General features: G+C 64.1%; 44 protein-coding genes (2 of these 44 cut by a window edge). 25 read left to right on the top strand and 19 right to left on the bottom strand.

Going from position 1 to position 57671, the window contains the following annotated elements:
• From BM190_RS01880 to BM190_RS01910, 7 genes are all read right to left on the bottom strand, one after another.
• Nucleotides 1-888 carry the 5' portion of a tripartite tricarboxylate transporter permease gene (locus BM190_RS01880; RefSeq protein WP_092251593.1) on the bottom strand. The gene continues 621 nt to the left of window position 1, outside the view, so 888 of the gene's 1509 nt are visible here — the first part of the coding sequence; its start codon is at nt 886-888; its stop codon lies off the left edge, out of view.
• Between the two features lie 4 nt (nt 889-892).
• Complete coding sequence (locus tag BM190_RS01885; protein WP_092251594.1) at nt 893-1378, bottom strand: tripartite tricarboxylate transporter TctB family protein; 486 nt, start codon at nt 1376-1378, stop codon at nt 893-895.
• 147 nt (nt 1379-1525) lie between these two features.
• Nucleotides 1526-2503 (bottom strand): tripartite tricarboxylate transporter substrate binding protein, encoded by a 978-nt coding sequence (locus BM190_RS01890; protein ID WP_018316760.1) that lies wholly within the window; start codon nt 2501-2503, stop codon nt 1526-1528.
• Between the two features lie 208 nt (nt 2504-2711).
• Nucleotides 2712-5579, bottom strand: coding sequence for a PAS-domain containing protein (locus tag BM190_RS01895; protein WP_092251595.1), 2868 nt, complete (start codon nt 5577-5579; stop codon nt 2712-2714).
• Nucleotides 5580-5931: 352 nt separating this feature from the next.
• Nucleotides 5932-6807 carry a GNAT family N-acetyltransferase gene (locus BM190_RS01900; protein ID WP_018316762.1) on the bottom strand — a complete coding sequence of 292 codons (876 nt, stop codon included), beginning with the start codon at nt 6805-6807 and terminating at the stop codon, nt 5932-5934.
• Nucleotides 6808-6924: 117 nt separating this feature from the next.
• On the bottom strand, nt 6925-7905 hold the full coding sequence (locus BM190_RS01905; protein WP_092251596.1) for an amino acid--[acyl-carrier-protein] ligase: 981 nt from the start codon (nt 7903-7905) through the stop codon (nt 6925-6927).
• 39 nt (nt 7906-7944) lie between these two features.
• Entirely contained in the window at nt 7945-9162 is a 1218-nt protein-coding gene (locus BM190_RS01910) for an acyl-CoA dehydrogenase family protein (protein WP_092251597.1), read from the bottom strand.
• A gap of 357 nt (nt 9163-9519) precedes the next feature.
• Between BM190_RS01910 and BM190_RS01915 the strand changes: the two genes are divergently transcribed.
• The 3 genes from BM190_RS01915 to mtnA all read left to right on the top strand — a co-directional run bounded on the left by BM190_RS01915 (nt 9520) and on the right by mtnA (nt 12073).
• Complete coding sequence (locus BM190_RS01915) at nt 9520-9792, top strand: phosphopantetheine-binding protein (protein WP_092251598.1); 273 nt, start codon at nt 9520-9522, stop codon at nt 9790-9792.
• A 283-nt stretch (nt 9793-10075) separates the two neighbouring features.
• Nucleotides 10076-10951, top strand: a complete 876-nt coding sequence (locus tag BM190_RS01920; protein WP_092251599.1) for an S-methyl-5'-thioadenosine phosphorylase — start codon at nt 10076-10078, stop codon at nt 10949-10951.
• 15 nt (nt 10952-10966) lie between these two features.
• Nucleotides 10967-12073, top strand: coding sequence for an S-methyl-5-thioribose-1-phosphate isomerase (gene mtnA, locus BM190_RS01925; RefSeq protein ID WP_092251600.1), 1107 nt, complete (start codon nt 10967-10969; stop codon nt 12071-12073).
• Nucleotides 12074-12186: 113 nt separating this feature from the next.
• On the opposite strand, the gene BM190_RS01930 is transcribed toward mtnA, so the two are convergent.
• Nucleotides 12187-12822 carry an HAD-IA family hydrolase gene (locus tag BM190_RS01930; RefSeq protein WP_177236853.1) on the bottom strand — a complete coding sequence of 212 codons (636 nt, stop codon included), beginning with the start codon at nt 12820-12822 and terminating at the stop codon, nt 12187-12189.
• A gap of 101 nt (nt 12823-12923) precedes the next feature.
• Between BM190_RS01930 and BM190_RS01935 the strand changes: the two genes are divergently transcribed.
• Complete coding sequence (locus BM190_RS01935; protein ID WP_177236854.1) at nt 12924-13670, top strand: S1 family peptidase; 747 nt, start codon at nt 12924-12926, stop codon at nt 13668-13670.
• Nucleotides 13671-13794: 124 nt separating this feature from the next.
• Nucleotides 13795-15297: a flavin-containing monooxygenase gene (locus tag BM190_RS01940; protein WP_092251602.1), complete on the top strand. Its 1503-nt coding sequence runs from the start codon at nt 13795-13797 to the stop codon at nt 15295-15297.
• A 213-nt stretch (nt 15298-15510) separates the two neighbouring features.
• On the opposite strand, the gene BM190_RS01945 is transcribed toward BM190_RS01940, so the two are convergent.
• Both BM190_RS01945 and BM190_RS01950 read right to left on the bottom strand, forming a co-directional pair.
• Nucleotides 15511-16437 carry a response regulator gene (locus tag BM190_RS01945; RefSeq protein WP_177236855.1) on the bottom strand — a complete coding sequence of 309 codons (927 nt, stop codon included), beginning with the start codon at nt 16435-16437 and terminating at the stop codon, nt 15511-15513.
• On the bottom strand, nt 16421-19792 hold the full coding sequence (locus BM190_RS01950; RefSeq protein ID WP_092251603.1) for a hybrid sensor histidine kinase/response regulator: 3372 nt from the start codon (nt 19790-19792) through the stop codon (nt 16421-16423). Before BM190_RS01950 ends, BM190_RS01945 begins: the two co-directional genes overlap by 17 nt.
• Before the next feature lie 170 nt (nt 19793-19962).
• On the opposite strand from BM190_RS01950, the gene urtA reads away from it, so the two are divergent.
• The 9 genes from urtA to BM190_RS01995 all read left to right on the top strand — a co-directional run bounded on the left by urtA (nt 19963) and on the right by BM190_RS01995 (nt 31267).
• A complete protein-coding gene (gene urtA / locus BM190_RS01955; RefSeq protein ID WP_026201734.1) occupies nt 19963-21222 on the top strand; it encodes an urea ABC transporter substrate-binding protein in 1260 nt (419 codons plus the stop codon).
• A 133-nt stretch (nt 21223-21355) separates the two neighbouring features.
• Nucleotides 21356-22282 carry an urea ABC transporter permease subunit UrtB gene (gene urtB, locus BM190_RS01960; RefSeq protein ID WP_018316774.1) on the top strand — a complete coding sequence of 309 codons (927 nt, stop codon included), beginning with the start codon at nt 21356-21358 and terminating at the stop codon, nt 22280-22282.
• Between the two features lie 17 nt (nt 22283-22299).
• A complete protein-coding gene (gene urtC / locus BM190_RS01965) occupies nt 22300-23442 on the top strand; it encodes an urea ABC transporter permease subunit UrtC (RefSeq protein ID WP_038949523.1) in 1143 nt (380 codons plus the stop codon).
• 10 nt (nt 23443-23452) lie between these two features.
• The gene (gene urtD / locus BM190_RS01970) at nt 23453-24208 is read left to right on the top strand and encodes an urea ABC transporter ATP-binding protein UrtD (protein ID WP_091964397.1); all 756 of its coding nucleotides are present in this window, start codon (nt 23453-23455) and stop codon (nt 24206-24208) included.
• A 228-nt stretch (nt 24209-24436) separates the two neighbouring features.
• Nucleotides 24437-25126 carry an urea ABC transporter ATP-binding subunit UrtE gene (gene urtE / locus BM190_RS01975; protein ID WP_092251604.1) on the top strand — a complete coding sequence of 230 codons (690 nt, stop codon included), beginning with the start codon at nt 24437-24439 and terminating at the stop codon, nt 25124-25126.
• A gap of 27 nt (nt 25127-25153) precedes the next feature.
• On the top strand, nt 25154-26383 hold the full coding sequence (fmdA, locus tag BM190_RS01980) for a formamidase (RefSeq protein WP_092251605.1): 1230 nt from the start codon (nt 25154-25156) through the stop codon (nt 26381-26383).
• Nucleotides 26384-26497: 114 nt separating this feature from the next.
• Nucleotides 26498-26875, top strand: a complete 378-nt coding sequence (locus BM190_RS01985) for an FmdB family zinc ribbon protein (RefSeq protein ID WP_092251606.1) — start codon at nt 26498-26500, stop codon at nt 26873-26875.
• Nucleotides 26876-26911: 36 nt separating this feature from the next.
• Complete coding sequence (locus tag BM190_RS01990; protein WP_092251607.1) at nt 26912-27952, top strand: aliphatic amidase; 1041 nt, start codon at nt 26912-26914, stop codon at nt 27950-27952.
• 354 nt (nt 27953-28306) lie between these two features.
• Entirely contained in the window at nt 28307-31267 is a 2961-nt protein-coding gene (locus BM190_RS01995; RefSeq protein ID WP_092251608.1) for an autotransporter outer membrane beta-barrel domain-containing protein, read from the top strand.
• 40 nt (nt 31268-31307) lie between these two features.
• On the opposite strand, the gene BM190_RS02000 is transcribed toward BM190_RS01995, so the two are convergent.
• Nucleotides 31308-32138 carry an MlaD family protein gene (locus BM190_RS02000; protein WP_092251609.1) on the bottom strand — a complete coding sequence of 277 codons (831 nt, stop codon included), beginning with the start codon at nt 32136-32138 and terminating at the stop codon, nt 31308-31310.
• A 144-nt stretch (nt 32139-32282) separates the two neighbouring features.
• Nucleotides 32283-34502 carry an acetate--CoA ligase family protein gene (locus BM190_RS02005; RefSeq protein WP_092251610.1) on the bottom strand — a complete coding sequence of 740 codons (2220 nt, stop codon included), beginning with the start codon at nt 34500-34502 and terminating at the stop codon, nt 32283-32285.
• A 200-nt stretch (nt 34503-34702) separates the two neighbouring features.
• Here BM190_RS02005 and BM190_RS02010 point away from each other — a divergent pair, with 200 nt between their 5' ends.
• Nucleotides 34703-36349 (top strand): glycosyltransferase family 2 protein, encoded by a 1647-nt coding sequence (locus BM190_RS02010; RefSeq protein WP_244550565.1) that lies wholly within the window; start codon nt 34703-34705, stop codon nt 36347-36349.
• Nucleotides 36350-36360: 11 nt separating this feature from the next.
• Here BM190_RS02010 and BM190_RS02015 read toward each other — a convergent pair whose 3' ends face one another.
• The 3 genes from BM190_RS02015 to BM190_RS02025 form a co-directional block, all read right to left on the bottom strand.
• Nucleotides 36361-37353 carry a glycosyltransferase gene (locus tag BM190_RS02015; RefSeq protein WP_092251612.1) on the bottom strand — a complete coding sequence of 331 codons (993 nt, stop codon included), beginning with the start codon at nt 37351-37353 and terminating at the stop codon, nt 36361-36363.
• A 163-nt stretch (nt 37354-37516) separates the two neighbouring features.
• Nucleotides 37517-38086, bottom strand: coding sequence for a class GN sortase (locus BM190_RS02020; RefSeq protein WP_092251613.1), 570 nt, complete (start codon nt 38084-38086; stop codon nt 37517-37519).
• Nucleotides 38087-38202: 116 nt separating this feature from the next.
• Nucleotides 38203-40464: a marine proteobacterial sortase target protein gene (locus BM190_RS02025; protein ID WP_092251614.1), complete on the bottom strand. Its 2262-nt coding sequence runs from the start codon at nt 40462-40464 to the stop codon at nt 38203-38205.
• Between the two features lie 186 nt (nt 40465-40650).
• Between BM190_RS02025 and BM190_RS02030 the strand changes: the two genes are divergently transcribed.
• Both BM190_RS02030 and BM190_RS02035 read left to right on the top strand, forming a co-directional pair.
• Nucleotides 40651-41421, top strand: a complete 771-nt coding sequence (locus BM190_RS02030) for a helix-turn-helix transcriptional regulator (RefSeq protein WP_092251615.1) — start codon at nt 40651-40653, stop codon at nt 41419-41421.
• Between the two features lie 48 nt (nt 41422-41469).
• Nucleotides 41470-42960: a glycosyltransferase family 2 protein gene (locus BM190_RS02035; protein WP_092251616.1), complete on the top strand. Its 1491-nt coding sequence runs from the start codon at nt 41470-41472 to the stop codon at nt 42958-42960.
• Here the strand turns inward: BM190_RS02035 and BM190_RS02040 are convergent.
• Complete coding sequence (locus tag BM190_RS02040; RefSeq protein WP_092251617.1) at nt 42957-44180, bottom strand: ABC transporter substrate-binding protein; 1224 nt, start codon at nt 44178-44180, stop codon at nt 42957-42959. The genes BM190_RS02035 and BM190_RS02040 overlap by 4 nt on opposite strands.
• Nucleotides 44181-44257: 77 nt before the next feature.
• A complete protein-coding gene (locus BM190_RS02045; RefSeq protein WP_092251618.1) occupies nt 44258-45808 on the bottom strand; it encodes an acyl-CoA synthetase in 1551 nt (516 codons plus the stop codon).
• 264 nt (nt 45809-46072) lie between these two features.
• Here BM190_RS02045 and BM190_RS02050 point away from each other — a divergent pair, with 264 nt between their 5' ends.
• The 8 genes from BM190_RS02050 to BM190_RS02085 all read left to right on the top strand — a co-directional run bounded on the left by BM190_RS02050 (nt 46073) and on the right by BM190_RS02085 (nt 56000).
• On the top strand, nt 46073-47209 hold the full coding sequence (locus BM190_RS02050) for an acyl-CoA dehydrogenase family protein (RefSeq protein ID WP_092251619.1): 1137 nt from the start codon (nt 46073-46075) through the stop codon (nt 47207-47209).
• A gap of 122 nt (nt 47210-47331) precedes the next feature.
• Nucleotides 47332-48495: an acyl-CoA dehydrogenase family protein gene (locus tag BM190_RS02055; protein WP_092251620.1), complete on the top strand. Its 1164-nt coding sequence runs from the start codon at nt 47332-47334 to the stop codon at nt 48493-48495.
• The gene (locus BM190_RS02060) at nt 48495-49151 is read left to right on the top strand and encodes a glutathione S-transferase family protein (RefSeq protein WP_092251621.1); all 657 of its coding nucleotides are present in this window, start codon (nt 48495-48497) and stop codon (nt 49149-49151) included. The genes BM190_RS02055 and BM190_RS02060 overlap by 1 nt, the downstream gene beginning before the upstream one ends.
• A 235-nt stretch (nt 49152-49386) precedes the next feature.
• On the top strand, nt 49387-50187 hold the full coding sequence (locus BM190_RS02065; RefSeq protein WP_092251622.1) for a helix-turn-helix domain-containing protein: 801 nt from the start codon (nt 49387-49389) through the stop codon (nt 50185-50187).
• Between the two features lie 200 nt (nt 50188-50387).
• Nucleotides 50388-51254, top strand: coding sequence for a beta-keto acid cleavage family enzyme (locus tag BM190_RS02070; protein ID WP_092251623.1), 867 nt, complete (start codon nt 50388-50390; stop codon nt 51252-51254).
• 113 nt (nt 51255-51367) lie between these two features.
• Entirely contained in the window at nt 51368-52984 is a 1617-nt protein-coding gene (locus BM190_RS02075) for an acyl-CoA carboxylase subunit beta (protein WP_092251624.1), read from the top strand.
• Complete coding sequence (locus BM190_RS02080; RefSeq protein ID WP_092251625.1) at nt 52981-54957, top strand: acetyl-CoA carboxylase biotin carboxylase subunit; 1977 nt, start codon at nt 52981-52983, stop codon at nt 54955-54957. The genes BM190_RS02075 and BM190_RS02080 overlap by 4 nt, the downstream gene beginning before the upstream one ends.
• Before the next feature lie 257 nt (nt 54958-55214).
• Nucleotides 55215-56000 carry a hypothetical protein gene (locus BM190_RS02085; protein WP_244550566.1) on the top strand — a complete coding sequence of 262 codons (786 nt, stop codon included), beginning with the start codon at nt 55215-55217 and terminating at the stop codon, nt 55998-56000.
• Here BM190_RS02085 and BM190_RS02090 read toward each other — a convergent pair.
• Complete coding sequence (locus tag BM190_RS02090; RefSeq protein WP_092251626.1) at nt 55957-56958, bottom strand: ABC transporter ATP-binding protein; 1002 nt, start codon at nt 56956-56958, stop codon at nt 55957-55959. The two genes, BM190_RS02085 and BM190_RS02090, sit on opposite strands and share 44 nt — an antisense overlap.
• Nucleotides 56955-57671 carry the 3' portion of an ABC transporter ATP-binding protein gene (locus tag BM190_RS02095; RefSeq protein ID WP_092251627.1) on the bottom strand. 291 nt of this gene lie beyond the right edge of the window, so only the last 717 of its 1008 coding nucleotides appear in the window; the start codon falls outside the window, past its right edge — the gene reads right to left on this strand; its stop codon occupies nt 56955-56957. The genes BM190_RS02090 and BM190_RS02095 overlap by 4 nt, the downstream gene beginning before the upstream one ends.

Raw genomic sequence — 57671 nt, forward strand, 5'->3', positions numbered from 1 at the left:
CGCGCCATGGCCGAAGCGCTCCGGCGTCTTCGACAGCCGCTTCTCCAGCGCGTAGGAGGCAAAGGACGCCACCACCGCGCCGCCGCCCGGCAGGATGCCGAGGAAGAAGCCGAGGATGGTGCCGCGGCCGACCGGACCTGCGCTCGCCTTCCAGTCCTCCCTGGTGGGCAGCAGATGGGTGATCTTGGTGTTGATGATGTCGCGCTTGATCGCCTGCTCGGTGTTGAGCAGCACCTCCGCAACGCCGAACAGGCCCATCACGACGGGCACCAGCCCGATGCCGTCGATCAGCTCCATGCGGCCGAAGGTCAGACGCGGCTGCGCCGTGATGCTGTCGAGCCCGATCAGTCCGAGCACGACGCCGATGCACGCCATCAGCAATGCCTTCGGCATCGAGCCCTGGGTCAGGAAGGTGAGCACCACGAGGCCAAGCACCATCAGGCTGAAATATTCGGCCGGGCCGAACGCGATGGCAACGCTGGCCAGCTTCGGCGCGACCAGCATCAAGGCGATCAGCGCGAATGTGCCGGCAATGAAGGAGCCGAAGGCGGAAATACCGAGTGCAGGGCCAGCGCGTCCCTGCTTCGCCATCTGGTGGCCGTCGATGCAGGTGACGACGGAGGCCGCCTCGCCGGGGATGTTGACCAGGATCGAGGTGGTCGAGCCGCCATACATCGAGCCGTAATAGATCCCGGCCATCATGATGATGCCGGATTCCGGCGTGCCCGACAGCGTCACGGGCAGCAGGAGCGACATCGCCGAGATCGGCCCGATGCCCGGCAGCACGCCGACCAGCGTGCCGATGAAGACGCCGATGAAGCAGTAGAGCAGGTTGACTGGCAGCAGCGCGACGCCGAACCCATGCGCGACATTGACAAGCGTATCCATAGGGTCAGCCGATCCCGAACAGGCCCGAGGGCAGCTGGATCAGCAGCAGCCGCTTGAGCACCCACCACATGCCTGATGGCACCAGGACGGCGATCGGGATCGCCAGCGTCCAGCGGACGGGATCGATCAGCCGCAACAGCAGCAGCACCAGGGGGATCGACGACAGCAGGAAGCCGAGTGGTTCCAGCGCAATGGAGAATGCCACGAGACAGGCAATCAGCAGGAGCGGCTTGCTCCAGCGCACATTCTCCCAGCGCGAGGCCAGCGTCGGCGCGCCCTCGGTGACCGCCGAGACGATGATGGCGCCTGCGAACACGCACATCAGGATGCCCGTGTAGAACAGCACGTAGCCGGAGCCGGGATCGTTGATGGTGCCGAGCTTGAGCTTCATGCCGGACCAGATCACGAATCCGCCGAGCGCGAGCCCGATCAGCCCGCCCCAGAGCTCGGAATTGCTGAGGCGGAGTTTGACGTTGGTGTCGTTGTTCATGTGAAGCGCCTTGAGATCACCGTCGTCCTAAGGTGGCGGAGCGCAGCGTAGCCCTCGAAGGGCGACGGTGCCCCGATCCATCCTTCGAGGCGAGCCGCAAGCGCGGCTCGCACCTCAGGATGACGTCAGCATGTGTGGTGGGACAAGCTACTTCTTCGCGAGCCCGAGCGTATCGATCACCTTGCGCTCGGACTCCGTGACCTCGACGACGAACTTCTTGTAGTCCTCGGTGTTCTTGTAGTTCGGCACCATGTCGTATTTGGCGAGCGTCGCGACCACCGCTGGATCCTCGACCGCCTTCTTGAAGGCATCGTGCAGCTTGGCGACGATCTTTGGATCCATGCCTTTCGGGCCGGCGATGCCGAAGGGGGAATCATAAACCATGGGATAGCCGAGCTCCTTCAGCGTCGGCGCGTCGGGATAGTTCGGCGAGCGTGCGCCGGTCCACACCATCAGCAGCCGCAGCTTGCCGGCGTCGACCAGCGGCCGCCATCCCGTGGAGTCCGCCTGAAGCATCGTGTGCTGCCCCAGCACCGCGGCGTTGGTCTCCGCGCCGCCCTTGAAAGGAACTTGCGTCAGCTTGATACCGGACATTCCGGCGATCTGCTCCATGCCGATATGCAGCGAGGTGCCGGCGCCGGGCGTGGCATAGGTCACCTTGCCCGGATTCGCCTTGGCGAACTCCACGACGTCCTTCCAGCTCTTGAACTGCGACTCCGCGCTGGTGGTCACACCGAAGGTGTAGCCGGTGAGATGGATGATGTAGGTGAAGTCCTTGGCCGGATCCCACGACACTTCCTGCATCAAGGGCAGGCGGAACACTGTGATCGGAATCTGCGAGATGGTGTAGCCGTCCGGCTTCGCGGCCGCTGCCATGGTCGCGGGGCCCACCGTGCCGCCGCCGCCGGCCTTGTTGTCGATCACGATCGGCTGCCCCAGCACCTTCGAGGCGCTGTCGGCGATGGCGCGCATCGAGATATCGGTCGATCCGCCGGCCGGCCATGGCACGATCAGCGTGATCGGCTTGCTGGGATAGTCCTGCGCGCTTGCGGCAGTCGAGAGCAATGCGCCCATGACAGCATGCATCGCGGCAAATGCGATCGTCTTCAGCCCGTATCGCGGCATCGAAACTCCTCCCCTCGCGGCGGCCTCTTTGCGGGTCGCCGTTTCTCGTTCTTGCGCGGCGATTGTTCCTGAAATCGAGGGAGAAGAAAAGCGCATTGCGCGGACCGCGGGCGCCGGGCGGTGCGGCAATCCCGGTCGAGGCGGCACATGCGACAATTCGTCGTTTGGTCGTGTGCCGAGAGACGGAATTTGAGGGAGCAGAAAGCCGCTACGCCACGCGCCGGACCGTGTTCAGCGTCTCGATGGCGCGGCCGACCTCCGATGCGGGGCACGGCCTGCCGAAATAATAGCCCTGTACGGCGGTGCAGCCGCATTCGCGGACGAAGTCGAGTTGCTCCTCGGTCTCCACACCCTCCGCCGTCGTCTCGACGCCGAGCACGGAACCGAGGCTTGCGATGGTGCGGACGATGGCAACGCTCTCCGGACTTTCGCCGAGCGTGCCGACGAAGGAACGATCGATCTTGATGCGATCGAACGGAAACTTGCGTAAATAGCTCAGCGAGGAATAGCCGACGCCGAAATCGTCGAGGCTGACGCGCACGCCTAACGCGCGAAGCTGGTGCAGGATCTCGATCGTCGCCTCGCTGTCGTCGAGCAGCGCCGTCTCGGTGACCTCGAGCTCGAGCCGTTGCGGCGGCAGGCCGGCTTCGGCAAGTGCGCTCGTGACCATCGCCACCAGCCCGCGCGAACGGAACTGCACCGGCGACAGATTTACCGCGACGGTGACATCGGGCCAGGACGCGGCGGTCGCACAGGCGCTGCGCAGCACCCATTCGCCGATCGGAACGATCAGCCCGGTCTCTTCAGCGATCGGAATGAACTCGGCCGGCGAGACGAAGCCGCGCGAGGGATGTTTCCAGCGCAGGAGTGCCTCGAACCCGGTGAGCTCGGACGAATCGAGCCGCAGCTGCGGCTGGAATACCAGATGGAATTGACGCGCCTCGAGCGCGCCGCGCAGATCGTGCTCCAGCGCGTGCCGGCTGCGCGCCTCTTCCTCCATCTCGGGCTCGAACAGCTGATAGGCGCCGCGCCCCTTGGCCTTGGCCTGGTACAGCGCGAGATCTGCGCATTTCATCAGTTCGTCGGCATCGAGCCCGTGGTCTGGTGCGATCGCGATGCCGACGGAGGCGCCGACATGGATCGACTGGTTTTCCAGTGGCGGCGGATGACCGAGAACCTCGACCAGACGCCGGGCCAGCTTTTCCGCCGCTTGCGGCTGCGGTCCGCGCTGGAGCACGGCGAACTCGTCGCCGCCGAGCCGTGCGACGGTATCGTGCTCGCCGACATTCTCCTTCAGCCGCGCCGCGACCCAGCGCAGCAGCCGGTCGCCGGCGGCGTGGCCGAGGCGGTCGTTGACGGTCTTGAAATTGTCGAGGTCGAAGCACAGCACGGCCATGGCGCCGCCGGCGATCGCGACCTGGTTCAGTCCCTCGCCCATCTTTTCGCGGAACAGCGTGCGGTTGGGCAGGTCGGTCAACGAATCGTGCCGCGCCATGTGCGCGACGCGCGCCTGGGCCTTGTGGCGCTCGGTGACGTCCTCGTAGGTGACGACCCAGCCGCCATGCTCCATCCGCTTGTGATTGAGCTTGATGATGCGGCCGTCGCTCAAATGGCGATGCAGCGTATGCTCGCCCTCGCGCAGCCGCTCGACATAATCGGCATAGAGCCGCGCGGCTGTGGTGTTCTGATGGATGCCGAGCTCGCAGCTGTGCTCCATGATCTCGCGCATCGAGACGCCGGGCTTCACAATGTCAGGCGACAGGCCGTACATCTCGATGTAGCGGCGATTGCACACGATGACGCGCAGGCTCGCGTCGAGCATGCACAGGCCCTGGCTCATGTTGTTCAGCGCCGCGTCGAAGCGGCGATACTGCTCGCTCAGCTCCTCGATCGCGTGCTCGCGTTCGGTGATGTCCTCGTAAGTGGCGACGAAGCCGCCCTCGGGCAGCGCGCAATAGCGCACCGAGATCACTGTATCGTTCGACATGCGCCGGCGCATCGGCGAGGAATCGCGGTTCGCGATCCTGGCGCTGGCGGCTTCCAAGAGCTGCCGGGGGCTGTACTCGGACGAGAACGCGCCGTTCGCCATCGAGCGCTCGATCAGCTCGGCGAGATGCGTGCCGGGCCTGGTCTCCTCCGGCGACAGCAGGTAGATCTTGCGGTAGGTGGTGTTGCAGACGCGAAGGCGCATGTCGCTGTCATAGAAGGCGAGCCCGTGCGCCATGTTCTCCATCGCGGCATCGAGAATAAAATTCTGTTGCCGCAGCGTCTCTTCATATTGCAGCCGTTCCGTGACGTCCTCATGCACGGTCACCCAGCCGCCGTCGGGCAGGAAGCGCGAGACCGTCTGCACCATGCGTCCGTCATAACGCATCACCAGCAGGGACTTCGCCTTTCTGGTGCGCACGTCCTCCAGCCTGGATTTATGGAATTCGTCTGTCGGCATGCCCGGCAAATTGCCGCGCGATACCCAATGATCGAGCACCTCGCGATGCGAGGCGCCCGGCCTTACGATGCTGGGATCGAGGTTGTAGAGGTTCAGGAAACGTTCGTTGCAGACGACGACGCAACTGTCGGCATCATACATGATGAGGCCGTGCGACATGTTGGCGAGCGCGTGCTGGCTGCGCTCGGTCTGCACGCGCAATTCCGCCTCGAGCCGGGCGAGGCGGGTGACATCGTCGCAGATCGTCATCCAGCCGCCGCCGGGAAGCGGCTTCAACTCGAGCGACATGACGAGGCCGCTCGCCAGCTGCTGCTCGGTCCGGAACGGCTTTCCCCCAGCGATCTGCGCGATCCGCGCCGAATACAGCGTGTCGAGCTGGTTCTGGGGAAAGTTGCCGCGCATCGCACTATGCGCAAGTACCTCGCGGTAGCTCGTGCCCACGCGCACGATGTCGGCCGACATGTCGAACAGCGACAAGTAACGCTGGTTGACCAGCACGATCCGGTTGTCGGCATCGTAGACGCAGACGCCCTGTTCCATGTGGTCGAGCGCAAGCTGGCTCAGCGCGACCAGGGCCTCCGGGCCCTGCTCGCGGCGTGCACCAAGCTCGTTGTCGCGGGTCGACGTCATGGGATCGGCGGGATCTCGGCGAGCAATAGACTTAACGCAACCTAATTCAGCCGCCGAGGGTAGCGAAGAGGCCGGAAAATTCCCTTAAGCGCAGTAGTTTACGGAGGGTGACTGGCGATGGAGAGCGCGTCGGAAATGCGGAGGTGCGCGCGAGAGTTGGGCGGGAGGGCGCGTCAAATGAAGTGTCGTCCCTGCGAAAGCTGGGACCCATAACCACAGGGAAAGGTTTGACGAAGATTGGAAGTGAAGGGGCCTTCCCGTGGTACCAGCATTGCGGCTTAGAGACAGATCACGCGGTATGGGTCCCTGCGTTCGCAGGGACGACAGCGGTGGTCTGGTCCGACAGCCTTCCCTACGGCCCGTACAACACCAGTTCCGTATCGGTGAGGTCGCCGAGCTGCGGCCGATCCGGGCCCTTGAAGTATTTGCGACCGCGCCGCTCGGTATAAATACCGACCAGGCCGGGAAGCGGTCCATTGGAATCGATCGCCACCGCGATCTTGCCGAGCCGAAGCAGCAGCCGGCCGATACGGCCTGCGCAGGCGGCGTATTCCGCGGCGCTACGGCAATAGATCAGCTTCATCGCAGGAGGCGCGATGAAGCCGCGGCGGATGCGCACCGGTTGCAAGATGAAGGGGAATGTTCCCTTCGGCGTGCGGCAGACCAAGCTGAGGCAATTGTAGCGGGCATGCCGCGTCAAGAGCTCGGTTTCGGCTTCGGACAGCCCCTCGATCGTCTTGGCGTGAGGCGAGATGACCTCGATCTCGCTCCAGCGCGGGGGCCGTGCCAGGGCGGGAACCGAGAAGAATATGCCGCGGCAATAGGCGCGAAAGCCCTGCGTCTCGATGATCGGCCAGGTCCACGGCGCCGGGCTGATGTTGAAATAGGTCACATCCTTGTGCCGCTGCGCGATCTTGGTCAGCAGCGGGGCATAGTTGCGGTAGGCCGGATCGACATACCAGCTCGACAGATTGCACTGGATGGCGGTCTCTTCGCCGTTCTTCCGCGCCGTGTAGATCAGCAGCAGCACGCCGACCGGCGTGCCGTCACTCTCGAGCATGTAGCCGAAGCGCGGATAGCCCTCCGGCACGGACCGGAAGGCCTGCCGGCGCAGACCCTGGATCCAATAGTTCCGCGAGCGGCCGACGAAGCCGCGCGTCAGCAGGTCCGCGACCGCTTCGGCGTCGGACTCGGTGATCTCGCGGCATCGCACCTTGGTGTGAATCACGCTCGTCTTACCCGTGGAAATGACAGGCCTCGTTTGGTCTATTGTTTCAGCATGATATTGTCGGAAGACCGCTTTGCACTTTTCGCTGACGCGGTCCTTCGGATCCGGATCATGCTGCTAGCGCCAGCCTTCGACATGGGCATCGGCCGTGACCCGCGGCTGCAGGCCCAGGACGTCCTGCACCTTGGCGGGCCAGGCGGAAAGGTCCGTGCCGTGGGTGTGGAACATGGCGACCGCCAGCCGGTCCATGCCGAAGGCGACGCAGCCGGTGTGGGCTGGCTCGCCGCCGGCATCCTGAATTCCCCAGGTCGTGCCGAAATGCTCGCGGTGATAGTTGAAGCTCATGCAGGCCGTCGGCTGCTCTTCCGAGCGCAGCGGAATGAGCAGCTCGAACTTGAGCTGCTGCTGCTTCTGGCTCACCGCCTTCATCTGGCCAACGCGGCCGAAGAAGGGATCGCTGGCGTAGTCGACGCGGAAGGTGAGGCCGAGGTCGGTCGCGATCTTCTGCGCGCGCACCATCCAGCGCTCGCGGAAATCGGCGACGTCGTCGGGGCTGCCGATGCAGACATATTCGCGCATCCGGAACGATTGCAGCCGGTCGAGATGCTTCGACGGCTCGCGGCGGAAGCAATCAGCGGCAACGTCGAAGCGCAGGCCGCCCTTCGGCAAGGGGCCGCGGCTCGCCGCGATCGGATAGACCGGATAGCAGGCGGCGGGCGACAGCACGAGATCGGCGGGAGACAGTGAGGTGGTCCAGTCGCCGCCGGCATCGAAGCGGCTCACCGCGGCGTTGATCTCGCGCTCGGTCCCGTGCAGACCGCAAACGCAGCCGAGCAGGTTCGGAAAGCTCTTGAGATAGCCGGATTTTTCCAGCTGGGCCCGGCTCATCACCGGCGGGAAACGCATCACCTCGGTGCCGCTCTCGCGATGGCTGGTGATCAGCGCGGCGAGCTTCTCGACGACGCCTTCATAGAGCGCGGTGCGGGCGTAGACGCCATCAGCGCCCATGCGGTGGAACAGCTTGTCGGCGAGATGATCGAGCGGATCGATCATCTGCGGCGCGGTCGCGGGCGAGTCGGGGAGGATGGCAATGTTCATGGCGCGATGTCCTGCTATCTCAAAATTGTTGTTGTTGATTCAGTCGTGAAGGCTTGTCGGCACGCCGCTCATCAGCGTCGATGTCGCGGCATTGGCCAGAATACGGTCGTTGTTGATCATGATCGGGGACGACAGCACGTCGCGGAGGTGCCGGCCCATAGTGAACTCGCCGTCGTTGCGGTAGCCGGAGAGGCCGGCTGTGCGCATCGCATGCATCACGGTCTCGACCGCGAGCTCGGAGGCCTGCACCTTCAGCAGCGTGATCGAGGACTGGAAGTCGAGCGAGCCGAGGGCGCGCTCGTCATGCTCGGCGCGGGCAAAGGCATCGATATTGGCCGACAGCAGCGCGCGCAGCTTCGCCAGCGACATCTTGGCGGCGGTGAAATGCGCCGCGGCCGGCGGCATCTGGCCGCCGGAGGTGCGGGCCGCCTTGCGGATGAAGGCCTGCGCGCGGGTCACCGCTGCGGCGGCGATGCCGGCCCAGGCCGACGACCAGCACAGATGCGCGAACGGCGTCATGGTCTGGGCGTGGATCTTGTCATAGGATTCCGGGAAGACGCGGTCGGCGGGACAATCGACCTTCAGCTCGAAGCCGGTCGAGCAGGTGCCGCGCATGCCGAGCGTTTCCCAGCCCAGCGTCCGCTTCAGCGAATAATCGTCCCTGGCGAGCGCCAGCAGCACCTGGTCGGAGGCGGCGGCCTCGGTAGCGCGGCGGGCGATGGTGACGAGGCCGTCGGCTTCGGCGCCGTAGGAGATCACGGTGGCGTCGCGCACCAGCGAAACGGTGTCGCCGGCGTGATCGACGGCAGCGGCGCTGGCGCGGATGTTGCCGCCGTTCTGGCCTTCGGTGGTGGAGGAGGCGAGCAGCCACTGGTCGCGGGCGACCCGGCGCATCATGGTTTCCATCCAGGGGATGCCGTGGCCGTGCCTGATGACGCACGCAACCTTGGTCTGGTGCATCGCATAGATCATCGCGGTCGAGGCGCAGGCGCGTCCGAGCGTGTAGCAGATGTCGGTGACGTCGTAGATGGAGGCACCGAAGCCGCCGAATTCGACCGGGATCATGACGCCGAGCAGCTTCTGCTCGCGCGCGACCTCGAAAGCCTTGTGCGGGAAACGGGCGTCGCGATCGACCCCGTCGGCGTCGGCCGCGGCAGCTGCGGCGGTCCGGGCGGCGCGCTCGGTCAGGGAGGGACCCTGCTCGAGGAAGCCCGTCTGCGTTTCGTCGACAGTGAGGACTGCTTCACGCACGTTCATACTCGTCCGCCTCCGGTTTGCCGTTCGAGATCGCCGGCATCATTCGCGATGCGCGTAAGCGATCCTCCGGCCATCTTTGCTTGTGAGACGAGGCTACGGATTTAATTCAAATTCGTCGATGAAATAGAGGGTAAACAAAGCCCAATTCCGAACGAACAGTTAAGGTCCGGTTGTTTGCATCACCCGTTTTTCCAGCATCGCGTTAGGACTCTGGAAGAAGCCTGAATTTCAGACAATCTGAGTCATCGTTTACTAAGAAACGCGAAGTATTGGTGTCGCCCATTGCGGGACCGGCAGGCCGTGCCCATCGTAGCGGCAAGCCGGTTCGACCTTTGACAGACAGACGGGAATTTGCCGATGCAATCCTTTGATACCGACGTACGCAATCGCATCATCAAGCTGGTGAAGGGCATCCTCGAGCAGAATTCGCTCATGGCCGATGTCACGTCGTCTGCAAAGCTGGTCGACGTCGGCCTGACCTCGATGGACATGGTCAATCTGATGCTCGGCGTCGAAGCCGAGTTCGACTTCACCATCCCGCAAGCCGAGATCACGCCGGAGAATTTCCAGTCCGTCGAGACGCTGGAGCGGATGGTGGCGACCCAACTGCAGCTGGCGAACGCGGCTTAAGCCCACCACGACTGTCGTCCCTGCCTAGTGCGCAATTGCGCACGGGGCGCAGGGACCCATACCGCGGAATCCCTCGATCTGGCGGTCCAGTACTGAACTACGAGTCTTCGCCAAACCACGGCCTGTGGTTATGGGTCCCTGCGTACGCAGGGACGACACCGGATTTGACGCGCCATTCCGCGCCTCTCACACCACCGACATCGCCCCACCACCCCGTTCCAAATCCGCCGCAAAACTGGCATAGCTTAACCATGTCGCACGTGGCGAACAGGGTGGAGCAGGCATGACGCAGGCGGTATTGGGCATCATCGGCGGCTCGGGCATCTATGATTTGCCGGGCCTTGAGGGTGCGCGCGAAGAGGCGATCGAGAGCCCCTGGGGCGAGCCGTCGGCGCCCGTGCGCCGCGGCACCATCGCAGGGTTGCCGATCGTATTCCTGCCGCGGCACGACAAGGGGCACCGGCTGTCGCCCTCCGACATCAACTACCGCGCCAATATCGACGTCTTGAAGCGGGCCGGCGTCACCGATCTGATCTCGCTGTCGGCCTGCGGTTCCTTCAGGGAGGAGCTGCCGCCGGGCACCTTCGTTCTCGTCGATCAGTTCGTCGACCGCACCCACAAACGCGAAAGCTCGTTCTTCGGCCGGGGCTGTGTCGCGCATGTGTCGATGGCGCATCCGGTCTCTCCACGTTTGCGTATCCATCTTGCCGCGGCCGCTGAAGCCGAGAGCATCGCGATCGCGCGTGGCGGCACTTACGTCTGCATGGAGGGGCCGCAATTCTCCACCTATGCGGAGAGCATGACCTACAAGACGCTGGGCTATTCCGTGATCGGCATGACCAACATGCCGGAGGCGAAGCTCGCGCGTGAGGCGGAAATCTGTTACGCCACGGTGGCGATGGTGACGGATTTCGACTGCTGGCATCCCGATCACGATGCCGTCACCGTGCAGGACATCATCCGCGTGCTGACCTCGAACGCCGACAAGGCGAAGGCGCTGGTGGCGCGGCTGGCAAAGGATTTTCCGCGCGAGCATGAGTCGTGTCCGATCGGTTCGGACCGCGCGCTCGACACCGCGCTGATCACGGCGCCCGAGGCGCGCGATCCCGAGCTTCTGAAGAAGCTCGATGCGGTGGCCGGGCGCATCCTGCGAGTATGAGAAAGGCAGAATGCCATGAAGGTTGACGGCAAGCATTTTCGCAGCATCTGGCGCGAGCATGACGGCTGGTCAATCGGCGCGATCGACCAGCGCCGGCTGCCGCATGAGTTCGTCGTCGCGAAACTCACATCCTGCGAAGACGCAGCCGTCGCCATCCGCGACATGCTGGTGCGAGGCGCGCCCCTGATCGGTGCCACCGCTGCCTACGGCATGGCGCTCGCCATGCGCGAGGACGCTTCCGACGCCGGCCTGAAGCGCGCTTACGACACGCTCGTGGTGGCGCGGCCGACGGCGATCAATCTGAAATGGGCGCTGGACGAGATGCGCACGGCGCTCGCGCCGATCGATCCGCTGGAGCGCGCCGAGGCAGCCTATGCGCGTGCCGACGAGATCGTCGAGCAGGACGTCGAGATCAACCGCGGCATCGCCGGCAACGGCTTGAAGCTGATCGAGGCAATCGCATCGAAGAAGCGGGGCGAGACCGTCAACGTCTTGACCCATTGCAACGCCGGTTGGCTCGCCACCGTCGACTGGGGCACGGCGACGGCGCCGATCTATCTTGCGCATGAACGCGGCATCAAGATCCATGTCTGGGTCGACGAGACACGTCCGCGCAACCAGGGCGCCTCGCTCACGGCCTGGGAACTCGGTCATCACGGCGTTCCGCACACGGTGATCCCCGACAACACCGGCGGGCACCTGATGCAGCACGGCATGGTCGACCTCGCCATCGTCGGTACCGACCGCGTCGCCGCCAATGGCGATGTCTGCAACAAGATCGGCACCTATCTGAAGGCGCTCGCCGCCCACGACAACGGCGTGCCGTTCTATGTCGCGCTGCCGTCGCCGACGATCGATTTTGCCGTCCATGACGGCATCCGCGACATTCCGATCGAGCAGCGCAGCGGCGTTGAGGTCACCGACATGACCGGCCGCACCGCCGATGGAAGGCTGGAGACGGTGCGCATCGTGCCGGAGGGATCGCCGGTCGCGAATTACGCTTTCGACGTGACGCCGGCGCGGCTCGTGACCGGCCTCATCACCGAGCGCGGCGTGCTGAAGCCGGATCGCGACGAGCTGGCGGCGGCGTTTCCGGAGCGAATCGCGGCGGCGGCAAAGTAGGCTCCGCCGTCATTGCGAGCTCCCGTAGGGTGGGCAAAGGCGCGAAAGCGCCGTGCCCACCATCTGCTTGTGGTGGGCACGCTCCGCTTTGCCCACCCTACGGCATTTGCGAATTAGGTCAGCTTCAGCCCAGTTGCTTTCTCGAGCTCGGCGATCGCCTGCGCTCCGCTCGTCACCTTGATCGTAGTCATGCCCATCTCGCGCGCGGGCTTCAGATTGACGCCGAGATCGTCGAGATAGACGCAATTGTTCGGATCGACCTTCAGCGTCTCGACCATCAGCCTGTAGATTCGCGGATCAGGCTTGCGCAGGCCGATCTTGGCGGATTCGATCACGTGGTCGAACAACACCATGACTTCGGCGATGTAGAGGGAGCGCCCGGTCATGCTGCCGATGGCATTGGCAGGCAGATTGTTGGTGATGCAGCCGGTCTTGAATTGCGCCTTGATGCGCTTCAATGCCTCGACCATCTCGAGGCGCAGATCGCCCTGCAGCAGCGGCAGCACGTCGCGGCCGCGCACCTCCGCGCCGAGTGCGAGCGATTCCGTGGCGAACAATTCGTCGAAGGCGTCGATATCGACCTCGGCCCGCTCGAACTTGGCCCAGGCATTCTCCAGGTGATTGGCGGCGTTGGTCCGCCGTATGATGTCCACGGGCAGGCCGCGCTCGGTCTCGAACCGCGCGAATGCCTCGAACGGCGAACTCGTCAGCACGCCGCCAAAATCAAAGATCACCGCCTCGATCGCCACTATCCTGCCCTCGTCAATTCCTTTCCAAGAGGGCTAGCATGCGCTATCGGCAAGGACCAGTCCGAAGCAATCTGCCGCCGCCAATACCGAAGCGTGTTCCCATGAAGAAGCTTGCCACGTTCATCACGACTGCGCTGCTGCTCGCCACACCCGCCCATGCCATCGTCGGCGGCGGCGCGCCGCAGGCCGATGGCGTCGCGCGCGCCGTCGTCACCATCGTCGGCTCGCGCGGCAATTCCTGCACCGGAACTCTGATCGCGCCGAAGATCGTGTTGACCGGCGCTCACTGCGTGCCGCCGGGCGCGGACTACAAGATCGTCGATCGCAGCGGTGGCGAACCGCAATTGCTGAACGTGCGCACCATCGCGATCCATCCGGGCTACAAAGCGCAGGTGCATCGCGCCGGCGCAGACGTGGCGCTGCTGCAACTGGAAATTCCACTCAAGGGAAAATCCACGGTGCCGGTCGGCGCGCCGAATATTCCAATCCAGGTCGGTAGCCGTTTCGTCATTGCCGGTACCGGTGTCACCGTGCGCGGTGATGGCAGGAGCGGCGGGGCCACGCGCGTCGCGGGCCTTGTCGTCACGGGCCAGCCCGGCACGCTTCAGATCCGCCTGGTCGATCCCGTAACCAACGGTGTTCGCGACGGAATTGGCGCTTGTACCGGCGATTCCGGTGGTCCTGTGTTCGAGGACAAGCCGAACGGCGCCGTGCTTGTCGGTGTCATCAGCTGGGCGACGGGACCGAACGCCGGCGATGGCTGTGGCGGATTGACCGGCGTCACACCGCTCACGCTCTACCGCGACTGGATCTTGCAGACCGCGCGGAGCTGGGGTGCGGCGCTGTGATTTGACCGCGGCTTGATCTATGTCATTTTGAAGCGGAAGCGCGGCGGGTGATTATGCCGGCCGCGGAGGAAACGCGTCGTCCGTCAAGGGCGGCCACAAAAACAAGCAAGGCATAGAAGCAACAATGAATGTCGCTGTTCGCAGTCACGCCACCGCCAAACAGGCTTCTGAACATTTCGACGTGCTGATCGTCGGCGCCGGCATCTCCGGCATCGGCAGCGCCTATCACATCGAGAAGCAGCTTCCGGGCACGAGCTATGTCATCCTGGAGACGCAGGCGACGTTCGGCGGCACCTGGAGCACGCATCGTTATCCCGGCATCCGCTCGGACAGTGATCTCCATACGTTCGGCTATAGCTTCAAGCCCTGGGTCGGGCCGCCGATCGCGACCGCCGAAGAAATCCTCACCTATATGAAAGAGGTGATCGACGACAACGGTATCGCCAAGCACATCCGCTACAAGCACAAGATCAATTCCGCCAGCTGGTCGAGCGAGCAGAATCTCTGGACTATTGAGGCGGTGACGACCGACACCGGCGAGCCGAGGACGTTCACGGCGAACTTCCTCTGGATGTGCCAGGGCTATTACCGTCATTCGGAAGGCTACACGCCGGAATGGAAGGGCACCGATCGCTTCAAAGGCCGCATCGTCCATCCGCAGACATGGCCCGATGACGTCGACCTCACGAACAAGAAGGTCGTTGTGATCGGCTCGGGCGCCACAGCGGCGACGCTGGTGCCGAACATCGCTGACCAATGTGCGCATGTCACCATGCTGCAGCGTTCGCCGACTTATTTTCGCCTCGGCCGCAACGCCATCGAGATCGCGGAGGAACTGCGCCGGCTTCAGGTCGATGAGGCCTGGATCCACGAGATCGTTCGGCGCAAGATCCTGTTCGAGCAGGATGCCTTCACGAAACTCTGCGTGTCCAAGCCAGAACAGGTCAAGAAGGACCTGATCGGCCAGATCAGCGCGGTGCTCGGTCCCGACTACGACGTCGGGACGCATTTCACGCCGACTTACCGGCCGTGGCGGCAGCGCATTGCCTTCGTGCCCGATGCCGATCTGTTCAAGGGCATCGCCAGCGGCAAGGCCTCCGTCGTAACCGACGAGATCGAATGCTTCGTCGAGAACGGCATTCAGCTCAAGTCCGGCAAGCTGCTGGAAGCCGATGTCATCGTCACCGCGACTGGCTTCAATCTCGCGGCGCTCGGCGACATCGCCTTCGAGGTCGACGGCAAGCCGCTCGCCTTCGGCGATACCGTCACCTATCGCGGCATGATGTTCACGGGCGTTCCGAACATGGTCTGGGTGTTCGGCTATTTCCGCGCCAGCTGGACGTTGCGCGTCGATCTCGTCGCCGACTTCGTCTGCCGGCTGCTCGGCCATATGAAGACCAAGGGCGCCAAGAAGGTCGAGGTGCGCTTGCGTGCCGAAGACCACAACATGCCGATCCTGCCCTGGATCGATCCGGAAAACTTCAACCCCGGCTACATGATGCGCAACATGGATCTGTTGCCCAAGCGCGGCGACAAGCCGGAATGGCAGCACAGCCAGGATTACTGGACGGAGAAGGACGAGATCCCGAAGACGGATCTGGATGACAAGGCGTTTGTGTACGGGTGAGGGCGTCCGGGGGTGTAAGGGGCGGTAACGATTGCCACATCCTCCACTGTCGTCCCCGCGAAGGCGGGGGCCCATAACCACAGGGAGTAGTTATGGAGCGCTGCTAACTCCGAGCCTTCGCCAAACATCGGCTGTGGCTACGGGTCCCGGATCTGCGCTTCGCTTGTCCGGGACGCGTGGGATCAGTAGCGCACCAACTCATCCGCACTGCGCTCACGAGTTCTTTCGCGTCGCATTCGCCGCAATCGCCGCCGCCGCCGTCCGGTTCTCCACGCCGAGTTTTGCGTAGATCTGCTCGAGATGCTTGTCGACCGTGCGCGGGCTGAGGCCCAGGATTTGCGCGATGTCGCGATTGGTCTTGCCCTTGCTGAGCCAGGCCAGCACCTCGCCCTCGCGGGTGGTGAGGCCGAGCTCGCTGGTGAATTCTGGCGGCAGCGCGGTGCCGGACTCCCTGGAGAGCCGCAGCAGGAACTCGTTCGGCGCGGTTTCGCCCATGTAATAGAGCCGAAGCTGGGGATTGTCGGGCAAGCAAGCCGCCTGGGATTTCGAGCTGCCCTTGGCCCTGGCCTGCTCCAGCCATTGCAGCAGCGATGGCGGCAGGACGAAGTCGTCAGCCTGTGCGCCGTGATGATCGGACAGCAGCTTCTGCGCCTGCGGCGTTGCCCACAGCAGATTGCCATGGCGGTCGACCGCGAACAGGAAGCGGCCGGAGACGTCGAGCGCGGCGCGCGCACTCTGGGTCAGCCGGGCATTGCCGAGATGGACGCGGATGCGCGCCAGCATCTCCTCGATCACGATCGGCTTTGTCACGTAATCGACGCCGCCGGCCTCGAGCCCGCGCACGATATGCTCGGTTTCGGCGAGGCCCGTCATGAAGATCACGGGGACATTGGCAAGACCCGCATCGCGCTTGAGCCGACGGCAGGTCTCGAAGCCGTCGATGCCGGGCATCACGGCATCGAGCAGAACGATATCGGGCGTGATCTGGTCGATGATGCGTATCGCGGCCGCGCCGTCGAGCGCCACCATCACCGTCATGCCGGCGCCGTCCAGCGCGTCGGTGAGCAGCCGCAGCGTCTCGGGAGAGTCATCCACGACGAGCGCGACGTCACGCTTTTTCGACTCAATGTTCATGCGCATGCAACGTCTTCAATGTGGCCATGTACTGCTCGAGATCGAAGCGGTCGACCAGCGACCGCATCTGTGCGACGAAGTCGGTGTGCTCCGGATGCTCGCTGCCGATCTCGTCCAGCTTCAATTGGATGCCCTTGACGTAGCCGATCTGGCCGAGCCCGATCAGCGCCTCGATGTGCCGCGCCGGCGGCCTCGATCCGCTTTCGAGGCGCCAGAACGGCACCGCGATCTCGTCCGAGCCGTATTGCCATTCGATCTTGAGGAGCTGGCGGATCGTCTCCAGGAGCCTCGGGATGTCGATCGGCTTCATCAAATAGCCGTCATGGAAGGGCTGCGCCAGCGGCGCCCCGTGGGCCTCGATCGCGCTGGCCGACACCATCAGGATGCGGGCCTGGTGATGGCCGCTCGCGCGCAAGGCCTCCGCGACGGCCCAGCCGTCCATGGCGGGCATCGAGATGTCGAGCAGGAACAGATCGGGCCGGCAATGCTGCGCCAATGCGAGGCAGCCGGGGCCATCCGGCGCGCTGAGCAGGATGAAGCCGAGCGGGGTCAGCACCTCGCGCAGGAGGTCGCGATGCACGGGGTCGTCGTCGGTGATGAGGATGGTCTTGCGCGCGCCGTGATAGCCGGAGACCGGGGCCTCCACCGGCGCGATGAGCTGCGGATTGGTGACCTCCGAGAGCAGGATCTTGACCTTGAACGTTGAGCCGGTGCCGACCGTGCTCATGACCTTGATATCGCCGCCCATTACGCCGGCGAGCAGACGGCTGATGGTCAGGCCGAGGCCGGTGCCGGTTTGCGGCTGCGAGACGCCGAGCGCACCGCGCTCGAACGGCGCGAAGATGCGTTCGAGATCGTCGCCCTGGATGCCGGGACCGGTGTCGATCACTTCGAACTCGGCAACGGGGCTGCGATAGTGCACCACGAACTGCACGCTGCCGGTCTGGGTGAACTTGATGGCGTTCGAGAGCAAATTGATCAACACTTGGCGCAGCCGCTTCTCGTCGGCATAGACCACCAGCGGTAAATACGCCGGCCGCCTGAACACGAAATCGATGCCCTTGGCAGCGGCCTGAAGGCGGAACATGCCGACCACCTGATCGAGGAACTCGCTGAAGCGCACCTCGTCGCGCGACAGATACAGCCGTCCCGCCTCGATCTTGGAGATGTCCAGAATGCCGTCGATCAGGCCGGAGAGGTGGTCGGCGCTACGACGGACGACGCGGACCTGGTCGCGCGGCTTGGTGTTGAGCGTCGTGTCCTGCTCCAGGAGCTGGGCATAGCCGCTGATCGCGTTCAGCGGTGAACGCAGCTCGTGGCTCAGGCCCACCACGTAGCGGCTCTTGGCGAGGTTGGCGGATTCGGCGACTTCCTTGGCGCGCTGCAGCTCGGCGTCGGTGCGCTTGTGCGCGTCGATCTCCTGGATCAGCAGCGCGGTCTGCCGTCGCGTCTCGGCTTCCGCCGCGCGGCGGCTCTGCTGCGCCAGGACGAACAGCCACGCCACCACGCCGATGATGATGCTGAGGGAGAAGAACACCTTCCAGAGCACGTCGGAGACGAGCGCGTTCTCGCCATGCACGCTCGCCGAGGTCTGCAGATAGATCAGGCCCAGCACCAGCGCGACGAGGCCGGCGGAGACCACGAACACGCCGACATAGTGGCCGAGTTGCGAGTTGATGCGCGCGTAGATCGGCTGCGGCATCAGCTTGCCCAGCGTCTCCGATACCTGCGCCTGGATCCGCGCGTGCGGCTTGCAGAGATCGTGGCAGCGGGCATCCAGCGAGCAGCACAGAGAGCAGATCGGGCCGGCATAAGCGGGGCACGAGGCCATGTCCTCCGGCTCGAACGCGTGCTCGCAGATGCAGCACTGGATCGCCTCGATGTCCTGCCAGCTCCGTTTCGGCTTGCGCGCGATGTAGTATTTGCCGTCCGTGGTCCAGGCAATCAACGGTGCGGTGAGGAAGGCAACCGCCAGCGCTATGAAGGCCGACAGCGCCTTCGCGGTCGGCCCGAACAGGCCGTAAAAGGCACTGATCGAGACAATGGTCGCGATCGTCATCGCACCCACGCCGACCGGATTGACGTCGTAGAGATGCGCGCGTTTGAATTCGATCTGCTGTGGCCGCAATCCAAGCGGCTTGTTGACGATGAGATCCGCGACCAGCGCACCGACCCAGGCGATCGCGACGTTCGAATAGAGCGCGAGCGTCTGCTCCAGCGCCTTGTAGACGCCGATCTCCATCAACAGCAGCGCCACGATGACGTTGAAGACCAGCCAGACGACGCGGCCGGGATGGCTGTGGGTCAGGCGCGAGAAGAAGTTCGACCAGGCGATCGAGCCGGCATAGGCGTTGGTGACGTTGATCTTCACCTGGGACAGGATCACGAACGTGCCGGTCAACGCCAGCGCGAGGTCAGGCTGCGACAGCACATAGCGGAACGCTTCGAGATACATATGGGCGGGCTCGGCGGCCTCCTCGGGCGGCACCCCGTGGCTGAGCGCGAAGAAGGCGAGGAACGAACCCGCGAGGAGCTTCAGCGCGCCCAGCGCGATCCAGCCCGGTCCTGCGCTCATCAGCGCCACCCACCAGGAGGTTTTGGACGCGCGGCGGTCGCGCGGCAAAAATCGCAGGAAGTCGACCTGCTCGCCGATCTGCGCCACCAGCGAAAACACCACCGAGGCCGCGACCCCGAACAGCAGCAAGTCGAAATGCCCGTTGAGGTCGCCGTGCTCGCCCGAGAACTTTCGCCACTCCGTGAAGGAATGCGGGTTGTGCCAGGCGATCGCCGCGAACGGAATGATGTGGAGCACGATCCACAGCGGCTGCGTCCACAATTGGAAGCGGCTGATCAGCGTGATGCCGTAGGCCACCAGCGGGATGATGACGACGGCGCTGATGAGATAGCCGATCGGCCGCGGAATCCCGAAGCACATCTCGAGCGCGGACGCGAGGATCACGGCTTCGATCGCAAAGAAGATGAAGGTGAAGGACGCGTAGATCAGCGAGGTGACGGTGGACCCGATATAGCCGAAGCCGGCGCCGCGCGTGAGAAGGTCGATGTCGATGCCGCATTTGGCGGCATAATAGGCGATTGGTACGCCACAGCAGAAGATAATGGTCGAGACCACGAGGATGGCGGCGGCCGCGTTGGTGACGCCATAGTTCAGCGTGATGGTGCCGCCGATCGCCTCCATCGCCAGGAACGAGATCGCGCCCAGCGCCGTATTGGCGACCCGGGCGGCGGACCAGCGGCGCGCGCTCTTCGCCGTGAAGCGCAGCGCATAGTCCTCCAGCGTCTGGTTGGCGACCCATTGGTTGTACTGGCGCCTGACGCGGTCGATTCGCTGCCGCCCTGCCACGCTCTACCCCACTCCTGATACGGACCCGGAGCCCTCGCAAATTCCGTACCAAAAGCCTACGTCGGCATTTTGCGGTGCAGTATACGCGATCTTGCGTATGCTGGCGCTCCATCAATCCGAGCCATCCTCACGGCACCAATCGCGTGTCCTCGAACAAAAGTGGGGTGCTCATGTCAGACGAACCAAACAAGGGCCTTTTGTCGCCGCTCCGGCGCAAACTATTGATGGGAATGGCCGCCGTGCCCGCCATCACGATGCTCCCGCGGGCGTCCTTTGCGCAGGCTCCCGCGACCTCGGCGGTCAACACCACCGGCCTTGCGGTCACCGACACCGAGGTCACGGTCGGCATCCTGCACTCGGCGACCGGCACCATGGCCATCTCCGAGACCGGGTCGATCGAGGCCGAAAAGCTCGCCATCGAGCAGATCAATGCCGCCGGCGGCGTGCTCGGCCGCAAGATCAAGTTCATCCAGGAAGACGGCGCCAGCGACTGGCCGACCTTTGCGGAAAAGGCCAAGAAGCTGCTGGTCAACGACAAGGTCGCGGCGATCATGGGCTGCTGGACCTCGGCCTCGCGCAAGGCGGTGCTGCCGGTCATGGAGCAGTATAACGGCATGCTCTATTACCCGACCTTCTACGAAGGCCTCGAGCAGTCCAAGAACGTCATCTACACCGGTCAGGAAGCGACCCAGCAGATTCTCGCCGGCCTGAACTGGATCGCCAAGGAAAAGGGCGCCAAGTCGTTCTTCTTCATCGGCTCCGACTACATCTGGCCGCGCACCTCGAACAAGATCGCGCGCAAGCACGTCGAGAACGTGCTGAAGGGCAAGGTGGTCGGCGAGGAGTACTATCCGCTCGGCAACACCCAGTTCAACTCGGTCATCAACAAGATCAAGCTGACCAAGCCCGACGTGATCTTCACCGACGTCGTGGGCGGCTCCAACGTCGCCTTCTACAAGCAGCTCAAGGCCGCCGGCATCGACCTCTCCAAGCAGGCGCTGCTGACGATCTCGGTGACCGAAGACGAGATCGACGGCATCGGCGGCGAGAACATCGCGGGCGCCTATGCCTGCATGAAGTACTTCCAATCGCTCGACAATCCGAACAACAAGGCGTTCGTGCCGGCGTTCAAGAAGGCGTGGGGCGAGAAGACAGTGATCGGAGACGTCACCCAGGCTGCCTATCTCGGCCCGTGGCTGTGGAAGTTGACGGTGGAGAAGGCGGGCTCCTTCGACGTCGACAAGATCGCGGCGGCCTCGCCCGGCGTCGAGTTCAAGGGCGCGCCGGAAGGCTATGTGCGCATCCACGAGAACCATCATCTCTGGTCGAAGACCCGGGTGGGGCGCGCCAAGCTCGATGGCCAGTTCGAGCTGATCTATGAGACCGCCGATCTCGTCGAGCCGGATCCGTTCCCGAAGGGCTACCAGTAAGAAGCGCTCCCAGTCGCGCTTTCGTCCAAATACCAAGCCTCTCCCTGGCGTGGACAGCAAATCCACGCCCAAGACCCCCGCGTCGCGAACCTGCATCGCGACGCGGGACCCTTATCCCCGACGGAGGACATCGATGTTCGGCGACTACTCGCTTGGTGACCTTGGCTCCATCTTCGTCATGCAGGGCTTTGCAGGACTGATCCTGTTCTCGGTCTACGTCCTGATGGCGCTCGGGCTTGCCATCATCTTCGGCCAGATGGGCGTCATCAACATGGCCCATGGCGAGTTCATGATCCTCGGCGCCTACGTCACCTGGATGACCTCGAACGTCTTCCAGTCCTATTTGCCGGGCTTGTTCAGCGGCTATTTCTTCCTTGCGATGATCCTGGCCTTTGTCGCATCCGGCGCATTGGGGATGCTGGTGGAGTGGGTGCTGATACGGCATCTCTACAAGCGCCCGCTGGATACGCTGCTTGCCACCTGGGGGCTCAGCCTGATGCTGCAGCAGGCCTATCGCTCCGTGTTCGGCGCGCGTGAGGTCGGGGTCGAGCTGCCGCAATGGATGCTGGGCTCGCTGCACGTCACCGACAGCATCGAAGTGCCGATCAACGGCGTCTTCGTGATGTGTCTCACAGTGTTGATCACTCTCTCGGTCGCGTACGTCATGTACATGTCGCGCTGGGGCCGCCAGGTCCGTGCGGTGGTGCAGAACCGCATCATGGCCGGAGCGGTCGGCATCAACACCGAGAAGGTCGACCGCTACACCTTCGGGCTTGGTTGCGGCATCGCCGGTATCGCCGGAAGCGCCTTCACCATGATCGGCTCGACCGGGCCGACCTCCGGACAGCTCTACATCGTCGATACGTTCCTGGTCGTCGTATTCGGCGGCGCGGCCAGCCTGCTCGGCACCATCGCCTCCGCGTTCTCGATCTCGCAGACGCAATCGACGCTCGAATTCTTCATGTCGGGCTCGATGGCCAAGGTCCTGACGCTGCTCGCTGTCGTCGGCATCCTGATGCTGCGGCCGCAGGGTCTCTTCGCCCTCAAAGTCCGCAAGTAAGGAGAAGCAGGCAAGTCATGATCATCAACTCACGCTTCTTCAATCGCTCCGAGCTCATCGGCTTCATTGTTCTGGCCGCCGTGCTGTTCGTGATTCTGCCGCTGTCGCTGGATGTGTTCCGCCTCAACCTGGTTGCGAAATACCTCACCTACGCCTTTGTCGCGCTCGGCCTCGTGCTGTGCTGGGGCTATGGCGGCATCTTGAGCCTCGGCCAGGGCGTGTTCTTCGGTCTCGGCGGCTACTGCATGGCGATGTTTCTCAAGCTGGAGGCTTCCAGCGTCGAGAACACGAAGATCCAGTCGACGCCCGGCATCCCCGATTTCATGGACTGGAATCAGATCACTTCGCTGCCGCTGTTCTGGCAACCATTCCACAGCCTCACCTTCACCATCCTCGCCATCATCCTGGTCCCCGGCCTGTTCGCGCTGATCATCGGCACCGCGATGTTCAAGCGCCGTGTCGGCGGCACCTATTTCGCGATCATCACCCAGGCCGTCGCCGCCATCCTCACCATCCTGATCGTCGGACAGCAGGGCTACACCGGCGGCATCAACGGCATGACCGACCTGCGCACCCTCAAGGGCTGGGACATCCGGCCCGACCACGCCAAGGTCATCCTGTACTTCGTCGAGGTGGTGCTGCTGTTCGCCTGCATCGGCATCGCGCAGTTCATCCGCCTGACCAAGCTCGGCCGCATCCTGGTGGCGATGCGCGAACAGGAGGATCGCGTCCGCTTCTCCGGCTACAGCGTCGCCAACTTCAAGATCTTTGCCTTCTGCATGGCCGCGGTCTTCGCCGCGATCGGCGGCGCCATGTTCGCACTCAATGTCGGTTTCATGTCGCCGTCCTTTGTCGGCATCGTGCCGTCGATCGAGATGGTGATCTACACCGCGGTCGGCGGACGCATGTCGATCTTCGGCGCGATCTGGGGCGCCATCCTGGTGAATTTCGCCAAGACCAGCCTGTCGGAATCCTTCCCGCAACTCTGGCTGTTCGGCCTCGGCGCGCTGTTCATCGCAGTCGTGCTCGCCTTCCCGAACGGTTTGTCCGGGCTCTGGGCCGATTACGTGCAGCCGCGCATCGACCGACTGTTCGCCTCTCGCAAGCGGAAGCCGGGCTGGAACGACAATTCGGTCGCCGACGGCGCACCGGCAGAGTGAGGAAGCCATCATGCTCGTTGGACACCAGCCCAAGGAATTCCTGCTCGCTGTCTCCGGACTGACCGTCTCGTTCGACGGGTTCAAGGCGGTCAATGATCTCTCCTTTTACGTCGAGGAGAACGAGATCCGCGTCATCATCGGTCCCAACGGCGCCGGCAAGACCACGGTGCTCGATCTGATCTGCGGCAAGACCAAGGCGACCTCGGGCTCGATCCAGTTTCGTGGCAAGGAGCTCACGAAGATGAAGGAAAACGAGATCGTGCAGACCGGCGTCGGGCGCAAATTCCAGACGCCGTCCGTGTTCGAGGATCTCACCGTGTTCGAGAACCTCGAGATCTCGTTTCCGCGCGGCCGCACCGTGTTCGGCTCGCTGACCTTTCAGCGCGACCAACTGGTGAAGGACCGGGTCGAGGAGGTCGCGGAGATGATCTTCCTCAAGGACAAGCTCAACACTTATGCCGACGAGCTCAGCCATGGCCAGAAGCAATGGCTCGAGATCGGCATGCTGCTGATCCAGGACCCTGATTTGCTGATGCTGGATGAGCCGGTCGCCGGAATGAGCGTGTCCGAGCGCGCCAAGACCGCCGAGCTCCTCAACCGCATCATCAAGAACCGCTCGGTGCTGGTGATCGAGCACGACATGAAGTTTGTCGAGGACATCGCCCACAAGGTCACCGTGCTGCACCAGGGCCAGATCCTCTCCGAGGGGACCATGGAGAAGGTGAAGAACGATCCCAAGGTCATTGAAGTGTATCTGGGGCACTGACGATGGTGAAAACCAATGAGTCCGTCGAGGCATCGACGGTGCACCTCTCCCCTTGTGGGAGAGGTCGGATCGCATCGTCAGATGCGATCCGGGTGAGGGGTATCTCTCCGCAGATCAAGCTGCCGCTCGGATCCGCTGATGCATACCCCTCATCCGTCGCGGGCTCCGCCCGCGCCACCTTCTCCCACAAGGGGAGAAGGAAGACGTACCGAGCCTAGGAGCACGCTGATGCTGGCAATTTCCGATCTCCACGTCGCCTACGGCCAGAGCGAGGTGCTGCACGGGCTCAACGTCAAGGTCGCGCCCAACGAGATCGTGGCGATCATGGGCCGCAACGGCATGGGCAAGACCACGTTGATGAAGTCGCTGATGGGCATCCTGCCGGCCAGGAGCGGCTCGGTGACCATGGACGGCGCCGAGCTCGGTAACCTCAAGAGCTACGAGCGCGTCGCCAAGGGCCTCGCCTATGTGCCGCAGGGCCGCATGATCTTCTCCACCATGACGGTGAAGGAGAACATCGAGACCGGCCTCGTCGTTGCGGGCGAATCCGAGGTGCCCGGCGACATCTACGAATTGTTTCCGGTCCTGCTCGAGATGAAGGGCCGCCGCGGCGGCAATCTCTCCGGCGGCCAGCAGCAGCAGCTCGCGATCGCGCGTGCGCTCGCAACCAAGCCAAAAGTCCTGCTGCTGGATGAGCCGACCGAAGGCATCCAGCCTTCCATCATCAAGGAGATGGCGCGGACCCTGAAACGCATCCGCGACGAGAAGGGGCTCTCGATCGTCGTGTCCGAGCAGGTCCTGAGCTTCGCGCTCGACATTGCCGACCGCGTGCTGGTGATCGAGAACGGCGAGATCGTGCGCGACGATCCGCGCCACGCCGTCGATGCCGCACAGGTCTCGAAATATCTGTCCGTCTAACCAACCGTGTAAAAGGGGAGCATCTCGATGCCAGAGACACTGATCAAGGTCGATCTGACCAAATCGGCTTACGAAAATGACATGGTACACAACCGCTGGCACCCCGACATCCCGATCGTGGCCTGGGTCAATCCCGGCGACGATTTCATCATCGAGACCTATGACTGGACCGGCGGCTTCATCAAGAACAACGATTCCGCCGATGACGTGCGCGACATCGACTTGTCGATCGTGCACTTTCTGTCGGGTCCGATCGGCGTCAAGGGCGCCGAGCCCGGCGATCTCCTCGTCGTCGATCTGCTCGACGTCGGCCCGATGAAAGAGAGCCTGTGGGGCTTCAACGGCTTCTTCTCCAAGCAGAATGGCGGCGGCTTTCTCACCGACCATTTCCCGCTGGCGCAGAAATCGATCTGGGACATCAAGGGCCTCTACACCTCGTCCCGACACGTGCCCGGCGTAAATTTCGCCGGCCTGATCCATCCCGGCCTGATCGGCTGTCTGCCCGATCCAAAGATGCTGGAGACCTGGAACAAGCGCGAGTCCGAGTTGATCTCGACCAATCCGACCCGCGTGCCGGGCCTTGCCAATCCGCCGTTCGCGCCGACCGCCCATGGCGGCCGTGCCAAGGGCGACGTGAAAGCCAAGATCGGCGCGGAAGGTGCGCGCACGGTGCCGCCGCGCGAGCATGGCGGCAATTGCGACATCAAGGATCTCTCGCGCGGCTCGAAGATCTACTTCCCGGTCTATGTGCCGGGGGCAGGTCTTTCGATGGGCGATTTGCACTTCAGCCAGGGTGACGGCGAGATCACCTTCTGCGGCGCCATCGAGATGGCGGGATGGCTGCATCTGAAGGTCGAGGTGATCAAGGACGGCATGTCGAAATACGGCATCAAGAACCCGATCTTCAAGCCGTCCCCGATCACGCCGAACTACAAGGACTATCTGATCTTCGAAGGCATCTCGGTGGATGAAGCCGGCAAGCAGCACTATCTCGATGTTCACATCGCCTATCGCCAGGCCTGTCTCAACGCCATCGAATACCTGAAGAAGTTCGGCTACTCCGGCGCACAGGCCTATTCGATCCTCGGCACCGCGCCATGTCAGGGCCACATCTCCGGCGTGGTCGACGTGCCCAACGCCTGCGCCACGCTGTGGCTGCCGACCGAGATCTTCGACTTCGACGTGATGCCGTCGGCGGCAGGTCCCATCAAGCACATCACCGGCGATATCCAGATGCCGATCTCGCCGGACAAGTAGTCGGTGCGCTCCCTCTCCCCGTCCTTACGGGGAGAGGGTTGAGGTGAGGGGCTATCTCTGCACGAACGGTGCAAGCGAGCTCCGTTGAACAGGCAAGAGCGTAGGGATGATGCGATGCCGGTCTATGAATATCTCTGTGACGATTGCGGTCCGTTCAAGGACCTGCGCCCGATGGCCGAGTGCGACGATCCACAAAGCTGCCCGCATTGCGAGACCATGGCGCCGCGCGTCATTCTGACCGCGCCGAATTTCTTCTGCATGCCATCAGACAAGCGCAAGGCACACGCCATCAACGAGCGCAGCTCGCACGCGCCGCAGACGCTCGCGCAATACAAGGCCTCGCACGGTCCCGGCTGCGGCTGCTGCTCTTCGGGCAAGACCGTGAAGGACAAGAACGCGATCGACAAGAAGAAGCCGGCGCGGCTGGTGACCAAGACGAAGAGCGGCGCCAAGGGCTTTCCGACTGCGCGGCCGTGGATGATCAGCCACTAACGCACCTCAAACCAATAAACGACAGGAGCGCCCAACATGCTTCACGGTGACATTTCCAGCAGCAACGACACGGTGGGCGTCGCCGTGGTGAACTACAAGATGCCCCGCCTGCACACCAAGGCCGAGGTGCTCGACAATGCCCGCAAGATCGCCGACATGTTGGTGGGCATGAAGGCCGGCCTGCCCGGCATGGACCTCGTGATCTTTCCCGAATATTCCACGCAAGGCATCATGTACGACTCCAAGGAGATGTACGAGACGGCGTGCGCCGTGCCCGGCGAGGAGACCGCGATCTTCGCCGGGGCCTGCCGCAAGGCAAAAGTGTGGGGCGTGTTCTCGCTGACCGGCGAGCGACATGAGGAGCATCCGCACAAGGCACCCTACAACACCCTGATCCTGATGAACGACAAGGGCGAGATCGTGCAGAAGTATCGCAAGATCATGCCATGGGTGCCGATCGAGGGCTGGTATCCCGGCAATTGCACCTATGTCTCCGACGGCCCGAAGGGGATGAAGGTCAGCCTGATCATCTGCGACGACGGCAACTTTCCGGAGATCTGGCGTGATTGTGCCATGAAGGGCGCCGAGTTGATCGTGCGCTGCCAGGGCTACATGTATCCGGCCAAGGAGCAGCAGGTCCTTATTTCCAAGGCGATGGCGTGGGCCAACAACGTCTATGTCGCGGTCGCCAATGCCGCCGGTTTCGACGGCGTCTACTCCTATTTCGGCCACTCCGCGATCATCGGCTTCGATGGCCGTACGCTCGGCGAGTGCGGCGAGGAGGATTACGGCATCCAGTACGCCCAGCTGTCGAAACATCTGATCCGTGACGCGCGCCGCAACGGCCAGTCACAGAACCATCTCTACAAGCTGGTCCACCGCGGCTACACCGGCATGATCAATTCCGGCGAAAGCCCGCGCGGCGTCGCGGCGTGCCCCTATGACTTCTACAAGAACTGGATCAAGGATCCCGAAGGCACGCGTGACATGGTCGAGGCGATGACCCGCTCGACCCCCGGCACCGACGAATGTCCGATCGACGGCATCCCGAATGGGTCGTCGCCGAGCAATTACTGAGCCCCTGCCGGCACCATGAGTTGGACGGTCACCCCTTGATGTGAACGGCGGTCCACAAGTGCGCGAACGTTCTGATGCGTCCGTATGTGCGCGGAATGGGAATGGCGCTCGGCAAAACCGTGGCGCGGTTACAACATGGACTGTTGAATCTGCCCGAGTTGGGGTCCATTTGGGCGGATTCTCGATGCCCCGTAGTTCTACCGCCCATCCTCTTCGCCTAAGTTCCCCGCGGCGCCGCTGGGGAGCGCCGCGGGGTGGGGAACGAGCGTGGGGGCTTGGTTGCGATCGAGCGGGGGGAGTTGCCCGCGCCGGAGTGCTGCGGCAAAGCGCGCGGCATTCGGGGCCGGCCTCGTCGTGACCGCGATCGCTGTGGCGAGCCCGGTCGGGGCCCAGCAGGTTTTCAACGGATCACAGACCACACCGAACGGCACCGTCAACGGCGGGGGCGGCGTCTGGGACAACACGACGACCAACTGGACCGACGTCTTTGGCGCGACCAGCACCGCCTATGATCCCGCGTCAGCCGGCACGCTGTTCGGAAGTAGCGCTCCCTCGACGCCGGCGACGGGCGGCACGGTGACGGTTACGCCGGGCGGCGTGCAACTCACCAGCCTCGTGGGCTTCGACCTCACCGCCGACGGCTCGATCTATACCATTCAGGGCGGCGACCTCAGGCTGGCTGCGGGCGGCACCACGTTCGTCACCAACGATGTGACCGGCACCAGCGATCCCTCGGCCGCGATCGTTTCGCGTATCGTCGGCAGCGACGGCATCAATGTTCAGGGACCAGGTACCCTGGCGCTGTTCGGCGCGAACTCCTATACCGGCGGCACCTTCATCTGCAATTGCGGATCCCTGCAGCTCGGTGACGCGACCCACACTGCGAGCATGGTCGGCGCCGTCACCAACGAGGGCCTCTTCAGCATCGTCAATGCCGACACGTCGGGAATCACGTCGATCCTGAACGCCTTCTCCGGCACGACGATGTTCCTCAACGCAAGCTCCGCCAGCTCGATCGTGATCACCAACAACGGCCAGGTCTATTTCGGCGATCCGCTCGGGGGTGGAGCCGACACCGCGACGGCCGGTCGGGCCACCATCATCAATGACAGCGGCCTGATCGGCTTCTTCGGACGGACTAATGCAGGCGCGGCCAACATCACCAACCAGAATGGCGGCGGCACGATATTCATCGAGCAATCTTCGGCGGGCTCGGCGACGATCGTGAACAAGGATTTTGGCGGGACCGTGTTCGGGACGTTCGCCGGCTCCGACACGGCGACCGCCGGCAATGCAACCATCATCAATGAAGCTGATGGTCTCACCGATTTCGGCGCGTTCACCACGGCCGGCAATGCCACAATCATCACCAAGGACGGCGGCAGGACCGAATTCTTCGACAACTCCACCGGCGGCAACGCACGCTTCATCACCACCGGGACCGGCGTCGTCGATTTCGGTGGAGGCACCGGTCCGGCCGGCGATGGTCGCATCACCGCAGGATCGATCGAAGGCAGCGGCTTCTACTACATCGGCGGCGGCAATACCCTCGTCGTCGGCGGTAACAACCTCTCGACCGAGGTCAGCGGCGTCATCGGTGATACCTGCGGTTGCGGTCCCGTCGGCCCCGGCTCGCTGGAAAAGGTCGGCAGCGGCACGTTGATCCTCTCGGGCGCGAATACCTACACCGGCACGACCACGGTGAACGGCGGCATCCTGCGGGTCGATGGTGACATCTCGCAGTCGAGCCTGACCACCGTGAATGCCGGTGGTGCCTTGTTCGGCGCCGGAATCGTTGGCAATACCCTCATCGCCAACGGCGGCATCTATGCGCCCGGCGACGGCGGCCCGGGCTCGAGCATGCAGGTTCAGGGCGATCTCACCCTTCAGTCCGGCTCGGTCTATGTGGTGCAGGTCGGTAGCGGATCCAGCACGAGCCACGCGCTCGTCACCGGCAATGTCGCGCTGGACGGCACTGTCGGCGTCGCGCTGTATCCGGGCGCCGCGGTGATGAAGCACTATTCGATCATGAACTTCTTCGGCACCTCCGGCGGGAATTTTTCGGGCGTTGCCGCGCCGGGTGGCCTCATCGGCACGACGAGCGTCGGATCGAACGAGGTCTTCCTCGATTTCACGCTGAACTACGGCGCGAAATACGCGCTCAACGTCAACCAGCAGAACGTTGCCACGACGCTTCAGAAATTCTTCAACACCAACGGCTTCCTGCAGGCCGAACTCGCGGGTCTTGGTCCCGGGGGCCTGACGCAGGCCTCGGGTGAATCCGCAACGGGATCGCAGCAGACGACGTTCAATGCGATGAACCTGTTCATGAGCCTGTTGACCGACGTCTTCAGCTCTGGACGCAGCGGCACGGCTGGCGCCTCGTCATTTGCCGCGGACGCGAATGCGCGCGACAAGAGCGCGCGCGACGCCTTCGCCTCGATTTACCGCAAGGCACCGGCAGCAACCTTCGAGCAGCGCTGGGATGTGTGGACGGCCGGCTATGGCGGCTCGCAGACCACGGACGGCAATTCCGGCCTCGGCTCGAACAACACGAGCAGCAGTGTCTACGGCACTGCCGTGGGCCTCGATTACCGCTTCTCGCCGTCGACGATTGCGGGCTTTGCTCTCGCAGGGGGCGGCACCGCCTTCAACGTCAACGGGCTCGGTTGGGGGCGCTCCGATCTATTTCAGGCCGGCGCCTTCGTGCGTCATACGGCCGGACCGGCCTACATCACAGCGGCGCTCGCCTATGGCTGGCAGGACGTCACGACCAACCGCGTCGCAACGGCTGCCGGTTATGACCAGCTGCGTGCGCAGTTCAACGCCAACGCGATCTCGGGCCGCATCGAGGGCGGCTATCGCTATGCCATGCAGTGGGCTGGCGTCACGCCGTATGCGGCGCTCCAGGCCACCTTGTTCAGCCTTCCGACCTATGCAGAGGCTGCCGTGGTCGGCAGCAACGTCTTCGCGCTCAACTATGCCGCCAAGGACGTCACCAGCACGCGCACCGAACTCGGCCTGCGCGCGGACAGATCGTTTGCCGCGGCCGGTGGCCTCATGACCCTGCGCGGCCGCCTCGCCTGGGCGCATGACTACAATCCGGACCGCACTGTCGGCGCGGTGTTCCAGACCCTGCCGGGTTCGGCTTTCGTCGTGAACGGTGCCGCCCAGGCGCGCGATGCGGCGCTGACCACGGCATCAGCGCAGATGAACTGGATGAACGGCTGGTCTGCATCGGCGACGTTCGAGGGAGAGTTCTCGAACCTCACCCGCTCCTACGCCGGCAAGGGCGTCGTGCGCTACGCGTGGTGAGGCATCGTCGCCTCCCTTGAGAGGGAGGATAGGGGAGGCGTCACTGCTTCTTCTGCGGCGGCTTGCGCGGCGGGCGCGGGGCGGCAGTGGGGGCCGGCGTCCCGCTCATCTTGTTGGCGGCCTCGCTGACGTCGAGCAGCGAGCGACGGATGTCCTCGAGGTAGCCGGCCGATTTTTTCCTCATGGTGTCGGCGAGCTCGTGCAGCCCCTGTATCTTCTCGAACAGCTCGTCGGCCTTGCCGTCGACGAAGCCGGGCACCACGCCCTCGAGCTTCGTGACCGCCTTGTCGAAGCCCGCGAAGGCGGTGTCGACCTTGGCCATGACGGAGTCGATTTCGCCACCCTTGCTCCGGAGGTCGGCGGTGTAGTCCTCGAACGTGCGCAGGCCCTCCTTGATCGCGGGGGCGTTGCTGACGATGGTGCGGTCGACACTGTGCAGGGTGTCGACGATGGACTCGGCGTCGCTGAGATCGGCGGTCAGCACGGGGATGCCGTCCGAGTCCAGCGGCACCGGCGGCGCGGAGGGCGCGCCCCCGATCAGCGAGATCGCGGCGACGCCGGTGAGGCCCTGGAACTCGATGCCCGCCACGGTGTCCTTGCGGATCGGCGCGGTGTTGTCGAGCATCACCAGCGCCACGATCCTGCGCGGATTGTCCAGCTTGATCGACAGGATCTGGCCGGCGGGCACGCCGTCGAAATTGACCGGTCCGCCGCGGCGCAGGCCGCTGGCGGACCCGCCTTCGAATACAACGCGCAACTGGCTGCGGCTCTGGATGGTGCGCCATTTCTGCACGCCGAGCAGGCCGCCGAACGCCACGGCAATCACCGCCAGCGTTGCCGTTCCGATCACCAGATTACTCGCGCGTGCCATCAGGCGATTCTACGGCCAAAGCGGGGAAGTTGGAAGAAGCCCCCAATGGTACGTAGGGCGGGTTAGCGAAGCGTAACCCGCCGTTTTCGCCTCAGCAGTCGTATAGTTTGGCGGATTACGCTGGCGCTAATCCGCCCTACGGCTTCAATGCCCGGCAACTCGCCTGGCAGCAGTATTGTTCAGCACGATCAGGGCGTCGACCGCTACGCCCGTCCTGGTGTTGATCAGGAACGGGTTGATGTCGATCGAGGCGATCCGGTCGCCGGCATCCGCGATCAAATTGGACAGGCCGACCAGCGCCTTCACCGCGGAGGTCTCGTGCAGGGCCGGCTTGCCGCGATAGCCGCGCAGCTTGATGCCGGCCTTGGTGCGGCCGATCAGGAGCCGCGCCTCGGCTTCGTCCAGCGGCGCGCCGGCAAGCGCGACGTCTTTCATCAGCTCGATGTCGATGCCGCCGGTGCCGAACAGCACGACAGGTCCCATCTCGGCATCGAGCGAGGCGCCGACGACGAGCTCGAGCTCGGCCTTGACCTGCTGCGCGATCAAAATGCCGTCCAGCTTCGGCTTGCCCTTCAGCTTTGCGACCCGTGCGGTGATGTCGGCGAACGCCGTCTTCACCTCGGCCGGACTGTTCAAGTTCAACACCACGCCGCCGATGTCGGATTTGTGCAGGATCTCGGCGCTGACGAGTTTTGCCACGACCGGAAAGCCGATCTGCTTGGCGATCTTCACCGCCTCGGCCGCGGTCTGTGCGATCGCCTCCTTCGAGATCGGAATGCCATAGGCCTTCAGGAGCTTCTTCGAGGCGACCTCGTCGAGCGCGGCACCGTTCGCTGACTTCAGCGCCTTCTCCAGCACGGCGCGCGCGGCAGGTTTCGAGCTCGGGACGATATCGGGCACCTCCTTGCGCAGCCTGGCGTAGTCGAGCAGCGACTTGATCGCGGTCACCGCCCGGTCCATGCCCTGCATGACCGCGAGATGCGGCAGCGATTTGCGCAAGGTCTTGGTGAACTCGGTGAAGCCGATCGACATCGCGCTGATATAGATCACGGGCTTGCCGCCCTGGCGCGCCATGTCGTCGACGATACGCAAATTGCGCTCGCGAAGCTCGTGCGGGGCTTTCGGCAGCTCGGCATCGACGATGACGATGTCGATATCGGGGTCGTCGATCATCAGCTTGATCGACTTCATGTAGACGGAGGGATCGACCACTGCGGCAAAGCCGGCATCGAGCGGATTGCCGACAATCGACCCCGGGCCGAGCATCCTTGCAAGCTCGGAGCCGACGTGCGGGCTGAGCGGCGCAAAGTTCAGGCCCTCGGCATAGAAGGCGTCCAGCAGCATGCCGCGCTTGCCGCCGGACAGCGTGACCGCCGCGAGCCGGTCGCCTTTGGGCACGCCACAATGAACGAAGCATTCGGTGGTCTCGATCAGCTCGTCGAGGCCGCCGACGCGGATGACGCCTTCGCGCGTTGCAATGGCGTCGAACGTCTCGATCGAGCCTGCAAGCGCACCCGTATGTGCCATCGCCGCGGCGCGGCCACCCTCGGACGCGCCGAGCTTGAGTGCGATCACGGGTTTGCTGGCAGCGCGCGCTGCCTTGCAGGCCTCGCGAAAGGCCTTGGTGTTGCGCACGCCTTCGAGGTAGACGACGATCACCTTGATGCTCGGATCCTCGGCGAAATAGCGCATCAGGTCCGGCGTCTCGAGCCCGGCCTCATTGCCTGATGTCACCATGTAGCCGACGCCGACACCCCGATCCTCCAGCGCTTGGCGGATCGCCATGACGATCGCACCGGACTGTCCTGCGATCGCCACCGCGCCCTGTTCCATGGTGACGATGCGGTCGTCGATGTTGGTGAAAAGCTTCTCGCCGGCGCTCAGATTGCCGAGGCAGTTCGGTCCGGTGACCGCAAGGCCCGTCTCGCGTATCGCCGCCTGCAATTCGGCGGCGAGCTTCTGGCTCTCGTCATCCTGCAACTCGCTGAAGCCCGAGGTGACGATGGTGGCCGACCGTGCGCCGGCGGCCGCGGCATCGCGGATCACCTGTACGGCAAAGCGCGCCGGCACCAGCACCAGAACGTGATCCGGCTTTTCCGGGAGGCTCGCAAAATCCTTGTAGCAGGGGACGCCCCAGATGGTTTCCCGCTTGGCGTTGACCGGATAGAGGCCGCCCTCGTAACCGTACTTGATCAGGTTATTCCAGATGCGTTCGGCATAATTGCCGGGCTTGTCGGTCGCGCCCACCAGCACGATGTTGTGCGGGTGCAGCATGGCGTGGATGCCCTTGACGATCTCTCCGGCATCGGGCGATGGAGACCATGGGCGCGGAGAAACCGATGCGGCGGGCACTTGAGCTTCCATGCGCTTCCCTCACTTCTTGTTCTTGTTGCAACGCGCGCCCGCGCGCCGGCTTCGGGGGCTGATCGTGGCCGCTCCATGCCGCGAGACGGAATGGGCAGGATCTGACGATAAGGCTAGCATCACGAGACTTTTGGCGAAAGTGCGAACGGTCCGGCAAGATGCTAGGAAACCGTGACCCTCATTCTTTCAAAATGGTGATCATGCCGCTGCTGTCCATCGTGGTGCCGACCCTCGATCGTCCCGACACGCTTCGCCACGCGCTCGCGACCATGGCGTGCCAGCCTGCGCATGCAGATTGCGAGTTCATCGTTCAGAACAATGGCGGCAATCCCGAGATTGAGAAGATCGTCGCAGACCTCAGGGACGATCGCTTCAGGCATTTTGCCAGCGAGGTCGTTCTGACCATGACGGACAATTGGGAGACGGCGCTCGGCCACGCCTCGGGCGAGTACGTCGCCTTCATCGGCGACGACGACGGGCTGATGCCCTATGCATGCGCCGCGGCATCGGAGATGCTCTCCGGCCGAAACATCGATCTCCTGAGCTGGAGCGCCTACACCTATCACTGGCCGAGCTACTACCATCCAGCCTTCCGCAACCGGCTGCTCGCCGAGATCGACCTCACCTCGTCCGCACAGCGAGTTTCGTCGCGCGACGAACTGAGGCGCATCTTCGGTTTCCAGGCGAACTATGCGCATCTGCCGATGATCTACAATTCGTTCGTCCGCCGCAGCGTCATCGATCGAATGCGTGCGATCGGCGGCCGCTATTTCATCGGTCTATCGCCCGATGTGGCGTCCGGCATCGCCAACGCTGCGCTGACCGACAGTTTCATCCGTCTGTCGCGGCCGCTGAGCATGGCCGGATTCTCGCAGCACAGCACCGGTCACGCGCTGTTCTTCGAGACCACTGATCTGCTCGAGACGCCGCGAGGAGCGCGCGATTTCGGACCTATTGACGAGGATCCCCAACTTCCCGATCTCAACGCGCTCCAGCTCTTCATCGCCAAGGACATGCTTGTCCTCAAGCGTCTGCTGCTGGCGGATCACGACGAGGTGCGGCTCGACTTCAAGGCGCTGGCGCAGGCGCTCGCGACCGACATCAACCATCGGCCGCCCCTGTATGATCGGACCGTGCAGACCATCAGCGAACTCGCGCGCACGCATGGCTTCGACGTCGCCGACATCATCATTCCTGCCCGCCATGCGGACCGGCCGCCACCCGGCCGGGGTGTTCGCGTGACCGGACCGAACCGTGTGGCTTACGAGCTGGATGGTTCTGCGCTTGGGCTCAATTCGATTGCGGATGCAGTGCGCGTGATCGCGCAGTTCGTTCCGGATCAGGGGCCGTTCGATCCGGCCGCTCTGAAGGCTCCCGTGTCCGCGCCGGTCCTCGGCGCAAAGCAGCTCGAATTCGCGCATGGCGGAGCGGGCGTCGCCGCGTTGATCGAGGGATGGAGCGAGCCGGAGCAATGGGGCACCTGGTCCATTGCCAGGAATTGCGTGCTCCGGTTCGAGGTCCATCCCATTCCGTCACGGCCGGTTGAGCTTGTGCTGGCGTGCCGGGCCTTCATTTCCGAGAGGAATCCGCAATTGCAGGCGGCATGCCGCGTCGGCAATGGAGCGCCGCAGCAACTGACATTCTCGAGAGAGGCGTTCGCGGGCTTGCGCAGGTTGATGCTCGATCCCGCCGCGATTGCCGCCGACGGGACGCTGACCATCAGCCTGTCGCTATCCGATCCACGCTCGCCCGCGGATCTCGGACTGAGCCCCGACGCGCGACCTCTCGGCATCGGGCTCGAGCGGATCTGGCTCGATCACGATGACCATGCGGCACGAGGTGGGTGATCGCCGCCCGCTCAGTATCCTAGCAGGCTCAGCTTGTGGGCGTAGTGAAAGATGACCTGCCTCGCGAGATAGGGGGCGATGGCGCGGCGAATCTGAATCTGTGTCGGATCGAAGCCGAGAGCGCGGCGCCGCAGTATGCCCATCTCCCGGACGCCGATCGCGTAGGTCGATGCCGTCTTCTGGGCATCATGGATTCGGAAGCAGGCGAGAAATCGCGGCAGGCGCACGAATTTGAATCCCGCGGCCTGCGCCCGCAGGATGAAGTCCCAATCCATCGCGTAGTGGAAGCTCTCGTCGATCGGACCGACTCTGTCCCACACGCGCCTGCGCCAGAACATCGTCTCCTGCGGGATATAGTCGGCATATTGCAGCGCGCGCCCGTCATGGGGCGGCAGCACGGCACGGCCAACCTCGAGTCCCTCGCGATCGACGAAGACGCGATGGCCATAGACGATGTCGACATGCGGATGCGACGTGAAGTAGTTGGCGACATAGGCCAGCGTCCCCGGCAGCAGCATGTCGTCGCTGTTGAGATAGGCCATGATCTCGCTGTCGACGCCGGCGAAGCCGAGATTGATGGCGTTCGATTGCCCGCTGTCAGGTTCGCTCTTCCAGCTGATGCTCTCGCCGCGGCCCTTCAGGAGATCAGCCGTGCCGTCGATCGAGGCGCCGTCCTGCACGTGGTAATACAGGTTCGGATAGTTCTGGCTCACGATGCTGTCGATCGTGGCGTCGAGATATTGCGCGTGGTTGTAGCTCGGCGTGACCATCGCGATCCGCGGTGCATTCTCATGGATCGAGGGGGCTGGCGGGAAAGCCCTCAGGTTGAGCAGGCGCGGTGGATATTGCTCGAAGGTCCACATCGGCGGACGCCGCCAGAGGCTCCGGAGCGAAGATCTTCTTTGTCCGGCGGCGATGAGATCCTGATTCCTTTCGAGCAGCGCGACGCGATTTTCGAGCTGCTCCAATCGCTGTTCGAGGCGCTGCCTGAACTCGTCGTCCATCTATCGAGCTTTCGCAAATTACGACGTCCAAAAACAATGGAACCTTCTTACAGGTCTCTGGTCGGCGGCGCCAGTTCACGGTCGCGTCAAACGCGATGGACCCGGCGTGTCCGGCGCGGTTTGAGAAGGCTCGATCGTTCCCGGATGGGTCGATTGCGAACCGCTATTCACGCGTTTCGATCAAGGTGGCATGCAGGACGTAGCGCTCCGGGCCGGACGTAACGGCGTCGAACGGCCAGCAGGTCGCGAGCACGAGTTCCACGCCCTGCGTCGAGGGGGCGATGCCCGACGCGTCGAAACGGACAACGGCCGAAGAATCCGCCCGATAGCGAAAATGCTTGCCGTCGCGGCGGGTGACCTCAACGACGTCTCCGACGGCAACATTCCGCAAGAAGCGGAAATGGGTGTCACGATGCGCTGCGTATACGGCAACTCCACGCTCGCCGGCATCAACCGTTTGATGGATGTGGCCCGGCCCGAAGGCGAGCGCCTGGCCGCTCGTACCTTCCAGCACGATCGCGCTGGCGCCTATCCGTTTCACCTCGATCCGCGCGACCGGCCAGGTATCGGCCCATGCCCATGGTTTGATCGCCTCGCCCGTCGCAAGGCTCTTGTCGAACGCGCGCTCCAGCAGCACCTGCGCCAGCCACGCCTTGGCATGGATGTAGGCGCCGTCGCCGAACAGGATGAGTCCGATCAGTGCCAGAACCAGGGGAGATAAGAGGCGGAGCATGACATCTACTCTCGTCACTTCGCTCGTCACAATGACAGAGAAAAAGGCGCGCGCGGCCGTTGGTATGGGACGGGCAGCCGCGCGCGCTAACAGAGGAGCTCGGGGAGGCTCCTCTCTCAAGCGGCGTCGGTGAGCAAGAGCCGACGCCGGTTGAACACGAACAGGATCAGGGCGAGCACGATCAGGACCAGGCCTGCGATCATCTTCAGCTCGGCCGAAGTTGCTGTCTTGGGCAGACGGATCGCGTCAGGTGCTGCGGGTGTCGGACGCCGCGCGGCGGGTGAGGTGCGCGCATCGGCGTGGCGTTCACGCAACTGCGAGGGGATCTGCGGCCGTTCGCCGAACATCTTCTCGAAATCCCAGCCGGCCGGCAGGTTGATCGGCAATTCGCTGAGCTTGAGCGGCGCGCCTTCGGGCCGGCTCGGCGTCTTGTCGACGGCGACAAGGCTGGTCAGGCGCGTGACGATCTGATGGTCGAGCGCCAGCGCCAGGATCGCCTTGTCGGCTTCCTCGGGCGCGAGCTCCCGCATGGCGCGCGCCACTTCGGCGTCACCGATCTTGCGCCTGGCCCAGAGTTTCGACAGGCCGTTGCCTTCGGCGGCATTTTGCAGCGGCAGGGTTACCGACCATGGACGATCGCCGACCCGCCCCTTGATCTCGAGCGAGCCCGCGAGCTTGTCGAGCTTTGCCGCCAGCACCAGCGGCTCGTCGCGATAGACGTCGGGGATGATCGCCGGGGTGATGTCGGCGTTGGCCCCGGAGAATTTCGCGGTAAGGCCGGTTACGGCCGGGTTTTCCAGCTTGGCGAACAAGCCGCGCATGCGCTCCTCCACCTGCTCGACGGAACCGATATGGGTGAAGGCGCCACGGCCGAGCTCGGCGGCGCGCGTCATGAGATAGGTGTTGGGCGCCGACCCGATGCCGACCATGAAGACGCGCGAGCGGCCGCGCATCGCCGTGATGGCTTCGAACAATTGCTGTTCGTTGCCAATTGCGCCGTCGGTCAGGAAGACGACCTGGCGAACCATGCCGGTGTCGCCGAGCTTGTCGGCCAGCGCGGCGCGCATCGCCGGCACCATCTCGGTGCCGCCGCGTGCCTGCAACGCGCTCACGAACGAGGTGGCATCACCGACATGGGCCGCGTCTGCCGGCACGGAGGCGGGAAACAGCACATCCATGGTATCGTCGAAGCGGATGACGTTGAAACGGTCGGTCGGCTGGAGGCGAGACAGAGCGTAGGCGAGGCTCGCCTTGGCCTGGACGATCGACGTGCCGCCCATCGACCCCGAATTGTCGATCACGAACACGACCTCACGCGGCAATGGCTTTTGTGTCGTCTGTTCTGCGCTGGGCGGAGTGACGAAGGCGAGCAGGTAGTCGGCATCACCGACATGTTCGCGGAACAGGCCGACCGACGGCGCCTTCTCGGCGGCGGGCTTCCAGGTCAGCTCGAAGTCGCGGTCGGCGGGGACCGCACCGTCGGCGAGCGTAATGACGCGATCCGTGTTGTCCGGACTTTCGATCTTGACCTTATGGTGGTGGCTCTTGACCTCGCCGAGCGCGAAGCCGGCCTTCAGGCGCACCGTGATGCTGGTCGGATTGACCGGTGCATTCCTGGCGGGATCCAGCACAGGCGGCGAGATGCGGTCACGGTCCGGGACCGGGTCCGAGGTCGTCGCGCCCCAGCCCGATCCGTCCTTGCGGAAGTCGACGCTCTGGACGATCGGTGCCGGATTGTAGCGCGGTCCGACCACCAGCGGCAGGCGCAGCGAATATTCGTTGCCGGATTGATGCACGGGTTCCTGATATTCGATCTGCACCAGCACGGTCTCGCCGGGGCCGATATTGGCAACCGAATTGGTGAAGATGTTCGGCCGCTCCTGCTCGGTGAGCGCGGCTCGCTGACCGGTGCGGCGCGCCTCTTCGTAGATCACGCGGGCCTGCTGCCGCTCCTTGATGTCTCCGACGATGACGCGGTCGCCGACCACCATCTTCAGCGTATCGACGGCGCCGCTGGTCGCGAGCGGATAGACATAGGTTGCTTCGACCCAGTCCTTGGTCGGGTTGCGGAAGATTTGGGTGACGCGCGCGCGCAGCGTCGGGCCCGAGACGGTGATGTCGATGTCGGTGCCGAGGCGGATCGCTTCGGTGGTGGCGCCATCCTCCTTGAGGAAGAGGGAGCCGGCCTTGGCGTCGCCTGGCTGGAGCAGGCTGGCCTGATCTGTCGTGGCCGACCAACTGGTCCCGAAGCTGACGAGCAGGGCCACGAAGGCCATCAGCATCACCGCGATGCCCTGCGCGAGAAGAAACAATCCGAGCTTGATCAGCCCCTTCAGCATGGGGTGCTCGTCGTTGTCGGCTGTGTCGTAGGTGTCCATTGGCCTGCTCCCGAAAGGACGTTTGCTGGCTCTGAGCATTCGCTGGGAGGGATCGATTTCGCGAGCAGAATGATCGGTCATGTTCCGCCGCGGCCGGCCCGCGCAGGCCGCCGTGGGGCGCCCATGTGCGGTTTTGTGCTGGTTTGTCCGCCCTGCTAGAATGGCCGTGCTGGAGCAGGGTTAGCGATGCAGATTCAGGACAAATCCGCCGACAAGCAGCTTTCGGACGAGCAGAGCCGCGAGATCGCCGAGACCATTCGCGAGGAGCTCGCCAGACGCCGGATCTCCCGGCAGGCGCTGGCCGAGCAGGCCAAGCTCAGCCTGTCGACGCTGGAGAAGGTGCTCGGCGGCCGACGGCCGTTTACGCTGGCGACGACGGTCCGGCTGGAGCAGGCGCTGGGCGTCTCCTTGCGCAAGAGTCCCGTCGTGGCGGCGCCTCAGGCCGCCAACGATGTCGCTCCCGACAGTCTTGGCTCCTATGCGCATCGCGCCGTGACCTGGCTCGAGGACGTCTACATCACGCTGCGGCCGTCGTTCGGCGACAAGGACGCGATCTTCGCGTACCGCACCGAGATCGTCTGGGAGCCGAAGGTGTCTTCGCTGGTCTTTCGGGAGGGCGATCGCACCGATACCGCCTACGAGCATACCGGCGAGGTCGCCGTCCCGCATCAGTCAGGCTTCATCTACCTCGTCATCATCAAGCACGGCCAGCATCGCGTGATCACGGTGTCGCGGCCGACGGTCGCCGGCGAGATGTACGGCATCATCTCGACGCTCCGCGCCGGGCCTGGTTCACAGCTCACGCCGATCGCAGCGCCGATCGCCTACGTACCGCTCCGGAACGTCCCGAAGCCGTCGCTGGGGAGGGTCGGGCCCGGCGACGCCAACCATGCGTTGTACGGAAAGCATCTGCGCCGCACGGTGGAAGAATCCTTCGCACTGTTTCTGTCGGTATAGTCCGCAAGAAAGAATCCGGAATGGCGTTGCTTGCGTCTATAAGGGGGTATGCAGAACGCGCGCGCCCCATGCCTCGGCGAATCTCCGCTGTTCTCCATCATCATCCCGCTCGAATATCATCGCGGGCAATGGGAGCAGTCCTGGCTCGGCTGGACATCGCAGACCGCGGACAAGTCGCTTTACGAAATCATCCTGGTCGTGCCACCGGATTTCAAGACGCGCGAGGCGTTGAAGGCGCTGGCCGGCGACGAGGCTCGCCTCGAGTTCACTGATTCCGAACACGATATCGGGCTGTGCGCATTCGGCGCAACCAAAGCCCGCGGCAGCTATCTGTTCTTCACCGAATCGCACTGCTGGCCCGCGCCCGATGTGATCGAGCTGTGCATCCGCGCCATCGAGGCTCATCCCGAGTGGGCCGGCTTTTCCTGCCATTCGGTTCCGATCTGCCACAATCGATTGTCCGTGGCGGAGGCTGCGATGTACCAGGCCGACATCGAGTTCGGCATGAAGCGGCATCCCTGGCGCAAAGTGCTTGATCAGTGCTTCGTGACGCGGCGCGACGTTTATTGGGAATGCGGCGGCCTGCGCGAGGAGCTCGGCCATTTCGCAGAATGGGTGCTGGCTGCGGCATATCACGCGAGAGGCCATGCCATTGGTTATCTGCAAGAGGCGCGCTTCCATCACTATTACATAGGCAAGATCGGCGAGCTGAAGACGTTCACGCTCGATTTCGTTCGGGGCGAGATCCGCTATCTCGGCGAGGCGCACCGTGATCCCGGTAGCGAGCTGCTGGAAGTGCCCACCGAGTGGAGCAAGCGCGACGATTTCGACACCGCGCTTGCGCGGAGTGCCCTCGGCGCACGGATGCGATCCGCTCGAGTGAACGGCGAAAGCGTGCAGGCGCTCGGGCGCTGGGGCGTGATCGCGTTGGTCGGCGGCCGCTCTGCGCGCAGTTCAGCGCGCCTCTCCGCAGTCTATGCCCGCTGTGTGCTGACCATGCTCACCATGGGCGGCTCTCCCGACAGCATCGCGCGTTGGCTGAAGCGCTATATCGCCTCACTGATTCACTTTCAGCGCCTCGATTGCATTCAGGGCGGCAGCGAGCCCGCTGGCACGAAGCTGTCGCGTCTCGGGGATGAGGTGATGGCGCAAGCCGGCTTCCACGCGTGCGAGGTCTGGCAGGGCCACAGCTTTCGCTGGAGTGAGCCGGAAGCTGCCTTGCGGATCAAGGTGTCGCCCGGACGCAGCATCATCCGCATCGTATCGCCCGAGATTCGCGAGCCTTTGGATCGGATCGGGGTAAGATTTTATCTCGACGGCATGCGGGTCGCCGATGCAGCGATCGCGATCGACGCCGGTGCTTTCGTCCTGCAACTCGATCGACCGTCATCAGGCACGGCGATACTGGCATGGACATGTCCGCGCTTTGCGGCCGCCGGCGACGATCGCCGGCTGGGTCTGCCGGTGGCGGAGATCCGCATGGCGGCGGGCGAAGGCGCGAGCTGCGCGCCATCGCCCACGGCCATCATGTGCAACTAACCGCCCGTTTCGGCGCTGATGATATCGCCGAACAGCTCCCACTGGCCGGCCTTGAAGCGGATCATCTTGAGCTGCTCGATCGGCGCGAAATCGTTGGCGCCGGTGTTGATCTTGATGCCGGGGATCAGCGTATCGGGCGTAAAGTCCTTCAGGCTGGCGGCCTGCTTCATCACGTTCTCTCGCGTCAGATTGTCTCCGCACTGCTTCAGCGTCTGTGCCAGGGTCTGCGCGGCGGCATAGCCGTAGACGAGGTTGGTGTCGGAGACGTTGGCGCCCGGCATGTATTTGTCGATGAAGGCGAGAAACTTCTTCATGCCTTCGTCGTCCTTCCATTGCGGATCCGACGCGTCCTTCAGATAGGTCGCCGACAGCACGCCTTCCGACGCGTCGAGGCCCGCGGGTTTCATCACGGCGCCGATCGAGATCGAGACGTCGGTCATCACATGCATCGGCTTCCATTCGAGCTCGGCGATCTTCTTGATCGCCTGTGCCGCGAATTTCGGCGTCGAGATGTTGACGAAGACGTTGGCGCCGGTTCCCTTCAGCTTGACGATGTGGGAATCGATCGACGGCTCGGTGGTCTCGTAGCTCTCCTCCGCGACGACCAGCGAGGAGGCCTTGTCGCCGAAGATCTCCTTGATGCCGGCGACGTAGTCCTTGCCGAAATCGTCATTGGCATAGAAGATCGCAACCTTGGCATCTGGCTTGGCCTGCAGGATGTATTTGGCGAAGATCCGCGCCTCGACCCGGTAGCTGGGCTGGAAGCCCATGGTCCAGGGAAAATTCTTCGGGTCGTTCCACTTGCTGGCGCCGGTGGCGAGGAACAGCTGCGGCACCTTCTTGGCATTGTGATATTTCTGCACGGCGGTCTGGGTCGGGGTGCCCAGCGCGTTGAAGATCAGGAATACTTCGTCGCTCTCGATCAGCTTGCGGACCTGCTCCACGGTCTTGGGCGGCGAATAGCCGTCATCGTAGGAGATCCAGTTGATCTTGCGGCCGTTGATGCCGCCCTGGTCGTTGACCATCTTGAAATAGGCTTCCTCGGTCTTGCCGATGATGCCGTAGGCGGAGGCCGGACCGGAATAGGCCTCGACGTTGCCGATCTTGATCTCGGTGTCGCTGGCGCCGGTGTCGTATTTCTTCTGCGCGAAAGCGCCCTGGGTGGAGAGTAGCGTCAGAGCAGTTGCCGCGGCGAGCAGGACGAGTTTCTTGTTCTTCATGGAAATTCCTTGGGGTTTCTTGTTGAGTCGAGCAGGCACTTCAAAAAAGAAAAAAGCGCCCGCGAGGGGCGCCTGGATCAGGCGTTGGCGACTTTCTTGTCGACTTCGGAGGCCACCGAGAACTCCTTGCGCAAGGTCGGCTTGTGGATCTTGCCCGTGGCGTTGCGCGGCAGGGCCTCGACGAAGCGGATCTGGCGCGGACATTTGAAGCGCGCCAGATTGGCCGCGCAATGCGCGAGGACATCGACCTCGGTCAGCTTTTGGCCCGGCTTGACCGCGACGATAGCAAGGCCCACTTCGCCCCATTGGGGATCGGAAATGCCGATCACGGCAGCTTCGGCAACGGCCGCGAGCTGATGCAGGACGTTCTCGACCTCGGCCGGATAGACGTTCTCGCCGCCGGAGATGTACATGTCCTTCCAGCGGTCGACGATGTAGTAGAAGCCCTCCTCGTCGACGCGCGTCGCGTCACCGGTGTGCAGCCAGCCGTCGGTGAAGGAGGTCTTGTTCGCCTCCGGCCTGTTCCAGTAGCCCGGCGTGATGTTCGGCCCCTTGACCCAGAGCTCACCGAGCTCGCCGACATCGGCATCGCTGCCGTCAGGGCGCACGATGCGCACTTCGGTGTGCAGCACGGGCTTGCCGGCGGAGCCGGCCTTTCGCGCCGCATCCTCGCGGTCGAGCACCAGCACGGCCGGCGAGGTCTCGGTCATGCCGTAGCCCTGCTGGAGCGCGACTCCGCGCGCCTCCCACACTTTCAACAGCGGCACCGGCATCGGCGCGCCGCCGACGCCGCCGACGATCAGCCGGCCGAGATCGGTCGTCGCGAAGGCGGGGTGCTGCGCCATGAACTGGTAGATCGCGGGCACGCCGAAGAACACGTTGATGCCCTGCGCGGGATCGTTGATCAGGCCGAGCGCGGTGCCGGGATCGAACGCGCGCATGATCATCACGGTGCCGCCGGCATGCAGCACCGGATTGGTGTAGCAATTCAGCCCGCCGGTGTGGAACAGCGGCAGCACGGTGAGCAGCACCGAGGACGGCCCGATACAGGCGGGGCCGCCGAGATTGACGCAATTCCAGAAGGTCATGCCATGGGTGATGGTCGCGCCCTTCGGATGTCCCGTCGTGCCCGACGTGTACATGATGGTCGAGACGTCATCGAGCGTGACCTGCTCGATCGCCTCGAGCGGCTTTGCGCCGGCGATGCCGGCCTCATAGGCCCCGCGGGGCCCGAGCAGCAGGCTGGTCGCAATGCCGCACAGCTTTGCGACGCTGAGCGCGGTCTCGGTGAGATCGGCGTCGTGGATCATCACCTTCGGCGCGCAATCGCCGGTGATGAACTGAAGCTCGGGAACGGTGAGCCGGGTGTTCAGCGGCACGAAGATCGCGCCCAGGCGGCCGCAGGCGAACTGCACCTCCAGCGTATCGGTCGTGTTCAGGGCCAGCACCGCGACGCGGTCGCCGCGTGAGACGTTCAGCGTATGGCGCAGGAATGAGGCGAGGCGCGAGACGCGGGCATCCAGCTGCGAATAGGTGAAGCGGCGCTCGCTCGCAAGATCGACCAGCGCGACCTTGTCAGGCGTGCGGCGGCCATGGTGAACGATCCAGTCGTAGTAACGAACGGCCAAGAATTCCTCCCTCGGCGGCCTTTGCCGCCAGCATCCCTATTGCCGTGCACCATGCCCGGCGTGGCCCTGGGGACCAGCCGGAGTTGGTGCATCGACGTTTTTTGACTTGGAGTTGGCGCGCGAGGGGTCAAAATCGTCTTGCGTTGAGTTGCTAGGCCATGGCCTGCGCCGCAGTGGTTCTTTGGTCAGCCACTCTGCGCAAGTGAGCAGCCGATGTTCCGGCCATGGTGAACGAGACGAATCCGTCCGCGAGGCGAGACTGCGATGAAGAGCCCGTTCTATACCGCCGAGCACGATGCCTTCCGCGAAATGATGCGCCGCTTCGTCGAGAAGGAGATCTCCCCGTTCGCCCATGAGTGGGACGAGGCTGGCGAATTCCCGCGCGCGCTCTATCGCAAGGCGGCCGAGATCGGCCTGTTGGGGCTGGGATTCCCCGAGGAATATGGCGGGATTGCTGCCGACCAGTTCATGAAGATCGTGGCCAGTCAGGAACTGGCGCGCGCGGGCGCCGGCGGCGTCAGTGCCAGCCTGATGAGTCACACCATCGGCTCGCCACCGATTGCGCGGGCGGCACGGCCGGAGGTAAAGGCACGCGTGTTGCCGCAGGTGCTGTCAGGCGACAAGATCTCCGCGCTCGCGATCACCGAGCCGGGCGGCGGCTCCGATGTCGCGAACCTCGCCACAAGGGCGCGGCGCGACGGCGATCACTACGTCGTGAGCGGTGAGAAGACCTTCATCACCTCAGGCGTCCGCGCCGATTATCTGACCGTTGCGGTGCGCACGGGCGGCGAAGGTGCCGGCGGGGTCAGCCTGCTCCTGATCGAGGGCGACACGCCCGGCCTGTCCAGGACCAAGCTGAAGAAGATGGGCTGGTGGGCCTCCGACACCGCGACGCTGCATTTCGACCAATGCCGCGTCCCGGCCGAAAACCTGATCGGCGAGGAAGGCCAGGGCTTCAAGATCATCATGCAGAATTTCAACAGCGAGCGCATGGGCATGGCGGCCGGCTGCACCGCCTTCGCGCGGGTTTGCCTGGACGAGGCGATCGCTTACGCCAGGGAGCGCAAGACTTTTGGAAAGCCGCTGGCGCAGCACCAGGTCATCAGGCACAAGATCGTCGACATGGCGCAGAAGGTGGCGGCGTCACAGGCGATGCTGGAGATGCTGGCCTGGCGGCTCGAGCAGGGCGAGAGCCCGGTCGCCGAAATCTGCATGATGAAGAACCAGGCGACGCAGACCATGGCGTTCTGCGCCTCGGAAGCCGTGCAGATCTTCGGCGGCGCCGGCTTCATGCGCGGCATCAAGGCCGAGCGCATCTACCGCGAGGTCAAGGTCAACGCCATCGGCGGCGGCACCGAGGAGATCATGAAGGATCTGGCCAGCCGGCAGATGGGGTTGTGACCCTCTGTCATTCCGGGGCGTGCGCAACGCGCACGAGCCCGGAATCCATCGGGCTCCAGACTCTGCAGAGGAATGGATTCCGGGTTCGCGCTGCGCGCGCCCCGGAATGACGAGAGGACAAAATGCTATTCACCGCCGACCACGACGACATTCGCCGTAGCTTACAAAAGTTCATCGCCAACGAGATCAATCCTCATGTCGATGAATGGGAGAAGGCCGACATCTTCCCGGCGCATGAGCTGTTCAAGAAGATGGGCAGCCTCGGCTTCCTCGGCCTGAACAAGCCCGTGGAGTTCGGCGGCTCCGGCCTCGACTACTCCTATGCGCTGATGATGGCGGAGGAGCTGGGCGCCATCAATTGCGGCGGCGTGCCGATGGCGATCGGTGTGCAGACCGACATGGCGACGCCTGCGCTGGCGCGATTCGGCTCCGACGAGGTGCGGCGCGAATTTCTGGCGCCCTCGATCTCGGGCGATTTCGTCGCCTGCATCGGCGTCTCCGAGCCCGGCGCAGGCTCCGATGTCGCCTCGATCAAGACCCAGGCGCGCTCCGACGGCGACGATTACGTCATCACCGGCGGCAAGATGTGGATCACCAACGGCACCCAGGCCGACTGGATCTGCCTGCTCGCCAACACCGGCGACGGGCCCGTTCACCGCAACAAGTCGCTGATCTGCGTGCCCATGAAGAGCAAGGGCGTCACCGTCGCCCGCAAGCTCGACAAGATGGGCATGCGCTCCTCCGACACCGCGCAGATCTTCTTCGACAATGTCCGCGTGCCTAAGCGCAACCGGATCGGCGAGGAGGGCAAGGGCTTTACCTACCAGATGATCCAGTTCCAGGAGGAGCGGCTCTGGGGTGCGGCGGCCTGCCTGAAGGCGCATGAATACATCATCGATCAGACCATCGAATATACCCGCAACCGCAAGGCCTTCGGGAAGTCGATCCTCGACAACCAGGTGGTGCACTTCAAGCTGGCGGAGATGCAGACCGAGGTCGAGCTGCTGCGCGCGCTGATCTATCGAGCCGCCGAGCAGCTGGTGGCCGGCGAGGACGTGACGAAGCTCGCCACCATGGCCAAGCTCAAGGCTGGCCGGCTCGGCCGCGAGCTCACCGACGCCTGCTTGCAATATTGGGGCGGAATGGGCTTTACCAACGAGACGCCGGTCAGCCGCGCCTATCGCGACAGCCGCCTGACCTCGATCGGCGGCGGTGCCGACGAGGTCATGCTGATGGTCCTGTGCAAGATGATGGGCACGCTGCCCGGCAGCAAAGGAAACGCCTGATGATCACGCTCTATCACTGCGACGCCGCGCGCTCGTTCCGCCCGCTCTGGATGCTGGAGGAGATGGGGCTGCCGTATGAGCTGAAGATGCTGCCATTCCCGCCGCGGGTCTTCGCCAAGGAATATCTCGCGCTCAATCCGCTCGGCACGATTCCCTTCATGGTCGACGGCGAGACGAAGATGACCGAATCCTCCGGCATCTGCCACTATCTCGGCATCGAGCATGGCCCGACGCCGCTGATGGTCGGGCCGGAAGATCCCGCCTATGGCGCGTTCCTGAACTGGATGTATTTCAGCGACGCCACGTTAACCTTCCCGCAGACGCTGGTGCTCCGATACACCCAGCTCGAGCCGGAGGAGCGGCGCAATCCGCAGGTCGCCGGCGACTATGCAAAATGGTTCCTGGGCCGGTTGCGCGCCGTCGAGGCCGCGACGGCCAATGCCGAAACATTGTGCGCCGGCCGCTTCACCGCCGCTGACATTGTCATCGGTTATGCGCTTCGGCTGGCCGACAACATCGGGCTTGCCAAGGATTTTGGGCCAAATGTCGCAGCCTATTGGGCCCGCCTGCAGCAGCGGGACGGTTTCAAGCGTGCGGTTGCTGCGGAACAGAAGGCTGGCGCCGAGCAGAATGTTGCACCGCGCGTGAGGGCGTAAGTTTTAGGTCGTCATTCCGGGGCGATGCGCAGCATCGACTATGGTGCGCCCTTGCGCAGCTGGGAATCTCGAGGTTCCCGGTGCCCAATTGCGCACCTGAGGTTCGGTCCTACGGACCGCCCCGGAACGACGGCGCGTGTCTTTTGACAGCGCTATCCCGTCGTGACAGCGCCCAAATTTCCGCTAAGGTGACCTCCGTCCGCAGCGGCCAGAGAGCCGCGCGAGGAGGATCCCAATGGAAGATAAAGGTCGCGAATCCGACCATCTGATGCTGATCACGCCGGAGCGGGTCTTCTATGCCGGCCTGCTCGGCCGCCCTCGCAAGCGGACCCCCGGCTGCTGCCATATCTACGTCGCGGTGAAGGGCAGCTTGCATCTGACGATCGACGACGTCCACACGTCGGACGAATTGATCGTGACCCTGCCGAACCAGCGGCATTCCATCGCCAGCGACTACCGCACTGCAATCAGCGTGACCCTCGAGCCGGAAAGCATGCCGGATGGCGTGATCGAGGCCTTGGCCGAGCGGCTGCGCGGGCCGGACAAGGCTCTCTATGCCCGCAAGATCCTCGCCGCCTACGCGCTGCTCCGCCAGCGCCGCTACGGCGACATCACCACCGCCGAGTTTGACGAGATGTGCTTTGGCGAGGCGCTCGCCCGCCGCGAGCTCGATCCGCGCGTGACCCGCGCCGTCGCCCGCATCGAGCGTTTCTCGGGCGAGCCGGTGACGGCCGACACCTGTGCGGCGGAAGCAGGGCTCTCGGCTTCGCGCTTCCTGCATCTGTTCAAGGAGGAGACCGGCATCTCGTTCCGCTCCTTCCGCGCCTGGAAGCGCGCACGGCATCTGCTGCACTTCGCCAACCAGGACCTCAACCTCGCCCATCTCGCGCAGGACATCGGCTATCCCGACTCCACGCATTTCAGCCATTCGATCCGCCGCTTCTACGGATTGAAGCCGCGCGCGATCTTCGTCGGCTCGCGCGACCTTGCGATCTATCGCAGCACCGAGACGGTGAGGCTCGCGGAGGCGAGTTAGGCTCGCTCTCGTAGGGTGGGCAAAGGCGCTCTTGCGCCGTGCCCACCACCTCTCGGCAACTGGCAAAGATGGTGGGGCACGCTTCGCTTTGCCCACCCTACGAATTCGTCGTGTTTTCCAGCTTCTCCGCGCAAGAAGCCGCATGCCACCCATCCCATGATCGCAAGCGTTGAATTCTCAACGTGCGAGATATCCAAGGCATGAGCGACAAGGCCGTCATCACCTGCGCGCTGAACGGCGTGCTCACCGACCCCAAGCAGCACAATGTGCCCGTGACGCCCGAGCAGATGGCGCGCGAGGCCAAGGCTGCGTTCGACGCCGGTGCGTCCGTCATGCACATCCACCTGCGCCAGCAGGCGCCGGGCAAGGGACATCTGCCGTCCTGGGAGGTCGCCGTCAGCAAGGAGATCCAGCAGGCGATCCGTGAAGCCTGTCCCGGCGTGATCATCAATCACACCTCGGGAGTGTCAGGGCCGAACTACTCCGGCGCGCTCGACTGCATCCGTGAGACCAGGCCGGAGATCGCCGCCTGCAACGCTGGCTCGCTGAATTATCTGAAGGTGAAGGCCGACAACACTTGGGCCTGGCCACCGATGATGTTCGACAACGCGGTCGAGAAGGTGAAGGACTATCTCGACGTCATGAACGCGGTTGGCACCATCCCCGAGTTCGAATGTTTCGACGTCGGCATCGTCCGCTGCGTCGGTATGTACACCCAGGTCGGCATGTACAAGGGACCGCTCGAGTATAATTTTGTGATGGGCGTCGCTTCTGGAATGCCTTCGGATCCGGAGCTGCTGCCGATCCTGATCAAGCTGAAACGTCCCGAGGCGCATTTTCAGGTCACCGCGATCGGCCGCGAGGAGATCTGGCCGCTGCACCAGCGCTGCGCCGAGCTCGGTGGCCACCTGCGCACCGGTCTCGAGGACACCTTCTATCTCGCCGACGGCAAGAAGGTGACGTCGAACGGCCAGCTGATCGAGGCCGTCGCCGCCTGTGCCCGCCGTGCCGGCCGCGAGATCGCAAGCCCCGCCGAGGCGCGGAAGATCTTTGGGACGAATCGCTGAATGTAGCCCCAGCCGTCATTGCCAGCGAAGCGAAGCAATCCAGAGTGCATCCGCGGAAACAGACTGGATTGCTTCGTCGCTTCGCTCCTCGCAATGACGGGTAGGATAGAGTCATGTCCATTCTCGAAAACACCATCTCCCCCGGCGGCGCCGCCTACCACGCCAACCGCGACGGCATGCTCGGCCTCATCGACCGCATGCGCGCGCTGGAAGAGCGCACCCGCGCGGCGTCGGCGGCGGCGAAGGATCGCTTTCACAAGCGCGGCCAACTGCTGCCGCGCGAGCGCGTCGCGCTGGTGCTAGATCCCGGTGCGCCTTTCATCGAGCTGTCGACGCTCGCCGGCTACATGTTCGATGTACCGGACGCGACCAAGAGCGTGCCCGGCGGCGGCGTCATCGCGGGCATCGGCTTCGTCTCGGGCATCCGCTGCATGGTCAGCGCCAGCGATTCCGGTATCGATGCCGGCGCGCTGCAGCCTTACGGCCTCGACAAGACGCTGCGGGTGCAGGAGCTCGCGTTGGAGAACAAGCTGCCCTATGTGCAACTGGTCGAAAGCGCCGGCGCCAACCTGTTGCGCTACCGCGTCGAGGACTTTGTCCGCGGCGGCAACATTTTTCGCAATCTGGCGCGGCTCTCTGCGGCAGGCCTGCCCGTCGTCACCGTCACGCACGGCTCCTCGACTGCCGGCGGCGCCTATCAGACGGGCCTCTCCGACTACATCGTCATGGTGCGCGGCCGCACGCGCGCCTTCCTCGCGGGGCCGCCGCTGCTGAAGGCCGCGACCGGCGAGATCGCTACGGAAGAAGAGCTCGGTGGCGCCGAGATGCACACGCAAGTGTCCGGTCTCGGCGACTACCTCGCCGAGGACGACCGCGATGCCCTTCGCATCGCGCGCGAGATCATGGCGGCGCTGCAATGGGAACGGCCGGGCAGGACGGCGTCGGAATTCAAGCCGCCGCGCTATGACCAGGACGAGCTGCTCGGCATCATGCCGATGGACCACAAGCGCTCCGTCGACATGAAGCAGGTGATCGCACGTATCGTCGACGATTCCGATTTCACCGAGATGGCGCCGAATTACGGCCCCGCCACCGTCTGCGGCCACGCCCGCATCGAAGGACAGGCGATCGGCATCATCACCAACAACGGGCCGCTCGATCCCGCCGGCGCCAACAAGGCGACGCATTTCATCCAGGCCTGCTGCCAGACCCGCACGCCAATCCTCTATCTCAACAACACCACCGGCTACATGGTCGGCAAGGCCTATGAAGAAGCTGGCATGATCAAGCACGGCTCGAAGATGATCCAGGCGGTGACCTCGGCGACGGTGCCGCAGATCACCATCTATTGCGGCGCCTCGTTCGGCGCCGGCAATTACGGCATGTGCGGCCGCGGCTTCCATCCGCGCTTCTGCTTCTCCTGGCCGAACGCCAAGACCGCGGTGATGGGCGGCGAGCAGGCCGCCGAGACCATGGCTATCGTGACGGAAGCGGCCGCCGCGAGGCGCGGGAAGCCGGTCGAAAAGGACAAGCTCGATGCCATGAAGGCGCAGATCATCGGCGTGTTCGAGGGCCAGATGGATGTATTCTCGACCAGCGCGCGCGTGCTCGACGACGGGGTGATCGATCCGCGCGACACCCGCGCGGTGCTGTCCGAAGTGCTCGCGATCTGCCGCGAAGGCGACGCACGGACGCCGCAGCGCATGCAGTTCTCGGTGGCCCGCCCATGAGGAACGGATCAGTGCAGCACCGGCCGTTCTTCAAGGTCCTGGTCGCCAATCGCGGCGAGATCGCATTGCGCGTGATGCGCAGCGCCCGGCAGCTCGGCCTTGGCGTCGTCGCGGTCTATTCGGATGCGGATCGCGATGCGCTCCACGTGCAGCGGGCGGATCAGGCCGTGCGCATCGGCGAAGCCTTGCCGGCGCAATCCTATCTCAACATCCCCGCGATCATCGCCGCAGCGAAAGCGAGCGGCGCAGATGCGGTTCATCCCGGCTACGGCTTCCTCGCCGAGAACGAGGATTTTGCGCGCGCCTGCAAGGATGCGGGCCTGGTCTTCATCGGCCCGTCGCCACAGGCGATCGAGGCGATGGGCAACAAGGCCGGGGCCAAGGAGATCATGAGGAAGGCCGGCGTGCCCTGCGTGCCCGGCTATCAGGGTGCCGATCAAGGCGATGAAGTCATGCTGGCGGAGGCCAGGAAGATCGGCTTTCCCGTGATGATCAAGGCGGTCGCCGGCGGCGGCGGTCGTGGCATGCGGCTCGTGACGGACGCGGCGTCCTTCCCGGATGCGCTGCGCAGTGCGCGGTCGGAGGCGAAGGCGGCGTTCGGCGACCCCACCGTCATTCTCGAACGCGCCATTCAGAACCCGCGCCATATCGAGATCCAGGTGTTCGGCGACAGCCATGGCAACGCCATCCATCTCGGCGAGCGTGACTGCTCGGTGCAGCGGCGGCACCAGAAGCTGATTGAGGAGGCGCCGTCGCCTGCGGTGACGCCGGTGTTGCGCGCGAAGATGGGCGAAGTCGCGGTCGCCGCGGTGAAGGCGCTGCGTTACGAAGGCGCCGGCACGCTGGAATTCCTGCTCGATGCCGGCGGCGAATTCTACTTCATGGAGATGAACACGCGTCTCCAGGTCGAGCATCCCGTGACCGAGGCGATCACCGGGCTCGATCTGGTCGAGTTGCAGCTGCGTGTCGCGCGCGGCGAGCCGCTGCCGGTGAAGCAGCAGGACGTGAAGTTCTCCGGCCATGCCATCGAGGTGCGGCTGTGCTCGGAAGATGCCGCGCACGACTTCATGCCGCAGTCGGGCCGCATGGCGCGCTGGCAGGTGCCTGACGGCATCCGCGTCGAGCACGCGCTGCGATCGGGCTCTGAGATTCCGCCATTCTACGATTCCATGATCGCCAAGGTGATCAGCCATGGCGCCACGCGCGAGGAGGCAAGGGGGCGGCTGATCGTCGGCCTCGAGCAGCTCACCGCGTTCGGCGTGACCACCAACCAGTCGTTCCTGATGTCCTGCCTGCGTCATCCCGGCTTTGCCAGGGGCGAGGCGACGACGGCCTTCATCGGCGCACACCGCGACGAACTGCTGGCACCGCGCGCGAACGCGGCATTTGACTTGGCGCTGGCGGGCCTGCTGCTCTATATCACCAACCCGCGCACACCGTCATGGCAGGGCGGGCGGAGCCTCGCTGCCACCTTTCCCCTGCCAGCGAAGATCGAGATCGCCGGTCAGACATACGAACTCGAAGTCACGCGCGAGCGCGATGGTAGCTACACCGTTGCCATCGACGGCCGGCGAAACACATTCGAAATTGATCAACTCGACGTCGACGCCGTCCGCTTCCGCCACGATGGCTTGATGGATAGTGCAAAATTCCTCCGCGACGGTGATCGGCTCTACCTTCAACACCGCGGCATCCCGCTCGCGGTCGGCGATCTCACGCTCGCAGCGCCGAAGGCCACTGCTGCCAATGGCGGCGACGGCAAGGTGCGCGCCGCCATGAACGGCCGCGTCGTCGCTGTCCTGGTCAAGCCGGGTGACCGCGTCACCGCTGGCCAACCGGTTCTGACGCTTGAAGCGATGAAGATGGAGCACGTCCACAAGGCCGGCGTCGACGGCGTGGTGGCGGCTATCGACGTCGCCGAAGGCGAGCAGGTGACGACGGGCAGGATCGTTGCGGAGATCGGGGCAGGTTAGCGCAACGAACGCGATATCGTAGGGTGGGCAAAGGCGCAAAGCGCCGTGCCCACCATCTCGCGCTAATCGCAGAAAAGTCGTGGGCACGCTCCGCTTTGCCCACCCTACGGCATCTCGCGTGCGATAAAAATTCCCTTATTAATTCAGTTGCTTAATTGCGTATTGGCGCAAGGGGGAAATTCAATTTGAACGTCGTTCATTTTCCAGCTACAAATAATGAACCTTGTTCAATTTTGGAGCCGGCATGTTGCGCGTCAATGATCCCGCCCAAGCGACCAATCCGACGCTCCCGTCGGTATCCCGCCGCCCCACAACTCCGCGAGAGATACCTGATTGGGGCCCTCTGCGTTCTGACGCTGTCGGCGCTCCTCGCCCCCGCGCTGCCCGCCGCCGCTTGGCACATCCCGCACTTCGTCGACAGTCGCACCTGGCTCGGCGTGCCCAACGCAGGCGATGTGCTGAGCAATCTCGCCTTTCTCGCGATGGGCGTCTGGGGCTCGGAGCGGATCCGCGCCCGCCATGATGCGCCCGTGGGTGCAAGCTGGTTTTTCGTCGGCTTGATCCTCACCTGCCTGGGCTCAGGGTTCTATCATCTGGACCCCGACATGCCGCAACGGCTCGTGGCTGATCGTCTCGGCATGGCCGTGGCATTCGCGGGCTTTCTGGGCATCGCGGCCAGTGAGCGCATTAGCGTGCGTGCCGGCGAGGCGGTGTTGGTGCTGATGATGGTTGCGGGCTTGCTTGCTGCCTGGGTGGCACGCGAGAATCTCACGCCATGGGTGGTTGTGCAGTTCGGCGGCATGGCACTTGCCGTGGGACTGGCGTTGACGCGGCCGCGGCCTGGCGCGCTCGGCGTGCAGCTGGGCGGCGTGATCTTCTTTTATGTGCTGGCGAAGCTTTTCGAACTCGGTGACGCGCTCATTTTCGAAGCGACAGGGCATATCGTCTCGGGCCACACGCTCAAGCATGTCGCTGCTGCCTTGGCGGCGTGGCCGGTGATCAGGTCGTTGGCGCCAGCTGGCTCCGCCCCGTGCCCTCATTGAGCAGACACGCCACCTGATGCCCGTCGCCCGCGTCCAGCAGCGCCGGCCGCTCCGCCTTGCAACGCTCCATCGCAAATCGGCAGCGGGTGTGAAACGCGCAGCCTGAGGGTGGATTGACCGGGCTCGGCACATCGCCGTCGACCAGCGGCGCGAGCTTCTTCGCGAGCGGATTTGCGACCGGAACTGAGGCGAGCAGGGCCTGCGTGTAGGGATGGCGCGGATTGCGGAACAGATCGTCCTTGCCCGCGATCTCGACGATGCGGCCGAGATACATCACGGCGACGCGGTGGCTGATGTGCGCGACCACGGCGAGGTCGTGCGCGATGAACAGATAGGAGAAGCCGTGCTGGCGCTGCAGGTCGATCAGCAGGTTGATCACCTGCGCCTGGATCGAGACGTCGAGCGCGGAGACCGGCTCGTCGCAGACGATCAGGCGCGGCTCCAGCGCCAGTGCGCGCGCGATGCAGATGCGCTGGCGCTGGCCGCCGGAGAATTGATGCGGGAAGTTGTCCATCTGGTCGGCTCGCAAGCCCACCTGCTCGAACAGCGTTGCGACCCGCGCCTCCAGTTCCTTGCCGCTGGCGAGCCCGTGCACCGCAAGCGGCTCGCCAACGATGTCGCCGGCGGTCATGCGCGGATTGAGCGAGGCGAACGGGTCCTGGAAGACGATCTGCATCGAGCGCCGGTGCGGGCGCAGTGCTGCCTTAGACAGATGGGTGATATCCTCGCCGTCGAGGTGAATCTGGCCCGAGGTCGGCTCGACCAGCCGCAACACGCTGCGCGCCACCGTCGACTTGCCGCAACCGGACTCGCCGACGAGCCCGAGTGTCTCGCCGGCATGCAGCGAGAACGAGACGCCGTCGACCGAGTGCACGGTGCCGACCTGCCGGCGCAGCACGCCGGCGCGCACAGGATAGTGCTTCTTGAGGTTGGTGACTTCGAGCAGAACGTCGCTCATGCCACCTCCGCGACTTCTTCAGCACGCCAGCAGGCGGCAAGATGTCCGCCGCCCCAATCCGCCAGCGGCGGATATTCAGCCTCGCAGCGCTTGATCGCCAGCTTGCAGCGCGGCGCGAAGGCGCAACCCTTCGGCAGCCGCACCAGCGACGGCACGGTGCCGGGAATTTCGTTCAGCCGCGCCTGCGCCGCGACGCCGGCGGCCGGCACGGCCGGGATCGAAGCCATGAGCCCGCGCGTGTAGGGATGTTTTGGTGCGGCGAACAGCGCTTCGACGCTGGCTTCCTCGACCTTGCGGCCCGCATACATCACGATCACGCGCTGCGCCGTCTGCGCGACCACGCCAAGATCATGCGTGATCAGCACGAGTCCGGTGCCGAGCTCCTTCTGCAGATCGAGGATCAGCGCCAGAATCTGCGCCTGGATGGTGACGTCGAGCGCCGTGGTTGGCTCGTCAGCGATCAGCAGCGCCGGTCGGCAGGCCAGCGCCATCGCGATCATCGCGCGCTGGCGCATGCCGCCGGAGAGTTGATGCGGATATTCCTTCGCGCGTCGCGCCGGCTCGGGAATGCGGACCAGGCGCAGCATCTCGACGGCGATATTCTGGGCCTCTTTGGCCGGGATGTTCCGGTGCAGCCGCACCGCCTCGACGATCTGGTCGCCGATCCGCATCACCGGATTGAGCGAGGTCATCGGCTCCTGGAAGATCATCGA

Origin of the sequence: Bradyrhizobium sp. Rc3b (assembly GCF_900114915.1) — a bacterium.
GTDB lineage: Bacteria > Pseudomonadota > Alphaproteobacteria > Rhizobiales > Xanthobacteraceae > Bradyrhizobium.

Coding starts and splice junctions, on each gene's coding strand:
- BM190_RS01885 (WP_092251594.1), bottom strand. CDS start 1,378: ATGAACAACGACACCAACGTCAAACTCCGCCTCAGCAATTCCGAGCTC.
- BM190_RS01890 (WP_018316760.1), bottom strand. CDS start 2,503: ATGCCGCGATACGGGCTGAAGACGATCGCATTTGCCGCGATGCATGCT.
- BM190_RS01895 (WP_092251595.1), bottom strand. CDS start 5,579: ATGACGTCGACCCGCGACAACGAGCTTGGTGCACGCCGCGAGCAGGGC.
- BM190_RS01905 (WP_092251596.1), bottom strand. CDS start 7,905: ATGAACATTGCCATCCTCCCCGACTCGCCCGCGACCGCGCCGCAGATG.
- BM190_RS01910 (WP_092251597.1), bottom strand. CDS start 9,162: ATGAACGTGCGTGAAGCAGTCCTCACTGTCGACGAAACGCAGACGGGC.
- BM190_RS01915 (WP_092251598.1), top strand. CDS start 9,520: ATGCAATCCTTTGATACCGACGTACGCAATCGCATCATCAAGCTGGTG.
- BM190_RS01920 (WP_092251599.1), top strand. CDS start 10,076: ATGACGCAGGCGGTATTGGGCATCATCGGCGGCTCGGGCATCTATGAT.
- mtnA (WP_092251600.1), top strand. CDS start 10,967: ATGAAGGTTGACGGCAAGCATTTTCGCAGCATCTGGCGCGAGCATGAC.
- BM190_RS01935 (WP_177236854.1), top strand. CDS start 12,924: ATGAAGAAGCTTGCCACGTTCATCACGACTGCGCTGCTGCTCGCCACA.
- BM190_RS01940 (WP_092251602.1), top strand. CDS start 13,795: ATGAATGTCGCTGTTCGCAGTCACGCCACCGCCAAACAGGCTTCTGAA.
- BM190_RS01945 (WP_177236855.1), bottom strand. CDS start 16,437: ATGCGCATGAACATTGAGTCGAAAAAGCGTGACGTCGCGCTCGTCGTG.
- urtA (WP_026201734.1), top strand. CDS start 19,963: ATGTCAGACGAACCAAACAAGGGCCTTTTGTCGCCGCTCCGGCGCAAA.
- urtB (WP_018316774.1), top strand. CDS start 21,356: ATGTTCGGCGACTACTCGCTTGGTGACCTTGGCTCCATCTTCGTCATG.
- urtC (WP_038949523.1), top strand. CDS start 22,300: ATGATCATCAACTCACGCTTCTTCAATCGCTCCGAGCTCATCGGCTTC.
- urtD (WP_091964397.1), top strand. CDS start 23,453: ATGCTCGTTGGACACCAGCCCAAGGAATTCCTGCTCGCTGTCTCCGGA.
- urtE (WP_092251604.1), top strand. CDS start 24,437: ATGCTGGCAATTTCCGATCTCCACGTCGCCTACGGCCAGAGCGAGGTG.
- fmdA (WP_092251605.1), top strand. CDS start 25,154: ATGCCAGAGACACTGATCAAGGTCGATCTGACCAAATCGGCTTACGAA.
- BM190_RS01985 (WP_092251606.1), top strand. CDS start 26,498: ATGCCGGTCTATGAATATCTCTGTGACGATTGCGGTCCGTTCAAGGAC.
- BM190_RS01990 (WP_092251607.1), top strand. CDS start 26,912: ATGCTTCACGGTGACATTTCCAGCAGCAACGACACGGTGGGCGTCGCC.
- BM190_RS02000 (WP_092251609.1), bottom strand. CDS start 32,138: ATGGCACGCGCGAGTAATCTGGTGATCGGAACGGCAACGCTGGCGGTG.
- BM190_RS02005 (WP_092251610.1), bottom strand. CDS start 34,502: ATGGAAGCTCAAGTGCCCGCCGCATCGGTTTCTCCGCGCCCATGGTCT.
- BM190_RS02010 (WP_244550565.1), top strand. CDS start 34,703: ATGCCGCTGCTGTCCATCGTGGTGCCGACCCTCGATCGTCCCGACACG.
- BM190_RS02015 (WP_092251612.1), bottom strand. CDS start 37,353: ATGGACGACGAGTTCAGGCAGCGCCTCGAACAGCGATTGGAGCAGCTC.
- BM190_RS02020 (WP_092251613.1), bottom strand. CDS start 38,086: ATGCTCCGCCTCTTATCTCCCCTGGTTCTGGCACTGATCGGACTCATC.
- BM190_RS02025 (WP_092251614.1), bottom strand. CDS start 40,464: ATGGACACCTACGACACAGCCGACAACGACGAGCACCCCATGCTGAAG.
- BM190_RS02030 (WP_092251615.1), top strand. CDS start 40,651: ATGCAGATTCAGGACAAATCCGCCGACAAGCAGCTTTCGGACGAGCAG.
- BM190_RS02035 (WP_092251616.1), top strand. CDS start 41,470: ATGCAGAACGCGCGCGCCCCATGCCTCGGCGAATCTCCGCTGTTCTCC.
- BM190_RS02040 (WP_092251617.1), bottom strand. CDS start 44,180: ATGAAGAACAAGAAACTCGTCCTGCTCGCCGCGGCAACTGCTCTGACG.
- BM190_RS02050 (WP_092251619.1), top strand. CDS start 46,073: ATGAAGAGCCCGTTCTATACCGCCGAGCACGATGCCTTCCGCGAAATG.
- BM190_RS02055 (WP_092251620.1), top strand. CDS start 47,332: ATGCTATTCACCGCCGACCACGACGACATTCGCCGTAGCTTACAAAAG.
- BM190_RS02060 (WP_092251621.1), top strand. CDS start 48,495: ATGATCACGCTCTATCACTGCGACGCCGCGCGCTCGTTCCGCCCGCTC.
- BM190_RS02065 (WP_092251622.1), top strand. CDS start 49,387: ATGGAAGATAAAGGTCGCGAATCCGACCATCTGATGCTGATCACGCCG.
- BM190_RS02070 (WP_092251623.1), top strand. CDS start 50,388: ATGAGCGACAAGGCCGTCATCACCTGCGCGCTGAACGGCGTGCTCACC.
- BM190_RS02075 (WP_092251624.1), top strand. CDS start 51,368: ATGTCCATTCTCGAAAACACCATCTCCCCCGGCGGCGCCGCCTACCAC.
- BM190_RS02080 (WP_092251625.1), top strand. CDS start 52,981: ATGAGGAACGGATCAGTGCAGCACCGGCCGTTCTTCAAGGTCCTGGTC.
- BM190_RS02085 (WP_244550566.1), top strand. CDS start 55,215: ATGATCCCGCCCAAGCGACCAATCCGACGCTCCCGTCGGTATCCCGCC.
- BM190_RS02090 (WP_092251626.1), bottom strand. CDS start 56,958: ATGAGCGACGTTCTGCTCGAAGTCACCAACCTCAAGAAGCACTATCCT.